At 37.1% G+C, this 40,585-nt stretch carries 34 protein-coding genes; 19 read left to right on the forward strand and 15 right to left on the reverse strand.

Going from position 1 to position 40,585, the window contains the following annotated elements; translation table 11 throughout:
* The first annotated feature begins 739 nt into the window (after nt 1-739).
* The 4 genes from AAEY68_RS18065 to AAEY68_RS18080 are packed head-to-tail and all read left to right on the forward strand — an operon-like array spanning nt 740 to nt 2,981.
* Nucleotides 740-898: a hypothetical protein gene (locus AAEY68_RS18065; protein ID WP_350586613.1), complete on the forward strand. Its 159-nt coding sequence runs from the start codon at nt 740-742 to the stop codon at nt 896-898.
* The gene (locus tag AAEY68_RS18070) at nt 877-1,782 is read left to right on the forward strand and encodes a hypothetical protein (RefSeq protein ID WP_350586614.1); all 906 of its coding nucleotides are present in this window, start codon (nt 877-879) and stop codon (nt 1,780-1,782) included. The genes AAEY68_RS18065 and AAEY68_RS18070 overlap by 22 nt, the downstream gene beginning before the upstream one ends.
* Nucleotides 1,763-2,197, forward strand: coding sequence for a hypothetical protein (locus tag AAEY68_RS18075; protein ID WP_350586615.1), 435 nt, complete (start codon nt 1,763-1,765; stop codon nt 2,195-2,197). Before AAEY68_RS18070 ends, AAEY68_RS18075 begins: the two co-directional genes overlap by 20 nt.
* Nucleotides 2,190-2,981 carry a hypothetical protein gene (locus tag AAEY68_RS18080; RefSeq protein WP_350586616.1) on the forward strand — a complete coding sequence of 264 codons (792 nt, stop codon included), beginning with the start codon at nt 2,190-2,192 and terminating at the stop codon, nt 2,979-2,981. The genes AAEY68_RS18075 and AAEY68_RS18080 overlap by 8 nt, the downstream gene beginning before the upstream one ends.
* 391 nt (nt 2,982-3,372) lie before the next feature.
* Here the strand turns inward: AAEY68_RS18080 and AAEY68_RS18085 are convergent, their stop codons facing one another.
* The 3 genes from AAEY68_RS18085 to AAEY68_RS18095 form a co-directional block, all read right to left on the reverse strand.
* Complete coding sequence (locus AAEY68_RS18085; RefSeq protein WP_350586617.1) at nt 3,373-4,521, reverse strand: PA0049 C-terminal domain-containing protein; 1,149 nt, start codon at nt 4,519-4,521, stop codon at nt 3,373-3,375.
* A 304-nt stretch (nt 4,522-4,825) separates the two neighbouring features.
* On the reverse strand, nt 4,826-5,134 hold the full coding sequence (locus tag AAEY68_RS18090) for a hypothetical protein (protein ID WP_007579961.1): 309 nt from the start codon (nt 5,132-5,134) through the stop codon (nt 4,826-4,828).
* 386 nt (nt 5,135-5,520) lie between these two features.
* Nucleotides 5,521-5,766, reverse strand: a complete 246-nt coding sequence (locus AAEY68_RS18095) for a DUF4235 domain-containing protein (protein WP_002958040.1) — start codon at nt 5,764-5,766, stop codon at nt 5,521-5,523.
* Between the two features lie 348 nt (nt 5,767-6,114).
* Between AAEY68_RS18095 and AAEY68_RS18100 the strand changes: the two genes are divergently transcribed.
* The 4 genes from AAEY68_RS18100 to AAEY68_RS18115 all read left to right on the forward strand — a co-directional run bounded on the left by AAEY68_RS18100 (nt 6,115) and on the right by AAEY68_RS18115 (nt 9,853).
* Nucleotides 6,115-7,347, forward strand: coding sequence for a Vgb family protein (locus tag AAEY68_RS18100; protein WP_350586618.1), 1,233 nt, complete (start codon nt 6,115-6,117; stop codon nt 7,345-7,347).
* Nucleotides 7,348-7,568: 221 nt separating this feature from the next.
* Nucleotides 7,569-8,063, forward strand: coding sequence for a hypothetical protein (locus AAEY68_RS18105; protein ID WP_342876627.1), 495 nt, complete (start codon nt 7,569-7,571; stop codon nt 8,061-8,063).
* Between the two features lie 154 nt (nt 8,064-8,217).
* A complete protein-coding gene (locus AAEY68_RS18110; RefSeq protein ID WP_350586619.1) occupies nt 8,218-8,832 on the forward strand; it encodes an acyl carrier protein phosphodiesterase in 615 nt (204 codons plus the stop codon).
* Nucleotides 8,833-8,917: 85 nt separating this feature from the next.
* Entirely contained in the window at nt 8,918-9,853 is a 936-nt protein-coding gene (locus AAEY68_RS18115; RefSeq protein ID WP_350586620.1) for a hypothetical protein, read from the forward strand.
* 95 nt (nt 9,854-9,948) lie between these two features.
* Here AAEY68_RS18115 and AAEY68_RS18120 read toward each other — a convergent pair whose 3' ends face one another.
* Nucleotides 9,949-10,425: a YqhA family protein gene (locus tag AAEY68_RS18120; protein WP_007581432.1), complete on the reverse strand. Its 477-nt coding sequence runs from the start codon at nt 10,423-10,425 to the stop codon at nt 9,949-9,951.
* 144 nt (nt 10,426-10,569) lie between these two features.
* Between AAEY68_RS18120 and AAEY68_RS18125 the strand changes: the two genes are divergently transcribed.
* Complete coding sequence (locus AAEY68_RS18125; RefSeq protein ID WP_007581433.1) at nt 10,570-10,911, forward strand: YajD family HNH nuclease; 342 nt, start codon at nt 10,570-10,572, stop codon at nt 10,909-10,911.
* Nucleotides 10,912-11,023: 112 nt separating this feature from the next.
* Here the strand turns inward: AAEY68_RS18125 and AAEY68_RS18130 are convergent, their stop codons facing one another.
* The gene (locus AAEY68_RS18130) at nt 11,024-11,494 is read right to left on the reverse strand and encodes a YHS domain-containing (seleno)protein (protein WP_008165251.1); all 471 of its coding nucleotides are present in this window, start codon (nt 11,492-11,494) and stop codon (nt 11,024-11,026) included.
* Between the two features lie 126 nt (nt 11,495-11,620).
* Between AAEY68_RS18130 and AAEY68_RS18135 the strand changes: the two genes are divergently transcribed.
* Nucleotides 11,621-12,442 carry an AraC family transcriptional regulator gene (locus tag AAEY68_RS18135; protein ID WP_282115204.1) on the forward strand — a complete coding sequence of 274 codons (822 nt, stop codon included), beginning with the start codon at nt 11,621-11,623 and terminating at the stop codon, nt 12,440-12,442.
* A gap of 4 nt (nt 12,443-12,446) precedes the next feature.
* Here the strand turns inward: AAEY68_RS18135 and AAEY68_RS18140 are convergent, their stop codons facing one another.
* Nucleotides 12,447-13,739, reverse strand: a complete 1,293-nt coding sequence (locus AAEY68_RS18140; RefSeq protein WP_350586621.1) for an alpha/beta hydrolase — start codon at nt 13,737-13,739, stop codon at nt 12,447-12,449.
* 204 nt (nt 13,740-13,943) lie between these two features.
* On the reverse strand, nt 13,944-15,302 hold the full coding sequence (locus tag AAEY68_RS18145; RefSeq protein WP_350586622.1) for a serine hydrolase domain-containing protein: 1,359 nt from the start codon (nt 15,300-15,302) through the stop codon (nt 13,944-13,946).
* 185 nt (nt 15,303-15,487) lie between these two features.
* Here AAEY68_RS18145 and AAEY68_RS18150 point away from each other — a divergent pair, with 185 nt between their 5' ends.
* Nucleotides 15,488-16,141: a hypothetical protein gene (locus AAEY68_RS18150; protein WP_350586623.1), complete on the forward strand. Its 654-nt coding sequence runs from the start codon at nt 15,488-15,490 to the stop codon at nt 16,139-16,141.
* A gap of 25 nt (nt 16,142-16,166) precedes the next feature.
* On the opposite strand, the gene AAEY68_RS18155 is transcribed toward AAEY68_RS18150, so the two are convergent.
* Complete coding sequence (locus tag AAEY68_RS18155; protein ID WP_350586624.1) at nt 16,167-16,949, reverse strand: DUF1223 domain-containing protein; 783 nt, start codon at nt 16,947-16,949, stop codon at nt 16,167-16,169.
* Between the two features lie 623 nt (nt 16,950-17,572).
* Here AAEY68_RS18155 and AAEY68_RS18160 point away from each other — a divergent pair.
* Nucleotides 17,573-20,644 (forward strand): PKD domain-containing protein, encoded by a 3,072-nt coding sequence (locus AAEY68_RS18160; protein WP_350586625.1) that lies wholly within the window; start codon nt 17,573-17,575, stop codon nt 20,642-20,644.
* 317 nt (nt 20,645-20,961) lie between these two features.
* Entirely contained in the window at nt 20,962-21,639 is a 678-nt protein-coding gene (locus AAEY68_RS18165) for a glutathione S-transferase family protein (protein ID WP_024590248.1), read from the forward strand.
* Nucleotides 21,640-21,692: 53 nt separating this feature from the next.
* Here the strand turns inward: AAEY68_RS18165 and AAEY68_RS18170 are convergent, their stop codons facing one another.
* The 7 genes from AAEY68_RS18170 to AAEY68_RS18200 form a co-directional block, all read right to left on the reverse strand.
* On the reverse strand, nt 21,693-23,432 hold the full coding sequence (locus AAEY68_RS18170) for a SulP family inorganic anion transporter (protein WP_010553094.1): 1,740 nt from the start codon (nt 23,430-23,432) through the stop codon (nt 21,693-21,695).
* Nucleotides 23,433-23,700: 268 nt separating this feature from the next.
* Nucleotides 23,701-24,492 carry a hypothetical protein gene (locus AAEY68_RS18175; RefSeq protein ID WP_033026419.1) on the reverse strand — a complete coding sequence of 264 codons (792 nt, stop codon included), beginning with the start codon at nt 24,490-24,492 and terminating at the stop codon, nt 23,701-23,703.
* A gap of 311 nt (nt 24,493-24,803) precedes the next feature.
* Nucleotides 24,804-27,743 carry a TonB-dependent receptor gene (locus AAEY68_RS18180; RefSeq protein WP_169059817.1) on the reverse strand — a complete coding sequence of 980 codons (2,940 nt, stop codon included), beginning with the start codon at nt 27,741-27,743 and terminating at the stop codon, nt 24,804-24,806.
* A gap of 624 nt (nt 27,744-28,367) precedes the next feature.
* Complete coding sequence (gene dps / locus AAEY68_RS18185) at nt 28,368-28,892, reverse strand: DNA starvation/stationary phase protection protein Dps (protein WP_010553097.1); 525 nt, start codon at nt 28,890-28,892, stop codon at nt 28,368-28,370.
* 236 nt (nt 28,893-29,128) lie between these two features.
* On the reverse strand, nt 29,129-29,497 hold the full coding sequence (locus AAEY68_RS18190) for a DUF2237 family protein (protein WP_350586626.1): 369 nt from the start codon (nt 29,495-29,497) through the stop codon (nt 29,129-29,131).
* 136 nt (nt 29,498-29,633) lie between these two features.
* Nucleotides 29,634-31,502: a bifunctional glutathionylspermidine amidase/synthase gene (gene gss / locus AAEY68_RS18195; RefSeq protein WP_350586627.1), complete on the reverse strand. Its 1,869-nt coding sequence runs from the start codon at nt 31,500-31,502 to the stop codon at nt 29,634-29,636.
* Nucleotides 31,503-31,832: 330 nt separating this feature from the next.
* Nucleotides 31,833-32,219, reverse strand: coding sequence for a hypothetical protein (locus AAEY68_RS18200; RefSeq protein WP_350586628.1), 387 nt, complete (start codon nt 32,217-32,219; stop codon nt 31,833-31,835).
* A 370-nt stretch (nt 32,220-32,589) separates the two neighbouring features.
* On the opposite strand from AAEY68_RS18200, the gene AAEY68_RS18205 reads away from it, so the two are divergent.
* From AAEY68_RS18205 to AAEY68_RS18230, 6 genes are all read left to right on the forward strand, one after another.
* On the forward strand, nt 32,590-33,423 hold the full coding sequence (locus AAEY68_RS18205; RefSeq protein ID WP_010553100.1) for a mechanosensitive ion channel family protein: 834 nt from the start codon (nt 32,590-32,592) through the stop codon (nt 33,421-33,423).
* A gap of 242 nt (nt 33,424-33,665) precedes the next feature.
* A complete protein-coding gene (locus AAEY68_RS18210) occupies nt 33,666-35,738 on the forward strand; it encodes a catalase (protein ID WP_350586629.1) in 2,073 nt (690 codons plus the stop codon).
* Between the two features lie 103 nt (nt 35,739-35,841).
* Nucleotides 35,842-36,312, forward strand: coding sequence for a GFA family protein (locus AAEY68_RS18215; RefSeq protein ID WP_350586630.1), 471 nt, complete (start codon nt 35,842-35,844; stop codon nt 36,310-36,312).
* A gap of 100 nt (nt 36,313-36,412) precedes the next feature.
* Nucleotides 36,413-36,886, forward strand: a complete 474-nt coding sequence (locus AAEY68_RS18220) for a VOC family protein (protein WP_024593319.1) — start codon at nt 36,413-36,415, stop codon at nt 36,884-36,886.
* Nucleotides 36,887-37,252: 366 nt separating this feature from the next.
* The gene (locus tag AAEY68_RS18225; protein ID WP_350586631.1) at nt 37,253-38,419 is read left to right on the forward strand and encodes a site-specific integrase; all 1,167 of its coding nucleotides are present in this window, start codon (nt 37,253-37,255) and stop codon (nt 38,417-38,419) included.
* Between the two features lie 283 nt (nt 38,420-38,702).
* A complete protein-coding gene (locus AAEY68_RS18230; protein ID WP_350586632.1) occupies nt 38,703-40,160 on the forward strand; it encodes a hypothetical protein in 1,458 nt (485 codons plus the stop codon).
* Nucleotides 40,161-40,585 lie beyond the last annotated feature (425 nt).

The following is a 40,585-nucleotide window of genomic DNA, read 5'->3' on the forward strand; positions in this document are numbered from 1 at the left end:
GCGCTGGCGACGGCAGCCAAAGAGGGGCTGCCGCTGGTCCCTCTCTGGACACTCTCAGCGCACCCGAGCATCACGCTATTTCCTTCAATGCACAATTGATGTGAACGTAAACGCCATGAAAGCACATCCATGTGCAAGCATGGCTTTCATTTCATCCATGAAATGCATTACTCATCAATTGCTTATTTTCAGGGCGTGATGACGGGGGAAGGGTGTTAAACGTGAGATTAGTATCTGGTCTTGGCAAGAAACAAGACCTGACCCTCTGCATTTTCTCTTTATTTCCCTAGGCTGGGTAGAGGGAAACGAAACTCAACAAATCACAAATATACTTACTCGCTCACAAACCAGGAATATGTATTATTTATTGTAGGCGTTTAGCTTGCAGACGCGCGGGCGATAGCCCGAATAAGTATTTGAATAGGTGTTTGAGGTTACTATTACAGATAACGCGAATACGTTTGGTACTTTCTAATGATTAGAAACCTTATTCAAGGTTTTGTCGCGCTGGCTTGGTGAGCCAATGCGGGGCTATAGATTTTCAATTTTACTCTGCTGCAAGTAATTCATCCTTGAAGCTGGGTTACTGTCGGCATCCATGCGCGACTTATTGAAATAGTAGAGCCCAGAAAAGAGCTTGAAGATTAAACTCATTTCTAAATTCATAAAGTTGTTATTTTTCTCTTAACCGTTTACATTACTTTATACTGAATATAATAAGAATATTATTAGGATTTAAATGAACTTAGCGACAGAAATTGAGAATACAGAGGCCTTAAATAGATATGAACTTCTTTTTAAAGGGTTGGAGCAAACAGAAGAGCTTCATTATTTTCGTTTTTTAGCAAAAAAATTTAAATTTCATGTTTCGAATGATTGGAAAAAACAATCCAAGTAATTCATCAAGACTTAACGAATCCAAGCTCAATAAAGCCAGATGTAACTTTCCCAAATTTAGAACTTTTAATTGATCAAATAATTATATCTGCTGATAAAGCATATAAAATATATAATGTCGAAGGTAAAGTGCATGAGGCTCTTATGAGCTTGAGTGGAAATGTTGGTCAAGATGACTTAAAAGATGATTTACTTAAAATATACCCTTCTAAAATTATTCCAGAGTCTTTACACCCACAAGGTACATATTTGACAGTTGTAAAGCAATTTGATTCAGGGTTAGCTTTTGTTTTTTTTACACTTAAAAAGTCCTCTGAATTTAATTCCGAAACAGGTATTGTGACTAAGTATTTAACGCACTTTTATAATATTGTATTTGTTCCTAAAAACTCTAATAGAATAGAAGTAAGAGTTTGTTCTAAAACTCCGAAAAATGATATAGATGATAGCTTTAGGCAAACAATAAATGTCTTTTATGATTATGTTGGAAGTAAAGGTATTGATCTTCGAAATGCAAAAGAAATATCTTTTTATAAATGTATAGAGTCCTTTTACCTAGATAAAAATGCTGGAAGAGCTGCATCTGTAGTTATGTCTACAGATGAACAAAGTAGTGACGCAACCTTATCCAATAAGAAAGTTAGAGACTATTGTGCTAGGACACAATTAGTCCATGATAATAGTGGGAATAATCATAGTTATAAATGTCGCGCCGTAAATATTCGTTGGCCTTTACTTGAAGAAAAACAGTGTGAAATGCAAGTAACAATTGAACCTCATAAGAACTTGTGGGAAAGAGAAATATGTAATCATATTTCAGTTAAACATCCAGAATCATTATTGAGGTTAAATAGGTTGATTTCAGATGTCATTTCAAGAGCTTAATAGCTTTAACGCAGAAGTTAAAAAGCAAGAGCAAAGAATTGCTAAGCTGAAGAATCACGGTAGTGCACGGGATATTGATAGGCTTGAGTCTTTTTTGAGCTTTGTTAAATCAAACCCAACGACTACTTATTATCCTATTTACAAAATTAAAAGCGCTTCTAATATAACAACTTTGGACGGTGTGTTGAGCTTAGTTGAATTTTTCTCAAGTTTATTAGAAGTAAATTATTGCTATTTTACACTTGATGATGATGAGTTTATAAGAATTTCCAAAGAGTCATATATAAGTGCGGTGACAGAACAGGTTATACCTATTGATTTATTTACGGGAAAAGAAATTAAAAACTATAATCCTAATAATTTAAGTTTTTTCTGTACACTAAGTATGTATCAATATGGAGCTTCAAGTGTTTGAAGATCTAAATTCATCTCAAAAAGAAAGACTTGTTAGATTAGAGCAACGTATAAATCCGCTGTCCTATAATAAATTTATAGAGATTCTGAACTTAGATATCAATGATATCCTAGTCAGGTTTGAAGGGGCTGCTGATAAACATGTCCGCGCTGAAGAAGATAACATTACAAATGAGATAGCTGGAAATCTTTTATCCTTGGGATATGATGAAGTGTCTGAGCAGACTAAGAAAAATGGAGCGGTTGATCTTTCGGTTAAATCATCGGGTTTTTCTTGGATTGCAGAAGCGAAACTAGACTATTCCTGTAATAAAGTATTTGAAGGGTTACTACAACTGATTACTAGGTATGTAAAAAGAGATAAGAAAGCTGGCTTTCTCATATATTGTCAACGACCTGGCGCCATCATTTTTTTTAATCAGTTCCAAAATTACCTAACAGAACAGAAATGGAAAAATAGTAAGACTATTAATAAAGATATAGTTAATTTGCAGAAAATAATTAATTGTTTTTCAGACATAAAAATTTCAAAAGTAGAAGAACAAAATTTTCAATTAACGGTTAAAAAACCTTCTGGAGCTGAAATAGACATCCAATGTTATTGCTTGGATATTGCTCATGATCCAGTTGATTCTAGTGGTAGAAATGCTAAAAAGCACAGAGTTGGGAATGCTAAAATTGTATTAGAGAGAGTTTTTATACAATGGAAAGAGTCAGGTTTTGAGGAGTTAGATCATATTCAACTAAAGAACAATTTAGGGCGTTATTTAGGTATTGATGATTAATTAAAACTACTGGTTTCCTCCTCAATCATTGTTTAGCGCCAATATCAACCCAGACTACAAGTATCTTGAAATTATACTTTTAAGCTCTATAATTACGCGTAACAACACCCCTTCCGCTACCCGTAAGCTCAGCGCCCTGCGAGGGGTTAATTATTTCTATAGCATGGTAAAGGGATTTAGCCTTCATGCAGTTCCCTAAAGCCCCCATAGCATTTGCGCAGCAAGTCGACTTACTAGAAGATCGAGGGGTAGTAATTAAAAAATCAGCAAGGCCAGGTTTTTCTTTTTGCCTTTTGTGATTAAGGAAAAATGCAAAACCTGCACCTAATAATCCCATTTAAAAAAGGGCAATAATTGCCCTTTATTACTCGCTTAAATTTGTTTTTATAAACTATAGCGCGACTAAGCTTTGCTCTAGCATTGCCTTTATTTGTTTTACTATTTTAGCTTCCGTTTCAGGTTCGAATTGTTGTATACGAGGGGTATGAATGTGCCCTGTAGGTATACTTGAATTAAGCGCATCGCGCAGGCGAATACTCCGATACGATATTTCGTTAGACAGGTAACCACCGCCGCCGCCATTTACCGCAATACTATTTTTAAGCTCGCCGTACGAACCGGCTTTATAGGTTTTTTCAAGCGTGGTGACTTCATGATTGTCGATAATTTTATAAGGGCCTTTGGCTTGTTGCATGTAAGTTACAGGCAAGCTAAATTTTACAAACTCGTTGCCCGGGAGTGGTCGGCCATTAAGCTTTGGTATTACTGGGCTTGTTTGCGTTCCACCATACACAATATTGGCATTATCGGGGGCGGTTACACTGCGGCGTTTACCTGGGAAACGCTCTAAATCAAATTCTGTTCTGCCCATACTTACGGTTACTACCATGTCTACATTATTAAGTGCGTAGTAGGGGGCAAGTAGTGACTCTATTATGCCTTGATCAAAGTCTTCGTAGCGCACAGGCACCATAACGGTGTTAATTTCTGCGCTGATGCCGTTGTAATTAATAACTTGGCCGTCGAGTAATAACGCTGCAACACCTGAAGGATTACTTTGGTTTATGTTTTTATCGAGTAAAAAAGGGTCAAAGCCAGTTAGTAATATTTTTTTAGTGCTGCCTGATAAAAAAGCAAGATCGGTACGTCCTCGGCTGCCTTCTTCAAGCATTGTTAGTAAAGTATTTAGTTGAGCCTGTGTAATTGAAAATTTAGGTGAAGTTGTGCGTATTACTTTACTTGAAAGCAGGCGCGCCCAGTAAAGCTCTCGGTCATCGTAGTTATTGGTTTTTATTATGCGTTGTTTGGCGTTTTCCCACAGTTCAAAGCTAAAGTTTTGTACTAAAATTTTTGCACTTTTAAAGTCGTTTAATTCTTTAAATTGTTGCTCAAAACTTGATACTTGTGGGGTAAATGCATTTAAAACACTTGGCATTGCTGATTGTGCTTTGTTGATACGCTGTTCTTCAACAGTTAAAGGATTACTTAAAGCAGCGAATGAAGAGGCAATTAAGCTGGTCGCTAATAATACTTTGATCATAATATTCCTAAGATAAAGCTATTGTTTTATGTGTAATTTACTATCCTACTATTGCTAACTTAGGGCAACCAATTAACGTTGAATCGACTGATATTTGCTTTTGCCGTGCATTAGTATTGTTTAACGGCCAATTAGTATCATCGGCTAATAAAAATCCCTGAGTCAAAAATTGATCTTTATAGGTACTACTTTAAGCTCTAATAAAAGTAAAAAGCCGTTGCAGTAATGCAGCGGCTTTTCATTATAGTTTTATGTGCTTTGGCAATACGAGCATAAGGCTCTATACCCCTTTAAAAACCTCGCTTTAATCATCAGGCCCTTTTAAGGTAAACACTAAATGTTTACGCATATCTTTTAAAATAACGCCTTTTTTAAGCATTGCGCCGCTTAAGCGTTTTTGCCACTTTAATAAATCTGGCTCTGCGGCGGCTAAGGCTTGCTCGTTTTCAAACTGAAAGCACAGCAGTAGTGTACTTGGAAATAAGTGGTATTCCACATCAAACCAGCATTGCAGCATGCCTGGGAGCTCAGCGCGGCCTTGTTCTTCTAATTTTTCAGCTGTATTAAGTACAAGTGCTTGCTGTTTTATTTGCACTGCAGAGAGTTTTTTCATTATTAAAATCCAAGTTAGCGGCTAAAAAATGCAGCCGGAATACGGGCATTATACGCAAGCTTGTAGGCAGGCAACAACTTTGAAAGGGAGTTAATGTCCAATAGAGTGTATCTGTTTAAAATCTAGGGGTCTTGTTGGAAGGCGCCTTTGGCTTTTTCAACCTACGTAGGTTGGATAAGCGGCGCAGCCGTGCCATCCGACATTTTAAATTTCATTACAGAACCTCAATTTGGATATTAATATGTTTTTTAGCTCAATAGTTAAGTAACCTTAATCAAGGCTTTAGCAAAGTTGCTTGCGACAACTGGGGATTGGTTGTCGCAAGCCGCCTTTAGAGCCTCACCGCATTACGATTAATACTTATAAGAGGTATCAATCGGGTCGGTTTATTTGGATCGGCGCTTGTCTAGCACATAACGTACGGCCATTCTTGCAACACCCGCACCAATACCTGAGACCACTGCCCATGTAACGGCCTCTTTAAGATCTGTTTCTTCGCTTGGTCTATCTTTTGGTGCTGGTTCGTTGGTAACCTTTTCCCACGATTTTTGTAAAGTTTTCCTTGTTAACATACCTGCAGATGCAGCGGCCAGACCTATACCTATCGTCGTAATTAGCTGTTTATTACTCATATTACCCTCGATTATTTAGTTGTAGCGTGAGTTATTAATATGTAACTCTTTAAGTAAGAACAGTAGTACCAGCAATTTACATACCGATAGGTTGAGGAGCTTTTAAATTAGGGCGTTTTGTATTTGTGCAAATTAGTCGTTTAAAACCACGCTCACACCACGCTCACACCACGCTTACACACAAGATAAATAACCAATGTAGAGCGTGCACAACTCTACTTGAAATATTTTTTTAGATATTAATCCTGCAATTTAACTTACCTTCTAGCCGGCTTATCGCACTCATTGTTGTACAGATAGTAAACACTTTTATCCTATGCTTTAATATTAAAAACAAGGGAGGGCGTTATGAGTAAAAATAGATTTTTATTTAATAAATACGTTGCGGTAATGGCTGTGTCGGGCACTTTGGCTGCACCGCTACCAGTGCTGAGCAACGATAGGGGGCCGCTAGTTGAGCAGCTTTGTGCTAGTTGCCATAGTTTAACTAACCTTGAGCGCAGCGCGGGTTATAGTCAGCAGGACTGGCAAACATTAATAAGCTATATGGTTGATACGGGCGAGGGTACTGCGCTTAGTAAAGATATAAGCGCTTATTTAGCTGAGCATTATCCTGTTAATACCAAGCGCGAATCTAAGGTTGTTACGGGCGATTTAAAGCTTAGCTTTAAGTACTGGCAAGTGCCTACGCTTGGGCAGCGCGCTCGCGATCCGGTACAAGGTAAAAACGGACTTATTTGGTGGGTTGGCCAGTGGGGTAATATTTTAGGTAGGTTAGACCCTAAAACCGGCGATATGAAAGAGTACACACTGCCAAGTGGCACCTATGCGCACAGTGTGTCGCTTGATAAAAATCAAACCCCTTGGTTTTTAGGCAATAAAAATGGCAGGGTTGGATATTTAGACTTAAAAACCGAAAAATTTAAAGTGTATAAAATGCCAAATAAAAATGCCCGCGACCCGCATACCGGTGTATTTGATGAAGCCGGTATATTTTGGTTTACCCTGCAACACAGTAATATGATTGGCAAGCTAGACCCTACAACTGGCGATATTCAATTAGCTACTTTACCCACTAAAGGCTCACGGCCATATGGTATTAAGCTTGATTCAAACGGGTCACCGTGGGTCTCGTGTAATGGTAGTAACTGTTTGGTTAAAGTTGATAAAAGCTCTATGGAGCTTAGTGAGATTAAACTCCCAGGCGCTAAAACGCATGCAAGGCGACTTGCCATTACGCCTGACGATATGGTTTTTTATATGAACTCTGGCATGGGTAAACTTGGCCGCTATAACCCAAAAACCAAGAAGATCACCCAGTGGGATAATCCCAGCGGTGAAAACAGCCACCCGTATGCAATTGAATATGCAGATAACGCTATTTGGTTTAACGAGTCAGCTAAACGCCCTGAAACCTTAGTACGGTTCGACCTTAATACCGAAACCATGCAAAGCTGGCAAATTCCGAGCAAAGAGGGTGTTTACTCTGGCTTAATTAGGCATATGCGCATGGGGAATAATGGGCTGATTATTCACCAAACAGCGACTAACCAATTAGCTGAAATTACATGGTCTAAGTAATAATTTTAATTAATATATTTATATTAAAAACGGCATACCGCTTGTTAGTAAGTTTGTTTATGTAGATAGGAGTTTTTTACAAAATTTAGCAATTTTTACTCTAATAATAAGAGTGTTAGTACGGGTGTTTTATTTATGTCGTTGATTTTAAGTGATAATTTACTTGGTTTGAGTTTTGCTTGGTAGTAAGTGTATTTTCTTAAATAAGTAAAGGAGTTATTATGAGTACCGTTATTACTGGGTTATTCGAAAGTGCATCACAAGCAACACTCGCAATTTATAGATTAGAAGCTTTAGGTATTAATGAAGCTGATATTAGTATTGTAGCCAACGACTCATACGCAAAGGAAGATTTTGCTGTAGACGAAGGTACTAAAGCTTCTGAAGGTGGCCTTATTGGCGCGGCTTCGGGTGGTATTCTTGCTGCAATTATTGGCGGTTTCACTGCCGTAGGGACTGTAGCAACTGGTGGTACTGGTTTATTAGTTGCCGGTCCATTAGTCGCTGCATTTGCTGCTGGTGGCGCAGGCGCTGCAGTTGGTGGTACTTTAGGTGCTGCAGTTGGTGCGTTTATCCCCGAGCACGAAATTAAGTATTATGAAGATGCCATTGAAAAAGGCTCTATATTAATTGGTATTAAGTACGATAGTGACAACAAAAACGCTATTGAAGAAATACTTAACAATGCAGGCGCAAGTAACGTTTCTACAGCGTAATGCTAGCTAATTAGTTTCAAAATTAATATGAAAGGTGAAACTTAGTTTCACCTTTTTTATGCTATTTTTTTGATTAGGCATAAAATCTAACTTTAAGTAGCGCTTACAATTAAGTTATTATTTTAACTGTATTAATACTAAGCCCGAGAACACTTTGAATTATTTAGCTCACCTTTATTTAGCACAGCCTACAGCCGATTCTCACTTTGGGAACTTGTTGGGCGACTTTGGTGGTAAAAGGCATGTAGATCACTTACCAAATAGGGTTAAAAACGGGCTCGATAACCACTATTTAGTCGATAAATTTACAGACTCCCACCGCGCAGTTAAACATGCCAAGCAGTACTTTTCACCTGAGCGAAAACGTTTTGCTGGCGTGGCTATTGATGTGGTGTTTGATCATTTTTTAATTGTGCATTGGCAGCGCTTTAGCAAGCAACCTTTAAGTGATTTTAAGTACACCAGCTATCAGCTTTTGAATAATCGCATACCTGTGATGCCGCCGCGCATGCAGCATGTTGTAACAAGTATGACCAAAAACGATTGGTTTAAAGAGTACGAAACCGTTGAGGGAATAGGAGTAGCACTTGATAATATTGCTAACCGCATCCGTTTTACTAATAACTTTGCGGGGGCGGCTGATGATATAGCGCGGAATTACGATGAATTAGAAGCCGTGTTTTTAGCGTTCTTTCCGGAGCTAATTAAGCATGTAAGTGAGTTTGACCTTGAAAGCACCCCAAAAAATGGCATAAAGCGCATTATTTAAAGTTTTCATCAATTGTTAACCTTTTGTGATAATTTAAGGTAAAAAAAGCGCTATTCTAATACAAATTAATTTTTGAGTGTTTTTAATGATTCGCAATTACTTGGCTATTGTGAGCTTTGCCGTTTTAGCGGCATTTCAATCTGGTGCTGTATTGGCTTTCGACTTTGACTTAAAGTCTGTACGAACAACTATTTCAAACCCTAACACTAGCCACGCATTAATATACGATGACTTGGCTGGGAGTAGTCAAAAAACACTGTTTTCGTTAGAGCCCATAAACAACCAACGTGTGGGTGTGTTTTTTGATATTAACGACATTGAAATTGGCTACTCTGCCGATATTTTTGAAGATGATGTTGAAACAAAAACACAAGATATACTGCTTTCATATAGAAAGTTTAAAAATTCTAAAATCACTTTTAACTATCAAACGCTTGAAGGACTGCAAAGCACGGCTAGCAATTTAAGCGGCAATCAAACGGATCAAATTTTCTCGCAAAATACACGTTCAACCAAGTTTGAGCTATCTGGCCAACACAACTTCTATACCTTCAATAATAAAGAGTCTTTGTTTGAGCATTTTTTTCTTAATAGACCAAAGCTAAGCAGCAAATTTGACTTGTCGTTAAGTGTTGTTGGCGCGTGGTCTTTTAAGCATGTATCTCTTGAGAATAAAGATAATATTGTGTTTCAGGCTGATTTTTTAAATTCGTCTGCACCACAGGTCACTAAGTTAATTTCTAATTCGTACGGGGCGAGTATTGGCTCGCTTTTATCATTTTCGTTACCGCATAATGTTCACGTATTTGCTGAATACAAAGTAGGTAAGGGAAATATTCGAAATACAGACCCTGGGCTGGGGTTAAAAGATTCGGGCGGTGAAAAAGTAGCGGCATACGGCGGTGGTATTTCTTGGACTTCAAGTAACAAAAAACTCATGGTAGTACTACGTGCGTGGGAGCAAACAGGTAGGCATATAGATACTTCTTTTGGTGACTTGTCAGTAATTAAGTTTTTTTAATATTGAGTGCTGGGGCTCTCACTTGAGTTTTTGCAGAATTTTAGGGATAAGTAATTACACCTGCATGTAATTACTTAATAGTAATGAGTGCTTAGTTAGTCTTTCATTGAGCGCCATGCAAATGTAGATGCTGCAATAACGATCGCAATGGCAATACCTAAGTAGAGTGTTTCTATTGTGCCGCCGAACTCAACTGCGTGCTCTAAAAATAGTATTACCAGTACAACCGAAGTTACTTGTACCAGAGTTATTTTTAAATCATGAAAGTCTTTAATATTAAAAGCAGCAAGAAATTTACTTTCCTCAGGCTTAGATGGTGTTATAAATAGTCGGTACAAGCTAATAGCAATAACTTGTAAGGTAATTCCGATCAGTAGCAAATCAAGAATTTTCAGTAGTTCAACTATTAGGGCTTTACCGGCTTTAGCTGAATCAGGCAGGTCAAATAGCGTTGTTATTACTATATTAGCTACAATATTAATGCATGAAACATAAACGAGTAATGATGATATTGCAGCGGTAATAACGGCGATTACAACCAAAAACCGACTTGTTTGGAATATATTTTCCATGTTGCTCAACTTTATAATTAGACCTGATTTATACGAAACGTAGCTTAAGTTAGATCCCTTACGAACTTTTTACTTTTATATTTGCTTTAACATATTGGCTATTTACTTGTTAAGCATAGAAATAACAAATTTAACTGGAATATTATGAGTAAGAATAACGATGTACCTCAGGCTTATGTTAAGCAAGAAGAAGGTTATAGAATAAAAGCCTTAAGATTATACCCTTGGGTATGCGGGCGTTGTGCTCGTGAGTTTGAATACTCAAATTTACGTGAGTTAACGGTGCACCATGTCGATCATAACCACAGTAATAATCCTGAAGACGGAAGTAACTGGGAGTTACTGTGTATTTATTGCCACGACAATGAGCATAATAAATACCACGAGCATATTATGTATGGCGGGTCGACTACAGATCGCAAAGTTGAGGCTGCGACGCATTCTCCATTTGCCGATTTAAAAGCGATGCTTAATAAATCAAAGTAATATTAGTTAAATTAAGAGCTTAAACCTAAAATTTTATTAATTTAAATGGCATTTTGAGGGTGAACGGTTATAAACCGAAGCAACCTCAAAAATTAACTTTAAATTGGTTTTATTAAAGCTCTTTTGCTGTTTTGTCTTTTATGTCAAACCAGTTTGAATCGGCTGAAGTAATAAAGCCTGGTACGTCTTTTAGCCATTGTTTTTGAACCGATTTATCAAGATTTAAATAAAGTTTGTTTTCAACAATTTTGAAAGCCTCTGGATCTACGTCAAACTTTTTCTCCATTGATACACCAAACGCACAAAAGCCACCAAATTGTGGTGCGTACTTTTCTGGGTTAGCTCTAAATAAGTCGCGATGCTTAGCTGAGCTGAACTTATAAATGGCATTTTTATGCGTTGCAGTATACTCAGAACTGCCTGTTACCGCTTTGTTTTGGGTAAAGTAAGCAACGGTATCGTAACCACTAATTGCAATGTCGTTAACGTCGGCATTTGCGTCTATGTCTGCTGCAAAGCTTAGTGAACTTGCAAGGACTGATGCTGCAAAAAAAGCTGATTTAGTGAGTGTCGAAAATTTCATGTGTATCTCCAAAGAAAAATTAAATAGGTTTGTTTGTTTAAAACTCAACTGTACTTTATCGTTATTACTTGGTTAATATGCGTCTATTAGTCTATATTTTCATACCAATAATCCAAAGAGGCGCTTATGGACGTACTTTCGAGTGTACTGAGTCATTTTTCACTTAATGCCAATGTGTTTTTTAGTGGGAATATGTGCGGTACGAGTGACTTTAGTGACGATCAAGGTGTTGGGCATTTACATTTATTACGCTCAGGTACGTTAAAAGTGCGCAGTAATAGTGGTTTTGAAGTAGTTTTATCTACGCCTTCGGTTATTTTTTTTCCTCACTCTACAGGGCACTGTTTATTTTCGGATAAGGGTGACGGTGCTGATTTAGTGTGTGCACAAATTAGCTATCAAAGCGGTGGGCATAGCCCTTTATTGCAGGCGCTGCCTTTTTGCTTAAATTACGAATTAACGGGTGATGGATTATTAGCGCAGAGTGCTTTTTGGATTTTTGAAGAGGCATTTAAAGACGCCAGCGGTAAGCATTTAATTATAGATCGCTTATGCGATGTATTTTTAATTAGCGTTTTGCGCAAGGTATTAGAAGAGGGCACCATTAAAAGCGGGATGATGGCAGGGCTTGCCCATCCTCAGTTGGCTAAGGTATTAATAAAAATACACCAAACCCCAGAGCAAAGCTGGTCACTTAGCGCTATGGCTGAGGAATGTGGTATGTCGCGTTCTAAATTTGCCGATACCTTTAAGCGAGTAATTGAGCAAACACCGGCTGACTATTTGGCTGATTGGCGTTTATCGGTTGCTAAAAAGCTTATTTTAAAAAATCAAAATATGGATTTAGTGGCTAATCAGGTTGGGTACGAAAATGGCTCTGCACTCGCCCGTGTATTTAGAAAAAAAACAGGGCAAGCGCCAAAAGAGTGGTTATTGAGCCAGCAGTAAACGTTTAATTTTGTAAGTTAGCTGCATCCGTTTTAATTAGGTAGTTTGAATCGAGTGACCAAAAATTATTTTCGAGTTTTTGCAAAGGTCGCTTTCTAGAACCAGGCGACGCCTTATGCAGTATCAAATTAATAAGATCTGAGCTGACCGCCGGATCACTATGAAAGTAGTCATGGCCTATTAGGCTGCCAGATTTAGGTACTTTAATTAGGCTTACGTTACCTACAGAAGTGAATATGTCTTGCTCGTTTATGTTTACATCTTTGGTGTTTAACCGACCAAAGCTCAAGCTGTTTGTTAGCCACTGTGAAATACCCAATGCGCTATCTTCTTGAGAGGTGTAAATGGTAATTTGTCCAAATGCAGGTCCAAATTGCTCTGCCATTAGTCTTTGTTTAATAATACCAAAATCGAGATCAGGGGCTGCTAAAATTAAGTTTTCGATACGCAGGTCTTCTCTGGGGTTTCCGCCACTGGCTCTGTTCTCAATTATAAGCTCTCTAAGTGTTGTGGTTACTACATCGGTGCCACGGCTATGCGCAATAATATGAATGTTTTCTATTTCAGGATTTTTGAAAAGTAGTCGTAAGGTTTCTTTTAAATGAAAAATAGTAAATTGACCAGACTCTTTATCTTCAAAATAGCCGGTTAATCCTGTGGCGGCAGCAGGCCAAGAGTAAACAATAGGTACGCCTTGTCGGTTTAAAAAATGCCATATACCGGCAAGGGTAAATACCGATTCGTTAAAGGTATTATTAAAGCCATGCACAAACAAAATAACGTCTTTATTATTACTGTTTTTTAAACGCTGATTAATGTTTTTGTTTAACTGGGTTTCGTGAAAAATTTTGCGTTCTAAAATATCTTCGTCAATTTGGAGTTTGTTTTTTACGCGTCTAAATTTATAAGGCGATAAAGGGAAGCGACCTAATTCATCCGCTTTCTCCATTACGTAAGTCAAATTTGCGGAGCGATTTTTAAGACTACTTTGCTTTAATAGCTCACCCCACTGCAACGACCTATCGCCAAAATTTACTTTTGCTACACCGTACGCAATTGATGGCGAGCGACTTGCGTTATACATAACCCCCTCTTTTTCAGAAATTGCTCGGTCTGTAACATAGAGTAATTCCATACTTGTATTATGTAGGTTTTTAGGTACTTGGGCTTCTGAATAAGGCGTACTTACATATAAATTGGGTGTAGGCATTAAAGCTGGGTTTGAAGTACAAGCAGATAGCAAAATAATGAGCAAAGGGGCGAAAATATAGGATTTACCTAGAGGGTGAAAAAGCATGCTTATTCCTTATTTTCGGTTTGTAAATTTTTTTAAAGAGGTTAAGTATAAAATTAGCGTATAAAAAGTAACATATTTATTACCTTTTACACATCACATACTAATTTTATAATTTATTGTTGCGTTAACGAGGATTCAAAATAAAAATACCCGAGCTTATAAGTAGAGAAAGCTGCGGGCATTGTTTTTGGGAGGGTTATAAAACTAAATCTTAGTCGCTTCAGTAGGCGTTGTTGATAATCCACTAAAATACTTCATTACCAATTGGCCTTGGCTGTTTTTTTCTATTACTAAGTAATTGTTTGAATTAGGGTAGTAAAAGCTATTTTTAGACATCGTAATAAGTTTTGTTTTATCGCCACCAGTGCGCTTTGAATACAAAACGTCATTTTCAAAAAATAGGCTGCGTAAGGTATTTTCATCAATACGATAATCACCCAATACGGGCGCTAATTGCTGCTCTGTTACATCTGCTTTTTTAAACTCGGGGAGTGTAATACCTAGTGCTCTGGCTGTGAGTTTTTCGTTGATAAAAATAGGATTTATGTGGTTTGAATTAGCCAGTACTGCAACATATAGCTTTTGTTCTGGAATATAGCGTGCATGTGCTAAAAAGCCATTTATTCCGCCAGTGTGTTTAATTACGGTGTATTCATTCAAAGGCTTAATAATTAATCCGTAACCATAGGATGAAACGCTGCCGTCGTTTAGTTCAAAAGGGCTGACCATCTTCTCATAACTTGCTTTACTAATAAGCTTGCCAGACGATAACGCACTAAACCAAATGTTTAAGTCAGTTGGAGTAGATATAAGCGCACCTGCGGCATATGGCCAATCCATATTAATGTAGCTGGTGTTGATAAATCCTTGCTCTGTTTGCTCATATCCTGCTGCGCGATGGGCAACAAGTTCTTGCCCTTCATAACTACTCTGATTCATTTTTAGTTTTTTAAATATGTGTTGTTCAATAAAGTCTTTGTAAGACTGGCCACTTGCTACTTCAATTATTTTCCCAAGCAGTGAATAACCGGTATTTGAATAAGCCATCGCTTCGCCGGGTTTAAACACCATTGGGTGTTTGGCAAATCGCGCTAGTGCATCGTCAACGCTGGTGGGTACTTGTATTTCTTTATCGAATAAGTCGTCGTCATCTGTGTAGTTGGCGATGCCTGAGGTGTGGGTTAATAAGTTTTCGATTGTGACGAGGTTGCCCTCTGTTGGGAAGCTTGCAACATACTTATGAATATCATCGGTAACCGCTAGCTTACCTTGCTCTTGCAACATCATAATTGCAGCTGCAGTAAATTGTTTTGAAATAGAACCTAAACGCAAAACGCTTTGCTCATTAAGTGCAATGTTATGCTCAAGGTTGGCAAGCCCGCGCGTTCCTTTAAAAAGTACTTTGCCATTTTTGCTTATAATTACCGATACCCCAGGCTCGTTTTCAGCAAGGTTATCGTTAAGAATTTCCTGATATTGCGAGGCTGTCGGGTTGGCTTTTACAAGGCTGGGTGTTAATAGCGAGAGGGCTAACAAACAGCTAGCGTAAAATGGCTTAATCATATTCATCCTTTTTTAGTTTTTATACCAAACCTCTAGATAGGCTTAGCGATCCTTGTGTTTTATAGTGAGTTAATATTGCACAGCTAAAAAGTAAACACAATTATCGGATTTTATAGGGGCTCAGTAATAGGTATAATCGCTGCGTTTATTGGTTTTTATTATATTTTTACAAGGAAGTTGTTGATATGCCTGATGTAACGGCTCTATTTTATATTGCCATAATGGCCTTTTATTTATTGCGCTCAAATGATGGAAGTAAGTTAATTATAACTACGATCGTTTTAGCTGCTATTCCTCTATTTACGAGCGATTATTGGCAGTGGTTACAATTAAGTGGGCTGTTAAGTGTCATTATTTTAATTATAGAAAAAGAGAAAGCAGGGGCTACCGCAGGCGGTGCAATTGCGGTGTTAGTCGCTCTATTTATTGGGGCTTTTATTGTAAGTGTAATTATTAATACAGGATTGACCTTTTCGAGTAATTTTAAGCTTTCTACTTTTGAAGTTAAAGCTCCCTTAAGTTACGGATGGTCTACTCATATTATTTGGTTGTATTGTCTTACTTTTGTTATACCGCTATTTGCCATTTTACGCGGTATTAAAAAGCCCGTAGCATTCTTTGGCACTAATTTAACCGCACTCGCTTTAGCTGTATTACCACACTATTGCGGCTCATTTATTTATGGGCTTATGCTAAGCGTAGCTATTATTAGTTCTCTTTATTTAGTCGCTTTCGTGTTTAAAACAGATTCTGAACAACGCTTTATGTTTACGTATATGGGTATGAGTGGACTACTAACAAGCTGTATAGTTAAAGGTGTAATGGTGGCCTATTTTTAAACTTCAGCTGTTTATTTTATCCATATTAAAACCAATCTGCTGCAACTTGTAGTGGGGTAGGGTCGCTTTTTTCAGATACCCAAAATACTAAGGCTTGCTTTGTTGGCGATACATTATTAGCGCGAGGCAGGGGTAAGTCAGTTAATGATAATTGCTGCTTGGTCTGCATGTCACTTTGCTCGTAGCCAATAACAACAAAGTCGTGTTTTAACTTATGGCCTGCGTTTTCGCCGCTGTGTATTTGTGTTTCTATGCCAAAGCCTAACAGAGCTACATGGGCTATTAAGTTTTGGTTAGTATTATCTTCGGTATTAACAGTATCGTATTCGAGATTAATTTTACTATTGTTTATAGTCGCTTTTAAATTACCTAAATAAGGGGCTTTAGCTACAGGAATAGCTTGCTTATAAAACCAACCTTGCCACCCGCTGCCGTTAACCATAAATCCTGGGGTTGCTACAATCCTACTTTTACCGAGTGCCTTATAAGTACGTTGTCTTTTACTAAAAACAGCAGAGGCAAACGGGTCTTTCCATCCTAAATAATCCCAATAAGTAACATGAAAATTAATAGGGATTAAATCAGTCCATAGCTTTTCATTATCTGTAAACGTTGAAATCCAGCGCTCTGCTGGTGGGCAACTACTGCAACCTTGCGATGTGTAAAGCTCTAAAAAGGTAGTCGGATTAGCTGTACTGATAATAGTTACTTGCTCAGCAGCTTGGCTTTGAAAGCAAAAAATTATTAACCCAAAAAATGCGATAAGGAATGGACGATATAATGTTTTAGAAAGCATGCTGTGGCTCATAAAGGCTAATATTCACCTTAGCATAAGTGACTTTTAATATTGAAGTATCACGAAATACTCACAATTGAATCACGTTTTAACTGTGCATTTTATTTAGCTGCTCAATTATTGAAACACTTTACATGACTAAATTTTATTTTTAGGAAATACTATACTTAATCTGATGGTTTGTTAGTTAAAAGCATCAACCTTTAGTGTGTAAGTGTTTTTTTATATAGAGGTTATCAAATTTTGAGTTTTTATTTGGTTATTGGCAATAAAGATTACGATATTTATCAGGGTTATATTTACCTAATAAATATTATGCTAATTAGTTTTCTAGCCTTTTTTATCTAGAAATAAGGGGATAGTGAGTTGTTTTAGGAAGTATCGCTTCGTTTTATTATTTTAATTAAGTTAATTATTTGTGTTTTAGTTTTTTATTGTTTTGATAAGTGGTACGGTTTTATGTTGCCTAAGTTGCTATCCTATTGTTTTATTTGACTTTTAATTGTTGCCTTTAAGTGTCATTTAGTTAAAATAAGGTTTCAATATAACTTTTTATTGGGTCAAAACACCCGATTTTAGTTTTAAACGGATGTTTGATTTACTAAAAATAAGTAAATTTCAAAAGGATTTATTAAATGAAAAAGACAAAGTGCTTTGCATTGTGTTTAATCGCAACCTCTATTTTAACTGCGTGTGGCAGTGATAAAGACCCATCTAGTACTAGTGAAACACCTAAAGTAGTAGCCAATACAGCACCTTCAGTAAATGCAGGAGCTGACCTTATCGTAGATGAAAATCAATCTATTTCATTTACAGGAACTGCTGAAGACTCAACCGGTACAATAGCAAGCTATGCATGGCAGCAAACCTCAGGGATTGATTTAGAGCTTAGCGGCTTAGATACAAGCACCCTTTCTTTTACATCGCCAGAAGTAGATGAAGAGCAAGTTGTTGTATTTGAATTAGTTGCTACTGATGATGGTGGTTTAACTGCATCTGACTCTATTTCAATTACTATTAAAAATGTACTAGTAGAACCAACATTGAGCTTAAACGAAAGAGTCACTGTTGAAGAAAATACAGAAGTAGAAATTACAAGCAAAGCAGAAGATTCTAATGGCTCAATAGTGTCGTATGCTTGGCAACAAACTGACGGCATTATCATTGAAATTGATAACTTAACTAATGATTCTTTAAAATTTATTGCTCCAGAAGTTGATTTTGATACAACGTTAACTTTTGACTTAACAGTGACTGATAATGATGGCCAAACAGCTACAAGTAGTGTTTTTGTTGATGTGACTAATGTTGCCGCAAGTGTTATGTCTATACCTGGTGGTAGTGAAAATATTGTTATAGATGGGCAAACCGTTGAAGCAGCGCTGAATGAAGTATTAGTACATTTAAACGATGATGTTACAGAAGCTGAATTAGAAGCTGTTTTTGATGAGATTAGTAATACTGATGCTGGAATCGCAAGTTTTGATGATGCATTAAAAGTATTACAGATAAGAGTTAGAGAAGGCGCTTCTGAAAATAGCTTGATAACAAAAATTGGTGAAATGGGCGGCGTTAGGCATGCAGGTTTAAATACTGTTATAGAGTCAAAAAACTTAAGTCTGATTAGTAATTACAATCATGTAATCAAAAATAAAAACACTGTAATACAATATATTGCAGAGGAAAGCACTGATGAGCCTCTTTTTTCTGGAGATTATTGGGTTAAAGCTGTAGCCGCAGATAAAGCATGGGATGCATTACAAGAACGTACTTTAGCGCCAGTGACATTAGGTGTTGTTGATACCGGTATAGGTGCAGGACAAATTAGCATTGAAAGTTCTCGCTTAACTCGTCTACGCGCACAAGAGAATGGCCAATTTGGTGTTGTTGAAGGTGATGATACAGAAACTGATAGTTCTCATGGGTTGTGGGTATCTAGCTTTATTGCAGGACATAACACGAGCGAAGGCAGTGCAGTGTATGGTGTTGATCACAGTGCCAACTTAATACATACCGATATTTATGTTAAGCGTTGTAAGGATGGATCAACTACTGAAGAGTGTTCATCTGAATCTCCTATTAAAACTTATATAACAGATTTAATAGCAGGAACTAAGGCGACTATAGATAACGGTGCGAGCATTGTAAATATATCTTGGGGTGATACAAGCACTTGTGCTGACGACTCACAAATTAGATTAAAAAGTAATAGAAATTGGCGTCTACAACAAACTAACTTAGTGGAATACGCAAAAGAAAAAGATGTATTACTCGTTTATTCGGCTGGTAATAACTGTGAAAAAAATGATGATCAACTTTTAGTTGATATCAATGATATTGCCCAAGATGCTTGGCAAACAAATACATTGATTGTAGCGGCAACAGATGCAGATGATAAAGAAACTGATTTTACACGTATGGGTAACGTCGTAAATATTGCAGCTCCTGGTGATCAAATGGGGTGGGGGAATACTGATGGTAGCTTAGGCGTAGGTACATCATTTTCAGCTGCTTTAGTAACAGGTTCTGCAGGGATTGTGAAAGGAATTAATAGTTCATTAAAAGCAGCGGAGATTAAAGATATTTTAGTTGCTACATCTTCTAATTTAACGCTTTCTGAAGAGTCAAAAGCGCTAGGCACAACCGGTCCTACGCAGTTACTAAATATTCATTCTGCAATACAAACAGCCGATTTAACTGTTGATTCTGTTTTAGAAGTTAAGGCTCCAATTGCTTTATCTAAAGGGGATAAAACTACTTCGCAATTAAGTTTTACCTTACCTGCAACTACTGTGACAGCAATTGATGTTATGTTTTTAATTGATGTTAGCGGTAGTTATGCTGATGATATAGCCAGTTTAAAAGAGCAAGCTGACAAAATATTAGAAAACTTATCTGGCCGTGGAATTAATGTTGCTTTTGGAGTTTCTGCTTTTTCAGATTTCCCTATTGATGGATATGGCAGTGAATACGATGGTGATGAAGCGTTCTATTTATTACAGTCGATGACAACGGATATAGATGCCGCAAAAATAGGTATTAACAATTTAACTATTTATTCAGGTAATGATTATCAAGAGTCACAGTTAGAAGGTTTGTACCAAGCTGTAACTGGGGCTGGTAGAGATATAGACAACGATGGAAATTATACTAGTTTGGGTGATATTGAACCTATGAATATTGGTTGGCGTGAAGGTGCTTTAAAAGTTATTTTATTAGCGACAGACGCGCCATTTCATGATTCAGATATAGATGATAATTACCCAGGTGCGGGCAAAACTGAGGTCATCAATATATTACAAGAAAAAGGTGTGACTGTATTTGGATTGCAAAGCGGCTCTATTGGCCTAGCTACAGATGATTTAGATTCAATTGTGTTAGCTACTAAGGGACAAACATTTTTATTGTCGTATGATAGTAACGAAATTGCAGCGACTATTTCTTCAGCTCTTGATGAGGCTTTAAAAGAAATCGATCTCTCAATTGAAGTGATTTCAGGGGAACAGTGGGTTGAAACCATTACACCAGTCTTAATTGAGAACGTTAAACCAAATGAAGAAGTGACCTTTGAAATTAATTTGAAAGGGATTAAAAATGCCTCTCTTGAGGAATTAAATTACGAAGTGATACTTTGGATAAGAGGTGATGGTAGCGCAGTTGTAAGAAGGGTTGTAATTCCTATTACAGTTCCAACTTTAGCCGATTAATTTAGACAAAATTAAATGATTAATAAAGCCGATATTGAGCGTTGCTCAATATCGGCTTTTTATTTAATGGGCCAAATATGAGTAGTACTAATACTTGCCATGCTTTTAGTTTGTTGTTTATATAATTGATTTTTAAGTGTATTACTTCTTACAAAAGTTTATTTTTTCTTTAGCATAAGTGATTTTTAAGATTGAAGTATCACGCAATACTCACAATTAAATCACGTTTTAACTGTATATTTTGCTTAGTTAAAACTTAATTTGAACACCCGCTCAAGTTGTGCTTTAATCGTTGCTCAATTATTGAGGAACTTTACATGATTAAATTTTATTTTCACCATACTCCTAACCCAATGAAGGTTGCACTCTTTTTAGAAGAAACAGGCTTACCGTTTGAACTTGTTCCTCTTGATACTTTAAAAGGTGAGCAGCATACACCTGAATTTAAAGCAATTAATCCAAACGCTAAGGCGCCAGCAATTGTTGATGGTGAAACTCGTGTGTTCGATTCGAATGCTATTTTAATGTACCTTTCTGAAAAATATGGAAAGCTAGAAGGCAAGAGCGATGACCGCGCTGAAATGCTGTCATGGTTAATGTTTATCGCATCTGGTTTAGGTCCGTATTCAGGGCAAAGTGTACACTTTAGACACATGGCGCCAGAAGGGCTTGATTACGCGGTTAATCGCTATTTACGTGAAGCGCAGCGCCATTACGAAGTACTTGATACTCACCTTGAAGGTCGTGACTTTATTGTGGGTGATACGTATACCATTGCTGATGTATCTGCATGGGGCTGGATTGATAAAGCACCGGTTGTATTAGGTGAAGAGGGCTTAGCACCGTATCCAAATCTTAAGCGTTGGTTTGAAAGCATTGATAGCCGCCCAGCGGTTGCACGTGCACGCGTAATTGGTACTGATGTAGCCTTTAAAAAAGAGTTTGATGAAGACGCTAAAAAAGCGTTTTTCCCTTCAAATTACCCTAAAGTATAAAAAGTACTTAATTCTAAACAGCAGATCAGCTAGCTGATCTGCTGTTTAGTATTTCATGGCTGTGTTAGCACCTCTTTATTTTCATCTGCCACGAATAAATTAACTTCCTCTGTGTGCTGGCTTACGCTATTTCTTTTTAGGGCGATATATAGGTCTGAGTGAATATATATACCTTCTTTTCCCGACTTCATTCCTGCAATTTCAAACCACGAAAGTAGTTGGCGTTTTCTACCTGCAAGCTCAAGCCTTATATCGCGCTTTTTAAATATAACATCTAGATCGGCAAGCATTGCCATTACGCTTAAATCCAAGTGAGTAAAGCAGGGCACAGCATCAATTATTACACAGTGGGTGTCGTCTTTTTGCCTTGCGTATTGCTCAAGTAATCTGCGTTTAAAGTAGCTGGCATTAAAGTAAGTTAAAGGTGAATTAAAGCGGTAGATAAACACGCCTTGCACTGCTTTTGCTTTATCTGTGGCGTCTAAACTTCTTACTACACCGTTAACATCTACGCCGAGTATATTGTCAGTTGGGCGCATAACAGTGCGAATAAATTGAAATAACCCCAGTAATACAGCAAGTGTGATCCCTGGTATAACGCCAATAAATAACACCGCAAGTAAGGTGGCTGAGGCGAGATAAAATGCCTGTTTATCTTTTCGTTTTAATTGCCAAACCGCTTTTAAATCGAGTAAATGAACAGAGGCAATAATAAGTACAACACCTAGCGCTGCGCTTGGAATAAATTCAAGTGGGGCTGTTAAAAACACGGCTATGACCGCAATAATGGCCGCTGCTATTATTGATACTAACTGCGTTTTACCACCCGTTGCATCGTTAACAGCGGTGCGTGAGTCGGCGCCACTGACTGCAAAACCTTGCGAAAGAGCTGACGCTATATTGGCAATACCTAGCGCTCTAAATTCTTTATCGGCGTCTATGTCGTAGCCATTTTTAGCGGCAAAGCTGCGGGCAGTTAGCATCATACTTACAAAGCTCACGATGGCTAAGTTAAGTGCGGGTACCACTAACTCACGAATAATCCCTAAATCAAAAACAGGGGTATTAAAAACGGGAAGCCCGCCAGTTACGGTACCAATGGTTTTTATATCAAGTTGTTTTAAATCAAAAATCCATACCAAAAGCGCACCAAAAGCTATGGCGAACATAGACGCAGGCCACGTGGGCCTTATGCGCTTCATGGCAAAGTAAACCGCCAGTGTAAACAAAGCCATTAGTAAGGTGGGAACATGTGTTTGCGCTAGATATGTGGGTACACCACCTAGGCGTTCAAGTAGGTAGCGTTCGTCAAAGGTAAAACCAAATACTTTAGAAAATTGACCCACAATAATAGTGATAGCCACGCCGTTTAGTAAGCCCATTAAAATAGGTTTAGATAAAAAGTCGGCTAATACACCTAACTTAAATTTACTGGCTATAAAGCACCAAAAGCCGGTCATAGCGGTCATTGTGACAACAAGTTGCCAATGCTTAAAGCTGTCGCCTGCAGCAAGAGGTGTGACTACTGCTGCAATAACGGCGCAGGTGGCGGCATCAGGGCCGACTATTAATTGCTTAGAAGTGCCAAAAAGAGCATATAGCATCATTGGCAGTATGCAAGAATATAACCCTACGGCGGCGTTAACACCGGTTAGTTGTGCGTAAGCAATGGCAACAGGTAAAGCTACCGCAGCTACCGATAGCGCCGCTCTTACATCATCAGCAAACCATTGTCGCTCGTAGTGCAGCAATGTATCTAAACCCGGCATAAAATTATATAAACGCGACAGCACTTCAGTATCCTTGCTAATAGTTACAACGTTTTGATAGTAAATTTAATATTCAAATAAGTATAGCTAGGAGGGGGGTTATTTTAATAAATTGCAGGTGATTATTTATCAAGATATTAAATTTATAATTTGGCAGAAAAGTTAATTATAAAAGTTAATGCTCCTGAGGCGTTTGTCTTTTTAGTCAGATTATGTGCATGGTATTAATCTACTGATATTGAACGCCTCTGGAAGTAACCAAATCTAAAATCTAGTTTTTAATTTTTTAAGATTATTTAGCACCACATGCTGGATATAACTCAAGTACTTCTGTTACTACTTGTCCAAATAAAGCTTGTTCTTGCTGTGTTAAATCTATAGCAGGAATAAATGGCATTGTGTCTGTTAATTCCGAGGTAATGATTTGATAAAAGGTCATCGCTGTAAGGACATTGCCAGCATAGGATGCGTGATTACCGTCGGCACTATGAAGGTTTATACTAGGCATTATTTCTAATACTCGATTCCATACAAAGCCAACAGGCGCTATGCAGCTAGGTTGTTTTTTACTGATTGATAAATGGAGGTCGTAAACCTGCTTTGCTTCTGCGGGATCTCCTTTTTGAGGATGCTCTGGAAATAAAATTGGTGTAATTTTATGCTCTTTTGCGTTCGAGATTAATCGCTCCGTTGCACTTGTAGGGTAGTCAGTCGAACCTGATTGTGAGTACTTTTGTCCTTGAAAAATAGCATGACTCCAGTTATCACTTTTTAATTTATCGACATTCGTATCTACTGCGACTATTTCATCTAAAAATCGGCCACTGACAGTCATCGTTTTAACTGAAGTATTAGGTAGTTGAGCTGTAATAATCGTGTTTAACAACCCCCCTAACTGTGAACTATGGCTATTACCATAGATAATTATTTTGTATTCATTTAAAGGGCTGTTATTAATGATTGCTGTTGTTTTTATTATTTCAGTATTTACAGCCACTTTTGTTTTACTTCCCCCAGATCCGCATGCTGTTAATAATAGTAATGATAATGTGATTGATATTGTTGTTATATATTTTAGAGACATTGTTAATCCTTTTTCGTACCAATTATGAGTACGGTTTTAGAATACTAGACACTTTATAACCAGGCTGCAAGGTTGCTTGATTTTTGGTGGGATTTTTATGGTGCTTAGTTTGTGCGCTAAAGGTGAAGTGCAGGAGGTTGATATTGTTTACGCGTTATCTAAATTTTAGTTTGGAGTACTATTCAGTGATAATTTTATTGCTTTAAATAAATATTCAGTTATAAAAATTGTGCTGTGTTTTAACACAAGTGTCACTTTTTTATAGACGTAAAAAAGCCTGCATAAAAGCAGGCTTTAGTTTCTAGGGAAAATTAAAATTTAGCGCGAATACCAAAGCTGTAACGGCGATCCGCTTCAGTGTACTTCCAAGCACCACCTAGTTCAGATAGGTAGATTGAAGGCTCACCCGTTAAGTTGGTCGCATTACCTACTAAGGTCACGTTTTCGTTAATATCCCAGCTTGCAGAGAAATCTAACTGGCCTCTGTCGTCACGGTAGTTATTACCGTAAACAGTGCCTTCTGCTGAAATGCTGCCGTCTGAGTTAATATTTTCTACGCGTTTCTCGTTTTCAGTATCTAAGAAACTGTCACGGTAGTTATAAGCGATACGAGTAGAGAACCCTTCGTATTCCCAAAATACTTGTAAGTTGTACGTATTTTTAGAAATATCTAATAATGGGTTGCCGTTTGGTTGTTCGCTGTCTGCATACGTGTAGTTTGCATTAACACCTAAGCCAGAAAATGCACCAGGTAAGCTTGTGAAGAACTGTTGGTAACCAACTTCAAAACCTTGTACTGAACCGTTTTCACCGTTTACATTTTTAACTGTATCAATACCCGTTAGTCCTGCATCACGCAAGCCTGCAACATGGTTAAAGCCATCTATATCTACAGGGTAGTCAGTCGCATCTGAGTAAACTAGGTTGTCTTGAGATACACCTGCAACGTCAAGCTGACATACTTGGTTCCACTGAGTTACGTTTTGACCTGTTGAAGTGCTTGATGCAGCTACACAGCTACTTTCGTTACTTAAGAAAGACTCAACATCTTTATAAAATACAGCGAAAGATAGTACGTTACCTTCATCAAAGTAATGCTCTACAGATAAGTCGTATTGCGTTGCACGGTATGGTTCTAAATCAATAGAGCCTTGCGTTGCACCTGTAATGTCATTATTAACGTCAAATGCAGGGCTTAGCTCGCTAAAGTCAGCGCGGCGCATAACTTTTGCAGCAGCAAAGCGGAATAATGTTTCGTCTGAGTAGTTATACGTAACGTTTAAGCTTGGTAAAAAGTCGCTGTAGTCATTGTCGCCAGTTACTTTTTCGCCATTAAGAAATACGCTTGATTCTAAATCTGTAGTCACATAACGACCACCCACAATCGCAGTGATGTTATCAAAGTCTAAGTACGCTGATATGTACACAGCTGCTGTATCTTCAACTACGTTGCGGTATGCGCTTTCTTGGAACTCTTGGTTATCTGAAAGACTCCCTGTTGACGCTAGGTTAGTACCTGCAAGTAACTGCTGAAGTTGAGCGTAAGTATTTGCAGGGTTAGATAAACCGTTGTAGCTTAAAAACGTTAGTAGGTCATTTTGTCCCGAATGACCTAATTGGTCAAAAGAGTTGTCGTGGCTAACTGTTGTGAAGCTATTTGAAAAAGCAGCGTTGTAGTCATCAACCCATAAAGTAGCTAATGAACCATCTGAGTCGTTAAATGCATTTTTGTAAATGTCTTTAATTTCTACTTTGTATTGCTCATATTCGTAATCGCGGTTAGTAACACGTACACCTGCTTTTACTTTAGATACCCAGCTTAAGCTGCTGAGAGGTTCAAACATTTCAACGTCAAAACGAATAGCTGTTTCGTCATTGTCTGTTCTTCTATCTTCACTTTTAAACGTACGTAGTGCTAAGTTTTGTGGGTCAGTAAATGCATTTGGATCTGAATGAATGATGCTTGGTAATTTATTACCGTCTTGAGAAAATGCACCATCATATAAATGATTTGTTAGCTGAGTTCCGCCACTTGCTTCAAATGTTGATTTTTCGATTGGGCGAAGTGTAAATTCAGAATCAGGTCTTACGCTTTCTGATGATGCTACTGCAATTTCACCAGAGATTTTTATACTGTCAGTAAGGTTCCACTCTGCACCAAGTGCATTCGAAAACGAGTCAGTTTCACGAAAGTCACTGTATGTTTTAGGGATACCAAATTCGTTTGTTAGCGTGTAATTATTTACGCCGTTAGCATCTTGAGTTGTATTTGCATCTGTTGATAGTGAACCCGCAACACCTAATATAGAGTTACCACTTTGCTCACCAGAGCGTTTAGTGCCACTTAAATCTAGATACACCATGCCATTACCAGATTGTGGTGCCCACTGAAGTGATAAATTTACAGCAGTACGTTTACGTTGTTCTACATATTGCTCAACACTGTGCTCGTCTCGTACGATAGCGTTGCCACTTGGTGTATTACCTTCTTGGCCATTAATATCAATGTCTTGAGGTTTAACACGGCTAGACGTTTCATCTTGGCGAATTTCACGATCTTGATACGAAAACATAGCAATGGCACCAAAGGTACCCATTTCGTCAAAGTCCCAGTTGTTACCAAGTGAACCACTAAAAATAGGTGCTACTTTTTCTGTTTTATCTGCATATTCACCATCTAATGAAACTGCACCAGTTAGTTTATCTAACTCTAATGGGCGAACTGTTTTTAAGCTAACTGTTCCGCCTAATGCACCTTCAATCATATCGGCAGTAGGAGACTTAACTACTTCTACTGTTTTTAAGAAGCTTGATGGGTAATCTTGTAAGCTAATACCGTCACGAGAGTCGCCAATAGTAGAGCGACCGTTTAATTCAACACGGTTTTGAGGTAAGCCACGAATCGAAACACTGTCACCCACACCAAAATCGGTATTAATAGATACACCAGTAATACGTTGCAGTGCTTCTGCAATATTATTATCAGGTAACTTACCAATGTCTTCAGCAACAATCGCATCTACAATACGTCCGTCAGTACGCTTAAGCATAGCGGCGGCTTTCATACTACCTAGCATGCCTTTTACTTCAATAACTTCAATATCTGCAGCTGCCGTTTCTGAAGCTGCCGGAGCCTCTTGCGCTGCAATAGTAGAAGAAGCCATTAATAAAAGGGCTGCTGCACTGATTGTTGTAGAGCTACTTCTTTTATGTTTATTAATTAATGTTGAAGTAATTTGATTGAGTTTCATGTATCTCTCCCGTTTGGGTACGACTTACGTCATTGTGTGTGTTGTTACTTGGTTTGGTTAACCAATTTAACTGCTGTTTCCCTGTAGCGTGTCATACAGGTGGTGTGGTTGAAATTAGTCCAATTCAGCTTTTATTACAACCTTTGTTTACCAAAAATTCACAAGGTGTATTACAAAGTGTTCTTTTATTTTGCTTATATTTAATAAATTTAATGGCTTATGGTGTATTTTTATTTTTTATATTTTGAGTGAATTTTATTGAAGTATGTTTACCAAAGGCGTTTTTTTATATTATTTGTACTATTAAATACACTTTTTAGTGCTGTTTTTAAATTTTATGCCGTACTTTTATACGTATTTAGTTTGTTTTTTAAGTGATGTTAAAATAATGAGATGTTCATTAAAGGTTGGCTATGGCTTATAAATTTGCGAAATAGTAAGGAGTATAAAATCATTCAATTTTATTTTGGTTATTTGTTTTGGTAATACCAATTTTCTATTGTTTTTATATGAATTTTGTATTAGAGCTTACTGATACATATCTATATATGATTATAAATAGAGTGATTTTTGCGCAAAAAAAAGCCCAGCATATTAATGCTGGGCTTTCTTAGATTAAATATATTAGCTTTTTAACTCGCCTGTAGATGATTCTAAATGGGCTCTAATAAACCACTGAAATTGCTCTAGGTCAGCTAGTTGGCTGGTGATCATATCTTCAGACACCGGATCTAATTCAGAAAGAGTCTCAATTGCTTTGCGGTGATCGCCATTAACGCCGTTGTATACTTTATCAAGTGCGGCTAAATGCTCGGTTACTAACCCTTTACCTACTGAGTATTCGTTCCATGTACGACGATCTACAATTGATTTAGGCGTACCAACGGGCACTCCACCAAGAGTCGCAATTCGCTCTGCAATTGTATCTGTCATTTCGCGCACAATGTCTACTTGTGGGTCTATCATTTCGTGTACGCCAATAAAGTTAGGTCCCACTACGTTCCAGTGAATATGCTTTAAAGTAAGCTGTAAATCTATCAATGCAACCATGCGGTTATCTAGCGTAGCTATTGTTTTTTGAGCTGATTCGTCACTCATACCTGGCGCGGTAAATTTAGTTGTTTTGTTTGATTCGTTATTGTTACTCATAATTTCTCCTACATTAAGTAATGTGTTGCTCATATAATATGTTGCGTTATGAGCATGACTTAAACTTAATGAAGCAACTGTTATGCCGTAAGCTGATTGTTTTTAAAAGTGATTTAAAAACATGTGGTTATGTTTTTATTTAAGATTTTAGAGGCTGGAGGGGGGATTGAATTTTTGAAAAGCCTGCATACATTTGTAAAATCTGCAGACTTTAATTTAATAACGCTTAAGTGTATTTAAACTTTGGCTATATATTCGTGCGCTTTTAAAACATCGAGCGACACTATTTCTAATGATTTTTTATTTGTAGCTTCAAGTACCACTGGTGGCGCAACGTTTGCTGAAATAGCATGAAGCCATCTTACTGCACACAAGCACCATTTATCACCGGCTTTTAAACCTTCAAAATCGTAAAGAGGGTTTGGGCTTATTAAGTCGTTACCTTGTGATTTTGAAAATTGTAAAAACTCGTCAGTCATAATTGCACACACACTGTGATTGCCAAGATCTGATTCTGGTACATAACAAAATCCTTCACGTGTGTAGCCACCATTACCGCAACATAGTTTTAAACGTGTGCCAAGTACATTAAATTGATTCGCCATGAAATACCTTAGTTTGTGGTGTTTAATAAATTTACTCTATCAGGAGTAACTCGCTTGAGATAGCTATAAAACTTAAAAGAGAGAAGGGGGTCTACACAAACTTAAGCCCGCAGCAAAATTGCGGGCTTAGTATTATTTATTTAATACGCAGTGCCATACAATCGCTATGGCCGTTTATGATCATGCTTTTATCAACACGTACGCCACCACCAGAGTATTTTCCGGCGGCTGTAAAACTACATATTTGTACAAAGTAGTCATCTACTTTAGGCAGTGCAAATAGTTGTTGGTATATTTGGTCTTGCTCGGCAAAGTGCCCCATTGTTTTTTCTATAACTTGCTGCTTTTCATCAACAAGTTGAATATTAGCGCCACATCGTCCTACTATTGGTTTAACTACATAACCGGTTTGTAATAACTCGTCGTTAAGCTCAAACGCGGTATTAAGTAAATATTTATGATTAGGAAATAAACTCCACAGTATTGGTAAAATAGCCTTGTTACTAGGAATTAATGTCCACAGCGGTTCAAACACCATGACATTTTTACGCAGTAATACATCGACTAAGCGTGGCGTTTCACCAATTTTGAATTGTGGTTCAAAGTTATCACCTAATGATTGGTCGGCTTCACATTCTTCACGAATTTGATCAAGTGCGGTTTCCCACGACCAGGTTTTCCACACATAGCTCAGCTGTGAGCCGTCTTCATCTACTATGTTGCCTGATTCATTCCAGCGAAGTGTGCTTAAGCCAATTACTAACTTACACTCAAAGCCCGCGGCTTCAATGGCTTCTTTCATAAATAATGCGTGGTAATGCTCTTCTGGTTCATCATCTTGCAGAATATGAACAAGACCTTTTACTTCACTTTTACGCCATGCTTTTACGAGATCTTTAAATAAATTTTGGCCTGCATCTACACCTGTTTTAACACCAAAGTGTTTTGCCCATTTACCCTGAACTTTGCCGCTTTCCATGTAACACGATGCCGAATCGCAATTGTATTCGTAAACTTTTAAACCTGCTGCTGTTAAAGCAAAGTCAAACCGACTGGTAATTAATTGGTTTAAGCGGTTATCCCACGATTGGCGAATTTTATTAATCACAACATCGGGTAAATTAAACTTTTTTAATAACTCAGGGTGCTGCAGTACATAGTCGGTTGCATGCATAAATAAGCCATGCAGCTCATTTGTTGCATGCTCAATGCTTTGCTGCGCCGTTTGAGATATCGCAAAGTAATTATGTTGATCCTCAGCTACTGATGTAAGTTTATGGCCTTGCATCATTTCTACGTAGGCAGCTTCATCGTCATTCGCAATATTTAACCATGACTTGTTTGCTTGGCCTGTATCTACTGCTTTATGGGCTTCTATAATAAATAAATCAGTGTTTAGCTCAGACGTTGGCTCAGCATATTCTGTTTCATCAGTTTGTGTCATCCAGCCTAAAATAGTGGCGTCGCTGTAAGAGCACTCAATCCAATAGTCGCCATCTTTAGTTACTTTTGCTTTTAGTTCACGGCACCAGTTTTGATTTGTTGGCCATATTTGATGTCCTACATTTTGCTCAGCAAGGCGTATTTTATCTTCGTGCACTTCAACAACGATAGCAACATGGCCTGTTTCTTCAAACTCGCCGCCTTCCTCCCAAATAAGTAAACTACCTACTTGAGGGTGATGTTTAGCACCATTTTTAAACGCGTTTAGTGGCAATCTGTTTTGGCTATTTACATCGCGCACTGAACGCAGCTCAAAAATATCGTAAGCCATAGCAATATCATCAAAAATATAGCTATGGTTGAGATACATCCATCGACGTGCAAATTCAACGCATTGCCATTTATAGCCCATGTAAATGCCATCAAGGTAACTACGATAGGCGCTACGATTAGGATAAATGCTTTCGTCAGCCGTATCATAATCAGATGAATACACAGCAACATTACCAGGTGCATAACCTAATAAGGTACCAAAATCACTAGCAGGAGCAGAAGATTTCATAAACAAAGATGTTCAAAATAAAGGTGTGATAATTTGCTGACTATATGAGCGAAACTGCGTTATAGCAAGATATAAAATATGTTTTTACGAAGGGGGATAAGTAAAAAATCACTCATTCATTAAAGAGTGAAAATACGGGAGAGTACTTTTACTAATAGTGTTAGGTTTGGTGCTTTTTTAATTGTAACTGGTTGAAATTTATTAATATTTTTGAAGTGATTATTATTGTTTAAATCTCAACTAAAAAATGGAGAAGCTATAGGTAACTTCTCCACTTTTATTATTCATATTTAGTGATTTTTATAATATGTAAAGCAGGTTAACGCGCCGCTAAATCATTTCAGCATCTATATGGCGTATTAGGTTTGATACCCAATTAACATATTGGCGGTGAATTTTTTTGCCGTTGTAGTTTAAGTTAATAGAGTCTTTATAGTTGATTGAGTATGCCGTTTTGTCATACGCAATATCGATAGTTAATTGGTGTGTGCGAATATCCAGTACACCTTTTATTTTACCTTCACTCATAGGCGTACACTTCCAACCAAGCTGAATACATGCCTTTAGAATGCCTTTTTCTACGTCAGCTTCACTGTTGGTAATTGTTGATGTTTGTGGAATAGGGTTTTGTTCAAAGTCTCTTACTGCAATAGATGTTGAACAACCAGCAAGTACAGTAAGTGTTGCCGCTGTAAGTAAAATTGAGTACTTTTTCATAATAATCCTTTGTTTTAATTTCATCCAATTGTGTTGTCTCGCCAATATATGCGCGCTTAGGTGAGATTATCGGTAAATTTATAGATGAGTGCCAGCAGTAATTAGAAAATTAAGAGAGTTAACCGAGATTTATCTCGGGTATTAGCTTTATTTATGAACAAGTTAAAGTTGAATTATTTAAGCTGTAGACCAAAGGTTAAAGCAAAATTATGTGTTGAAAGATTTACGTGAGCGATGACATGTTTTGAGGGAACGCTCTTTCTTTATGTTTTAAATTACTCCTATAGTCGTACTTTAGTTAATTTTTTGTTAAACTATTGCGCTTAGTATGGATTGAAGTCAGTTAAAAGTTTTTAAAACAGGAAAAACAATGGAAGACATAATAAACAACATTGATATTAATCAATATTTACCCGCTGCAATTACGTGGGCAACCAACATATTACTAGCGATTGCAATTTTGCTTGCGGGCTTATGGTTAGCGGGCAAAGTACGCAATTTAATTATTGGCTTATGCCATAAATACACTCATCTTGATGACACGCTTTTTCGCTTTTTAGGCAGCATGGCTCGCTACATCATATTAGCGTTCGTTATTATTGCTGTGTTAAATCGCTTTGGTGTACAAACGGCCTCTATTATTGCTTTGCTAGGTGCTGCGGGACTTGCTATAGGCTTGGCGTTACAAGGTGCAATGTCGAACCTTGCCGCAGGCGTTATGCTACTTGTTTTCAGACCTTATAAAGTGAATGACTTTATTGAGGCCGCAGGGCGTTTTGGTAAAGTAACAGAAGTAGATATGTTTACTACTATTTTACAAACGTTCGATAACCAACAGGTTATTATTCCAAATAGTCAAATTTGGGGCGCGCAAATTATAAACCATTCACATCATCCAATTCGTGGTGTGGATATGCATTTTGGTGTTGCTTACGGTGAAGATACAACGGCTGTACGTAAAGTTATAGATGCCGTACTTGCAGCGCACCCACACATACTAAAAGATCCAGCTCCTTTTGTTGAAGTAGAAACTCTTAACAACAGCTCAGTAGACTTTTTAGTAAGACCTTTTTGTAAGGGCGAGCATTACTTCGATATTCTTTATACGGTGCCAGAGTTAATTAAAAAAGCACTGGATGAAAACAACATCGAAATACCTTTCCCACATCGTAAAGTTATTTTAGTTAACGAAAGCAAAGATTAACTAAATTTAAAACGGTTTAAACCTAAGGGCACTTTTAAGTGCTCTTTTTTTGTGTGAAAAAGTTACATACCTGTGTAACCTTTTCTTTTATAAACCACTTCAAATACTACATTGTTATCTGTACAGCCCTTTTTTACTAGGTTGGATGGCTGGTCTTTATTTTGCATTTGCATAGTCGCTTTTAGCTTTTAAGCTCATAAAAACTATTGACCCATTAAATCAAACTGTATGAAGGACTAAACATGGCTGAATCATTTAAATACGCAGGTAATAAAGGGCATGGCGGTGAATTGCATCAAAAAGCGTCGGATGAACACCCTACCATGACCACCACGCAGGGCTGCCCTGTAAGTGACGATCAAAATTCATTACGTGCTGGAAAGCGTGGCCCAGGATTATTAGAAGATCACATAATGCGCGAGAAGATCTTTCACTTTGATCACGAACGCATTCCTGAGCGAGTAGTGCATGCACGAGGCTATGGTGCACATGGGTACTTTGAAACTTACGACACGCTTGAAGATTTAACCTGTGCAGATATTTTTCAGCGAAAAGGTGAAAAAACCCCAGTATTTACTCGTTTCTCTACAGTTGCAGGTAATAAAGGGTCTCCAGATTTAGCACGTGATGTACGTGGTTTTGCGGTAAAATTTTATACCCAAGAAGGAAACTGGGATTTAGTAGGAAACAATATACCGGTATTCTTTATTCAAGATGCGATGAAGTTTCCAGATTTAGTTCATTCAGCTAAAGCCGAGCCAGATCGTGGTTTTCCGCAAGCGCAAACAGCACATGATAACTTTTGGGATTTTGTGAGCTTATCGCCTGAGTCAATGCACATGGTTATGTGGGCAATGTCTGATAGAGCTATTCCGCGCTCTTTACGCTTTATGGAAGGTTTTGGCGTTCATACCTTTAAATTTATTAATGCCAAAGGTGAAGAGAAATTTGTTAAATTTCATTGGAAACCAAAAGGCGGCATGCAATCTGTAGTATGGAACGAAGCACTTAAGCTAAATGGCGCAGACCCTGATTTTCATCGCAGAGATATGTGGGAATCTATTGGCAACGGCGACTACCCAGAGTGGGAGCTAGGTGTACAGGTGTTTGATCAGCAATTTGCTGATGAATTTGAATTTGATGTATTCGATGCCACTAAGCTTATACCTGAAGAGCAAGTACCAGTGCAAATTGTTGGCCGTATGGTGCTTGACCGTGTTGTAGACAACTTTTTTGCAGAAACAGAGCAAGTAGCATTTTGTACTCAAAACATTGTACCGGGGCTCGACTTTACACCCGACCCGCTACTGCAAGGTCGTAACTTTTCATACTTAGATACTCAAACTAAGCGTTTAGGTGGTCCTAACTTTACGCATATTCCGGTCAATGCGCCTAAATGTCCAATGCGTCATTTTCAGCAAGATGGCCACATGGCAATGCACAATCCAAAAGGGCGTGTTAATTATGAGCCAAACTCATGGAGCGGCGATGAAAACAACCCGCGCGAATGCCCAGTACATGGCTTTAAAAGCTCAAGCGAGCCTGAAGTAAGCGGCGGTGATAAACTGCGTTATCGCTCAGAAACATTCAGCGATCATTACAGTCAAGCCCGTCAATTTTATTTAAGTCAAACAGAGGTAGAGCAGGCGCATATTCAATCTGCGTACGTGTTTGAGCTGTCTAAAGTTGAGCATTTACCAATACGAGAACGTTTGGTATCGCACTTGTTAAATATTGACGAAACCCTCGCAAATAAAGTTGCCGAAGGACTTGGCTTGCAAGAAATGCCAGACCCAGCTGAAGCTGCTATGCCAACACGTAAAGACTTACCTGTATCTGATGCGTTAAGTATTTTGAAAAATGCGCCCAACACCTTCAAAGGCCGTAAATTAGGTATTTTAGTAAGTGATGGCTTTAATGCAGACATTTTTGAATCGGTTACCAATGCACTTAAAAGTGAAGGCGCAAACTTTGAAATTATTGCCCCACAAGTTGGCGGTGCTAAATGCAGTAAAGGTAAGCACTTTAAAGCTGATCAGGTTATTAATGGTGGTCCATCGATTTTATACGATGCGGTACTTGTACTCACCACTGAAGAGGGAGTCGAAAAACTAGCTGCCATAGCAGAAGCTAAAGACTTTGTAAGTGATGCGTACGCACATATGAAATTTATAGGCTACACACAAGAGGCTAAGCCTTTATTTAAAGCGGCAGGCCTTGATGGAAAAGCAGATAATGGTTGGATAGATTTAGAGGCACATTCAGGCGATAAATTTATAAATACATTACGTAATTTAAGATATTGGAAACGTTAGTAAGCTCAATAATTAAAAAACCACAGCATGTAATTGTTGTGGTTTTTTTTAGCTCACCTAGTTAAGGTATTAGTTCAAGCCAACAATAAAAATTGGATATATTATGAAGCTTAATGGCGCTTGTCACTGTGGCAAAGTGGTATTTACGGTCAACTCAAAACACCCTTATCCTTACAATTTATGTTACTGCTCTATATGCCGTAAAACCGCAGGGAGCGGCGGGTTTATTATTAATTTAAACGCGCAATACAGCACGCTTGAGGTTACAGGGCGTGAACACATAACTATTTATCATGCAAAAATAGGCGATAAAATCAGCCCTGCAGAGCGTCATTTTTGTAAGCATTGTAGTGCTAACTTGTGGTTATACGATGCACGTTGGCCTGAGCAAGTTCACCCCTTTGCAGGTGCAATAGATAGTGAGTTACCCATACCGCCAGAGCGCACTCATTTAATGCTTGGTAGTAAAGCAAATTGGGTAAATGCGCCCATTAATGAAGGTGACAAGCAGTTTGAAGAATACCCTGATGAAAGTATTGCTGCTTGGCATAAGCGTTTAAACCTCGAAAAGTAACGCAATTTTTTGTATGAGCTAAGCTTAAATTTAGGGGCAATTAAACGCATATTTAGTTTATTAAATATTAAAAATCACCGCGTAAGTAAAGGAGAATATTATGGCAGTCCCAGCAATACCAAAAGGGTTTCATTCAGTTACACCTTATTTAATTATGAATGACGCACAAAAAGCGATAGATTTTTATTGTGATGCATTTAGTGCAGAACATGTAATGCAAATGCCTTTACCTGATGGTGGAATAGCTCATGCAGAAATCATAATTGGTGATTCGCATATTATGCTTTCAGATATTGGTTCAGAGGATCATTTAAAAAGCCCTAAAGAACTCGGTGGTACTGCGCTAAGCCTTATGCTTTATGTTGAAGACGTTGATACCGTATTTAAAAAAGCAATTGAGCTTGGTGCAACAGAAATAAGACCCGTACATGACCAATTTTATGGTGATAGGACCGGCACGATACAAGACCCATTTGGTCATATATGGATCATTGGTACACACAAAGAAGATGTTAGTGACGAAGAGTTAAATAATCGAATTGGCGATATAACAAATCAAGAGCAAGACGCATAACTAGCGTGCTTATTAGATTTTGTCCCTTCCTAAGATATGTTGATGGCTTTAATGGGAGGCCTGTGGCTTTTGCTTCAGCTCATCTAGGTTTTGCCTTGTTATCGAAACCGTTTTCTTACCTCAAAATAGCTCACTTAATTAAGCGAATTGGTATAAATTACTAGTTAAATTTTAGGCATAAAAAAACCTCAGCCAATAATTAGCTGAGGTTCAAAAAGTGGTACCAGCGGCCGGACTCGAACCGGCACTCCTTTCGGAAGGGGATTTTGAATTAACCCCGCATACACCAACCCTGTTTATTTTCAATAAGATAGCATACAATACTATAATACTTATACAACATTCTATACAACATTAGGTATTTTTATGTATGAAAATCTAGATAAAGGACTGGCTATTTATCGCCAGAAACATACCAAAAGCTATTATGTCAGATTAAGAATTGATAAAAAAGAAATTAGAAGAAGCTTATCAGTATCAGATATTAGCGAAGCTAAAAGTCTTGCTTGGCGCTTTAAGTTTGATATGGAGAGTAAAAAATTGGCAGGTATACCAATACTTGCAACGAAAGAATTAACTATCAATCAGGCTTTTAAAGAAGTGATAAAAGAGCTAGATAATATTAAAGTTCAAAAAACGATATATAATGATTATCGTTTAGTTATTAATAATTTTATAACTCCTTATTTCAAAAATAAAACGATTAAAGATCTAACATCAAAAAATATTAGATTATATTTTGAAAGTTTAAATCTATCGCTGACAAGAAAAAGAATTAATAACACTTGCTTTAAAAAGTTATTTCAATTTTTAGAAGAAGAGGAGCATATGAAAAAATCAGAAATACCAACTTTGCCAAAAGTTGAAAATAATAAAGTTGAAAATCGTGAAGCTTTTACAACTACCGATCATCAAAAAATAATGAAAGAACTCCAAGACTTTCATAATTTAGGAAAACCAAATTTTAAAACTAAAGAGTATCGTCAAACTTTATATTATTACTTTATCATTCTTTGTGAAACAGGTGTGAGAGCTGGCGAAGAAGTTAAAAGCTTAATGTTTAGCGATATTGAAAAAGATGGCTTAAATCACTTTGTAACAATTACAAAGGGTAAAACCAAAGGATATTCACGATCAAGAAAAATAGCATTAAGTAAAAAAGCATATAACGCTATATTTGAAATAGCTTGTATTCAAAATCCAGAAAAAGATATTAACATTAAGAACTTTACTAATATTAATAAACCAATTCTTGAAGCGTCATTTGGTAAAATCCCTTGTTATATTAGAGTCTTTGGGCTTTTTATTAAACATCTACAAACTAATAACATTATTAAAAATCATTACACATTATATTCTTGTCGTCATTTCTACATTACAACAAAACTTCAAGATGGAGTTGATGTTTATGTAGTTGCTAAATATGTAGGTAATTCAGTAGAGATGATCCAAAGATTTTATGATCATCACACAATCGGGAAACAGGAAAACATCGACAAATTGACGGGTAAAAAATCAGAAGTTATTTTTTAGTTTCTTAATATGTAAATTACATAATTTTAAAATGGCAATTTTATGATTAAGTAAATTACTTATGCTTTTGATCTTAATCTTTTGACCTTGTTTTTAACAGATTTCAAAGGCGTAGCAACTTTGACAAGAGAGGGAATAAGCGTAGCGAAATGTTCATTTACGTAGTAATGACCCTAACTTGCTTTAAGCATATCACTACCTCATTGATGGGCATTTAATTGACAATTTTTAGATATATGGATCTCTGTAATTAGCATTATTATATTTATGGAGAATTTCGTTTATGAAAGATTGGATTGTTACTATTCAACAAAAAACTTTGAAAGAAAAAAAAGCAAAATCAAAAGGTCGAGTTGGAAAAAATGGAAAAATTAAAAAAAATAAAACTTTAGAAAGTAATATTAATTATTTATTAGATAACTCACACAAGAACCACTATTACACTGAAATAACGGACTTAGGGAATGCAAGAGAGACTTATAAAAACATATTAATGCAAGTTGATAAAAGAGCATCTTTAAGAGCTGAAAATAGCATTAGAGGCGGTGGAGTATCTAACGTAGCAAGTTCTTTTGTTCTTGGCTTACCTGCTGATTTAGTACATCCAACCGTTGAACAATGGCGAGATATTCACGAAAAAACATTAAATAATTTTGTTGAGCGTTTCAATGAGTCGATGGAGAACAAACAAGCCAACCATAACGATATTACGCCATTAGAAATTGAAGAAATGAGCAAAAGACAATTAAAAGAATATCATTTAAATACGGAGCGATTTAAAGAGCGTTTAGATATTGATCAAGTTTTAAAATTATCTACCGCTGTCGTACATGACGATAGAAATAAACCTTTTATCGCTGGGGCGACCTCTGGGAGTCATTTAAATATCACCATGTCTAATGTTATGAATGGGGAAGTTATTAAAGCATTGACTCAAAAACAAGCCTTACACGACCTAAAACAAGCTTTTAAATTAGGGGTAAAAGAAACATTAGATTTGGAGTCTTACAAGTATATTCCTGAAATTGCCAGGCAAGAGAATGATCTTGCATATTCTGATGATAATGAGCATTTAAAAACTAAAAAATATGGTGGTGAAACGATCCCTAGAAGTGCGGCATTAGCTAAAAAACGAGAGATTGAAGAACAAGCATTAGCTGAAAAAGAAAAAGCAGCAAAACAGCGTTTGCTTGACTCTAAAGCGAGAATTGAAAAAGAACAAAAAGAAAAATCTGATAAATTCACACAACAAAAAAAATCAACAATCAATAAGTTAAAAGCTCACAATAAAAATAATATAGCCAAAGAGAAAACTTTAAATAAAAAAGAGAAAATCATAGATAAGAAATCTAATGAGCTAACAAATTATTTCAACAATATTTTAGAATCTGATTTAATAAAATCTTTTGTTGATAAGATAATCGCTAGGGGAAAAGCGAAACATATTGGACCTATGGAATTAGTCGATACTGAAACAAAATTAATAAAAGAGTTTAACGAAGAATTAGTTGAAAGTTATAGAGAACTTAACCCCAAAGAGCTTAAAAAGCACGTAGAGCGTGAGAAAGTCAAAGCTGATGAGTTAGCGGTCAAGATCCAAAAAAGACACGATACAAACGAGTTTAAGACTCAACAAGAATTAGATATAGAAAAATCAAAGTTGATTTTAAATACTCCAAAAAAGAAAACGATAAAAGAAAAATTAGTTGGGATTGGAACAAAACTAGGAATGTTTAATTAAGTATAGATAGAAAGTCTTTTAAAACTGTTTTAAAGCCACTTTATTTAAACGTTCATCTAAATAGTAAGATAATTGTAAGTAATACCTTAAAAGTAGTAATAAGATAGATTAGCTTTATTTATTATTTTATAACTCATTTCGTAAGCTCAAATCGCCAAACCAGAAAAGGGAGCTTGCTCCCCCTGCTCTTCAAAATGTTTTTTTAATAAAAATAAATCTCAATTTTACTCTTTGTTAAAGGATCTTTGTTAATAATATGAGTTAGTCTTTTAGTGTGATCTTATTAGGGTAATGACTTAGGGCTTTTAAAAGGTAATGACTTAGGGCTTTATTGGGTAATAAGTTAGGTATCTAGCGTCAATTAACTTGGCCGGTTCCGCGTCAATTATCGTGGCCGGTTGACACCGAATTTCATTTGCTCTTAT

It is taken from the genome of Pseudoalteromonas sp. RB2-MNA-CIBAN-0110 (assembly GCF_040309305.1).
Lineage (GTDB): Bacteria > Pseudomonadota > Gammaproteobacteria > Enterobacterales > Alteromonadaceae > Pseudoalteromonas > Pseudoalteromonas arctica.

Bases quoted from the DNA above. Each gene is read 5' to 3' on its own strand.
- AAEY68_RS18105 (WP_342876627.1), top strand. From the start codon at position 7,569: ATGAGTACCGTTATTACTGGGTTATTCGAAAGTGCATCACAAGCAACA.
- AAEY68_RS18165 (WP_024590248.1), top strand. From the start codon at position 20,962: ATGATTAAATTTTATTTTCACCATACTCCTAACCCAATGAAGGTTGCA.
- AAEY68_RS18160 (WP_350586625.1), top strand. From the start codon at position 17,573: ATGAAAAAGACAAAGTGCTTTGCATTGTGTTTAATCGCAACCTCTATT.
- AAEY68_RS18175 (WP_033026419.1), bottom strand. From the start codon at position 24,492: ATGTCTCTAAAATATATAACAACAATATCAATCACATTATCATTACTA.
- AAEY68_RS18200 (WP_350586628.1), bottom strand. From the start codon at position 32,219: ATGAAAAAGTACTCAATTTTACTTACAGCGGCAACACTTACTGTACTT.
- AAEY68_RS18155 (WP_350586624.1), bottom strand. From the start codon at position 16,949: ATGAGCCACAGCATGCTTTCTAAAACATTATATCGTCCATTCCTTATC.
- AAEY68_RS18100 (WP_350586618.1), top strand. From the start codon at position 6,115: ATGAGTAAAAATAGATTTTTATTTAATAAATACGTTGCGGTAATGGCT.
- AAEY68_RS18190 (WP_350586626.1), bottom strand. From the start codon at position 29,497: ATGGCGAATCAATTTAATGTACTTGGCACACGTTTAAAACTATGTTGC.
- AAEY68_RS18220 (WP_024593319.1), top strand. From the start codon at position 36,413: ATGGCAGTCCCAGCAATACCAAAAGGGTTTCATTCAGTTACACCTTAT.
- AAEY68_RS18125 (WP_007581433.1), top strand. From the start codon at position 10,570: ATGAGTAAGAATAACGATGTACCTCAGGCTTATGTTAAGCAAGAAGAA.
- AAEY68_RS18180 (WP_169059817.1), bottom strand. From the start codon at position 27,743: ATGAAACTCAATCAAATTACTTCAACATTAATTAATAAACATAAAAGA.
- AAEY68_RS18135 (WP_282115204.1), top strand. From the start codon at position 11,621: ATGGACGTACTTTCGAGTGTACTGAGTCATTTTTCACTTAATGCCAAT.
- dps (WP_010553097.1), bottom strand. From the start codon at position 28,892: ATGAGTAACAATAACGAATCAAACAAAACAACTAAATTTACCGCGCCA.
- AAEY68_RS18145 (WP_350586622.1), bottom strand. From the start codon at position 15,302: ATGATTAAGCCATTTTACGCTAGCTGTTTGTTAGCCCTCTCGCTATTA.
- AAEY68_RS18215 (WP_350586630.1), top strand. From the start codon at position 35,842: ATGAAGCTTAATGGCGCTTGTCACTGTGGCAAAGTGGTATTTACGGTC.
- AAEY68_RS18065 (WP_350586613.1), top strand. From the start codon at position 740: ATGAACTTAGCGACAGAAATTGAGAATACAGAGGCCTTAAATAGATAT.
- AAEY68_RS18095 (WP_002958040.1), bottom strand. From the start codon at position 5,766: ATGAGTAATAAACAGCTAATTACGACGATAGGTATAGGTCTGGCCGCT.
- gss (WP_350586627.1), bottom strand. From the start codon at position 31,502: ATGAAATCTTCTGCTCCTGCTAGTGATTTTGGTACCTTATTAGGTTAT.
- AAEY68_RS18225 (WP_350586631.1), top strand. From the start codon at position 37,253: ATGTATGAAAATCTAGATAAAGGACTGGCTATTTATCGCCAGAAACAT.
- AAEY68_RS18205 (WP_010553100.1), top strand. From the start codon at position 32,590: ATGGAAGACATAATAAACAACATTGATATTAATCAATATTTACCCGCT.
- AAEY68_RS18090 (WP_007579961.1), bottom strand. From the start codon at position 5,134: ATGAAAAAACTCTCTGCAGTGCAAATAAAACAGCAAGCACTTGTACTT.
- AAEY68_RS18115 (WP_350586620.1), top strand. From the start codon at position 8,918: ATGATTCGCAATTACTTGGCTATTGTGAGCTTTGCCGTTTTAGCGGCA.
- AAEY68_RS18075 (WP_350586615.1), top strand. From the start codon at position 1,763: ATGTCATTTCAAGAGCTTAATAGCTTTAACGCAGAAGTTAAAAAGCAA.
- AAEY68_RS18230 (WP_350586632.1), top strand. From the start codon at position 38,703: ATGAAAGATTGGATTGTTACTATTCAACAAAAAACTTTGAAAGAAAAA.
- AAEY68_RS18120 (WP_007581432.1), bottom strand. From the start codon at position 10,425: ATGGAAAATATATTCCAAACAAGTCGGTTTTTGGTTGTAATCGCCGTT.
- AAEY68_RS18210 (WP_350586629.1), top strand. From the start codon at position 33,666: ATGGCTGAATCATTTAAATACGCAGGTAATAAAGGGCATGGCGGTGAA.
- AAEY68_RS18140 (WP_350586621.1), bottom strand. From the start codon at position 13,739: ATGCTTTTTCACCCTCTAGGTAAATCCTATATTTTCGCCCCTTTGCTC.
- AAEY68_RS18130 (WP_008165251.1), bottom strand. From the start codon at position 11,494: ATGAAATTTTCGACACTCACTAAATCAGCTTTTTTTGCAGCATCAGTC.
- AAEY68_RS18150 (WP_350586623.1), top strand. From the start codon at position 15,488: ATGCCTGATGTAACGGCTCTATTTTATATTGCCATAATGGCCTTTTAT.
- AAEY68_RS18085 (WP_350586617.1), bottom strand. From the start codon at position 4,521: ATGATCAAAGTATTATTAGCGACCAGCTTAATTGCCTCTTCATTCGCT.